Origin of the sequence: Enterobacter sp. MGH120, assembly GCF_001037725.1 — a bacterium.
Classification (GTDB): domain Bacteria; phylum Pseudomonadota; class Gammaproteobacteria; order Enterobacterales; family Enterobacteriaceae; genus Enterobacter; species Enterobacter hormaechei_C.
The window spans coordinates 3,627,476-3,685,146 of sequence record NZ_KQ089940.1 but is presented as its reverse complement, the minus strand read 5'-3'; the positions used below and the strand labels follow the sequence as shown (position 1 = coordinate 3,685,146).

General features: G+C 55.2%; 50 protein-coding genes (1 of these 50 cut by a window edge). 31 read left to right on the top strand and 19 right to left on the bottom strand.

The genetic code is table 11. The annotated features are described in order from the left end of the window. Window positions 1-93: 93 nt before the first annotated feature. The 4 genes from nagD to nagB are packed head-to-tail and all read right to left on the bottom strand — an operon-like array spanning window position 94 to window position 4,126. A complete protein-coding gene (nagD, locus tag SK54_RS17210) occupies window positions 94-846 on the bottom strand; it encodes a ribonucleotide monophosphatase NagD (protein ID WP_003858667.1) in 753 nt (250 codons plus the stop codon). A 45-nt stretch (window positions 847-891) separates the two neighbouring features. Then, window positions 892-2,112, bottom strand: coding sequence for a DNA-binding transcriptional regulator NagC (locus tag SK54_RS17205; protein WP_006809613.1), 1,221 nt, complete (start codon window positions 2,110-2,112; stop codon window positions 892-894). An 8-nt stretch (window positions 2,113-2,120) separates the two neighbouring features. Next, a complete protein-coding gene (gene nagA / locus SK54_RS17200) occupies window positions 2,121-3,269 on the bottom strand; it encodes an N-acetylglucosamine-6-phosphate deacetylase (protein ID WP_032102591.1) in 1,149 nt (382 codons plus the stop codon). Between the two features lie 56 nt (window positions 3,270-3,325). Further along, window positions 3,326-4,126, bottom strand: a complete 801-nt coding sequence (gene nagB, locus SK54_RS17195; RefSeq protein WP_003858663.1) for a glucosamine-6-phosphate deaminase — start codon at window positions 4,124-4,126, stop codon at window positions 3,326-3,328. 325 nt (window positions 4,127-4,451) lie between these two features. Here nagB and nagE point away from each other — a divergent pair, with 325 nt between their 5' ends. The 4 genes from nagE (at window position 4,452) to chiQ (ending at window position 10,456) form a co-directional block, all read left to right on the top strand. After that, the gene (gene nagE, locus SK54_RS17190) at window positions 4,452-6,401 is read left to right on the top strand and encodes a PTS N-acetyl glucosamine transporter subunit IIABC (RefSeq protein ID WP_017382457.1); all 1,950 of its coding nucleotides are present in this window, start codon (window positions 4,452-4,454) and stop codon (window positions 6,399-6,401) included. A gap of 169 nt (window positions 6,402-6,570) precedes the next feature. After that, window positions 6,571-8,238: a glutamine--tRNA ligase gene (gene glnS, locus SK54_RS17185; protein WP_015571127.1), complete on the top strand. Its 1,668-nt coding sequence runs from the start codon at window positions 6,571-6,573 to the stop codon at window positions 8,236-8,238. Between the two features lie 446 nt (window positions 8,239-8,684). Then, entirely contained in the window at window positions 8,685-10,082 is a 1,398-nt protein-coding gene (chiP, locus tag SK54_RS17180) for a chitoporin ChiP (RefSeq protein ID WP_048247652.1), read from the top strand. Window positions 10,083-10,129: 47 nt separating this feature from the next. Continuing rightward, window positions 10,130-10,456: a ChiQ/YbfN family lipoprotein gene (chiQ, locus tag SK54_RS17175; protein WP_032102682.1), complete on the top strand. Its 327-nt coding sequence runs from the start codon at window positions 10,130-10,132 to the stop codon at window positions 10,454-10,456. A 142-nt stretch (window positions 10,457-10,598) separates the two neighbouring features. On the opposite strand, the gene fur is transcribed toward chiQ, so the two are convergent. The 4 genes from fur to ybfF form a co-directional block, all read right to left on the bottom strand. After that, window positions 10,599-11,045 carry a ferric iron uptake transcriptional regulator gene (fur, locus tag SK54_RS17170; RefSeq protein ID WP_010428651.1) on the bottom strand — a complete coding sequence of 149 codons (447 nt, stop codon included), beginning with the start codon at window positions 11,043-11,045 and terminating at the stop codon, window positions 10,599-10,601. A gap of 291 nt (window positions 11,046-11,336) precedes the next feature. Then, window positions 11,337-11,867, bottom strand: coding sequence for a flavodoxin FldA (gene fldA, locus SK54_RS17165; protein WP_003858653.1), 531 nt, complete (start codon window positions 11,865-11,867; stop codon window positions 11,337-11,339). 155 nt (window positions 11,868-12,022) lie between these two features. After that, the gene (gene ybfE, locus SK54_RS17160; RefSeq protein ID WP_003858652.1) at window positions 12,023-12,310 is read right to left on the bottom strand and encodes a LexA regulated protein; all 288 of its coding nucleotides are present in this window, start codon (window positions 12,308-12,310) and stop codon (window positions 12,023-12,025) included. A gap of 128 nt (window positions 12,311-12,438) precedes the next feature. Beyond that, window positions 12,439-13,212 carry an esterase gene (gene ybfF, locus SK54_RS17155; RefSeq protein ID WP_015571124.1) on the bottom strand — a complete coding sequence of 258 codons (774 nt, stop codon included), beginning with the start codon at window positions 13,210-13,212 and terminating at the stop codon, window positions 12,439-12,441. A 183-nt stretch (window positions 13,213-13,395) separates the two neighbouring features. Between ybfF and seqA the strand changes: the two genes are divergently transcribed. Then, window positions 13,396-13,941, top strand: coding sequence for a replication initiation negative regulator SeqA (gene seqA, locus SK54_RS22590; RefSeq protein ID WP_003858650.1), 546 nt, complete (start codon window positions 13,396-13,398; stop codon window positions 13,939-13,941). A gap of 24 nt (window positions 13,942-13,965) precedes the next feature. Then, window positions 13,966-15,606: a phosphoglucomutase (alpha-D-glucose-1,6-bisphosphate-dependent) gene (pgm, locus tag SK54_RS17145; protein ID WP_017384980.1), complete on the top strand. Its 1,641-nt coding sequence runs from the start codon at window positions 13,966-13,968 to the stop codon at window positions 15,604-15,606. 145 nt (window positions 15,607-15,751) lie between these two features. On the opposite strand, the gene potE is transcribed toward pgm, so the two are convergent. The 9 genes from potE to kdpF all read right to left on the bottom strand — a co-directional run bounded on the left by potE (window position 15,752) and on the right by kdpF (window position 27,684). Further along, on the bottom strand, window positions 15,752-17,065 hold the full coding sequence (gene potE / locus SK54_RS17140) for a putrescine-ornithine antiporter (RefSeq protein ID WP_017694147.1): 1,314 nt from the start codon (window positions 17,063-17,065) through the stop codon (window positions 15,752-15,754). Next, on the bottom strand, window positions 17,062-19,260 hold the full coding sequence (gene speF, locus SK54_RS17135; RefSeq protein WP_048247651.1) for an ornithine decarboxylase SpeF: 2,199 nt from the start codon (window positions 19,258-19,260) through the stop codon (window positions 17,062-17,064). The genes potE and speF overlap by 4 nt, the downstream gene beginning before the upstream one ends. A 255-nt stretch (window positions 19,261-19,515) precedes the next feature. Continuing rightward, window positions 19,516-19,620 carry a leader peptide SpeFL gene (gene speFL / locus SK54_RS22165; RefSeq protein WP_003858645.1) on the bottom strand — a complete coding sequence of 35 codons (105 nt, stop codon included), beginning with the start codon at window positions 19,618-19,620 and terminating at the stop codon, window positions 19,516-19,518. A gap of 278 nt (window positions 19,621-19,898) precedes the next feature. Continuing rightward, the gene (gene kdpE, locus SK54_RS17130; protein WP_003858643.1) at window positions 19,899-20,576 is read right to left on the bottom strand and encodes a two-component system response regulator KdpE; all 678 of its coding nucleotides are present in this window, start codon (window positions 20,574-20,576) and stop codon (window positions 19,899-19,901) included. Continuing rightward, window positions 20,573-23,260 (bottom strand): two-component system sensor histidine kinase KdpD, encoded by a 2,688-nt coding sequence (gene kdpD / locus SK54_RS17125; protein ID WP_045907118.1) that lies wholly within the window; start codon window positions 23,258-23,260, stop codon window positions 20,573-20,575. Before kdpD ends, kdpE begins: the two co-directional genes overlap by 4 nt. Then, a complete protein-coding gene (gene kdpC / locus SK54_RS17120; RefSeq protein WP_015571119.1) occupies window positions 23,261-23,836 on the bottom strand; it encodes a potassium-transporting ATPase subunit KdpC in 576 nt (191 codons plus the stop codon). A gap of 12 nt (window positions 23,837-23,848) precedes the next feature. Further along, window positions 23,849-25,897, bottom strand: a complete 2,049-nt coding sequence (kdpB, locus tag SK54_RS17115) for a potassium-transporting ATPase subunit KdpB (protein ID WP_045907117.1) — start codon at window positions 25,895-25,897, stop codon at window positions 23,849-23,851. A gap of 18 nt (window positions 25,898-25,915) precedes the next feature. After that, window positions 25,916-27,595, bottom strand: a complete 1,680-nt coding sequence (gene kdpA, locus SK54_RS17110; RefSeq protein WP_045337938.1) for a potassium-transporting ATPase subunit KdpA — start codon at window positions 27,593-27,595, stop codon at window positions 25,916-25,918. Next, window positions 27,595-27,684 carry a K(+)-transporting ATPase subunit F gene (gene kdpF, locus SK54_RS22405; protein WP_003858638.1) on the bottom strand — a complete coding sequence of 30 codons (90 nt, stop codon included), beginning with the start codon at window positions 27,682-27,684 and terminating at the stop codon, window positions 27,595-27,597. Before kdpF ends, kdpA begins: the two co-directional genes overlap by 1 nt. Before the next feature lie 309 nt (window positions 27,685-27,993). Between kdpF and SK54_RS17100 the strand changes: the two genes are divergently transcribed. The 7 genes from SK54_RS17100 (at window position 27,994) to nei (ending at window position 34,102) form a co-directional block, all read left to right on the top strand. Further along, a complete protein-coding gene (locus SK54_RS17100; protein ID WP_003858637.1) occupies window positions 27,994-28,200 on the top strand; it encodes a YbfA family protein in 207 nt (68 codons plus the stop codon). 601 nt (window positions 28,201-28,801) lie between these two features. Continuing rightward, window positions 28,802-30,214, top strand: coding sequence for a deoxyribodipyrimidine photo-lyase (gene phrB, locus SK54_RS17095; protein WP_045334338.1), 1,413 nt, complete (start codon window positions 28,802-28,804; stop codon window positions 30,212-30,214). 10 nt (window positions 30,215-30,224) lie between these two features. Continuing rightward, window positions 30,225-30,968 (top strand): type 2 GTP cyclohydrolase I, encoded by a 744-nt coding sequence (locus SK54_RS17090; protein ID WP_026094364.1) that lies wholly within the window; start codon window positions 30,225-30,227, stop codon window positions 30,966-30,968. Between the two features lie 14 nt (window positions 30,969-30,982). Then, the gene (pxpB, locus tag SK54_RS17085) at window positions 30,983-31,639 is read left to right on the top strand and encodes a 5-oxoprolinase subunit PxpB (RefSeq protein ID WP_048247649.1); all 657 of its coding nucleotides are present in this window, start codon (window positions 30,983-30,985) and stop codon (window positions 31,637-31,639) included. Next, window positions 31,633-32,565 (top strand): 5-oxoprolinase subunit PxpC, encoded by a 933-nt coding sequence (pxpC, locus tag SK54_RS17080; RefSeq protein WP_017694140.1) that lies wholly within the window; start codon window positions 31,633-31,635, stop codon window positions 32,563-32,565. The genes pxpB and pxpC overlap by 7 nt, the downstream gene beginning before the upstream one ends. After that, on the top strand, window positions 32,552-33,292 hold the full coding sequence (pxpA, locus tag SK54_RS17075; RefSeq protein ID WP_017694139.1) for a 5-oxoprolinase subunit PxpA: 741 nt from the start codon (window positions 32,552-32,554) through the stop codon (window positions 33,290-33,292). Before pxpC ends, pxpA begins: the two co-directional genes overlap by 14 nt. Window positions 33,293-33,310: 18 nt before the next feature. Beyond that, window positions 33,311-34,102, top strand: a complete 792-nt coding sequence (gene nei, locus SK54_RS17070; protein WP_048247646.1) for an endonuclease VIII — start codon at window positions 33,311-33,313, stop codon at window positions 34,100-34,102. 84 nt (window positions 34,103-34,186) lie between these two features. Here the strand turns inward: nei and SK54_RS17065 are convergent, their stop codons facing one another. Beyond that, the gene (locus SK54_RS17065; protein WP_006809584.1) at window positions 34,187-35,470 is read right to left on the bottom strand and encodes a citrate synthase; all 1,284 of its coding nucleotides are present in this window, start codon (window positions 35,468-35,470) and stop codon (window positions 34,187-34,189) included. Between the two features lie 639 nt (window positions 35,471-36,109). Between SK54_RS17065 and sdhC the strand changes: the two genes are divergently transcribed. The 8 genes from sdhC (at window position 36,110) to sucD (ending at window position 45,761) form a co-directional block, all read left to right on the top strand. Next, complete coding sequence (gene sdhC / locus SK54_RS17060; protein ID WP_026080740.1) at window positions 36,110-36,514, top strand: succinate dehydrogenase cytochrome b556 subunit; 405 nt, start codon at window positions 36,110-36,112, stop codon at window positions 36,512-36,514. Continuing rightward, a complete protein-coding gene (sdhD, locus tag SK54_RS17055) occupies window positions 36,508-36,855 on the top strand; it encodes a succinate dehydrogenase membrane anchor subunit (protein WP_003858621.1) in 348 nt (115 codons plus the stop codon). The genes sdhC and sdhD overlap by 7 nt, the downstream gene beginning before the upstream one ends. Then, window positions 36,855-38,621, top strand: a complete 1,767-nt coding sequence (sdhA, locus tag SK54_RS17050) for a succinate dehydrogenase flavoprotein subunit (RefSeq protein ID WP_023303306.1) — start codon at window positions 36,855-36,857, stop codon at window positions 38,619-38,621. The genes sdhD and sdhA overlap by 1 nt, the downstream gene beginning before the upstream one ends. A gap of 15 nt (window positions 38,622-38,636) precedes the next feature. After that, on the top strand, window positions 38,637-39,353 hold the full coding sequence (locus tag SK54_RS17045) for a succinate dehydrogenase iron-sulfur subunit (protein ID WP_023303307.1): 717 nt from the start codon (window positions 38,637-38,639) through the stop codon (window positions 39,351-39,353). 238 nt (window positions 39,354-39,591) lie between these two features. Continuing rightward, entirely contained in the window at window positions 39,592-42,399 is a 2,808-nt protein-coding gene (gene sucA, locus SK54_RS17040; protein WP_006809581.1) for a 2-oxoglutarate dehydrogenase E1 component, read from the top strand. 14 nt (window positions 42,400-42,413) lie between these two features. Then, entirely contained in the window at window positions 42,414-43,640 is a 1,227-nt protein-coding gene (gene odhB, locus SK54_RS17035; RefSeq protein ID WP_003858613.1) for a 2-oxoglutarate dehydrogenase complex dihydrolipoyllysine-residue succinyltransferase, read from the top strand. Window positions 43,641-43,725: 85 nt separating this feature from the next. Beyond that, window positions 43,726-44,892, top strand: a complete 1,167-nt coding sequence (gene sucC, locus SK54_RS17030) for an ADP-forming succinate--CoA ligase subunit beta (protein ID WP_017384968.1) — start codon at window positions 43,726-43,728, stop codon at window positions 44,890-44,892. Continuing rightward, window positions 44,892-45,761, top strand: a complete 870-nt coding sequence (gene sucD / locus SK54_RS17025; RefSeq protein WP_003858609.1) for a succinate--CoA ligase subunit alpha — start codon at window positions 44,892-44,894, stop codon at window positions 45,759-45,761. The genes sucC and sucD overlap by 1 nt, the downstream gene beginning before the upstream one ends. An 86-nt stretch (window positions 45,762-45,847) precedes the next feature. Here sucD and SK54_RS17020 read toward each other — a convergent pair whose 3' ends face one another. Continuing rightward, window positions 45,848-46,564 carry a GntR family transcriptional regulator gene (locus tag SK54_RS17020; RefSeq protein ID WP_017384967.1) on the bottom strand — a complete coding sequence of 239 codons (717 nt, stop codon included), beginning with the start codon at window positions 46,562-46,564 and terminating at the stop codon, window positions 45,848-45,850. 170 nt (window positions 46,565-46,734) lie between these two features. On the opposite strand from SK54_RS17020, the gene mngA reads away from it, so the two are divergent. From mngA to tolA, 10 genes are all read left to right on the top strand, one after another. Then, a complete protein-coding gene (gene mngA / locus SK54_RS17015) occupies window positions 46,735-48,651 on the top strand; it encodes a PTS 2-O-a-mannosyl-D-glycerate transporter subunit IIABC (protein WP_023303308.1) in 1,917 nt (638 codons plus the stop codon). 23 nt (window positions 48,652-48,674) lie between these two features. Continuing rightward, window positions 48,675-51,305 carry a mannosylglycerate hydrolase gene (gene mngB, locus SK54_RS17010; protein WP_048247645.1) on the top strand — a complete coding sequence of 877 codons (2,631 nt, stop codon included), beginning with the start codon at window positions 48,675-48,677 and terminating at the stop codon, window positions 51,303-51,305. 685 nt (window positions 51,306-51,990) lie between these two features. Then, window positions 51,991-53,559: a cytochrome ubiquinol oxidase subunit I gene (gene cydA / locus SK54_RS17005; protein ID WP_003858601.1), complete on the top strand. Its 1,569-nt coding sequence runs from the start codon at window positions 51,991-51,993 to the stop codon at window positions 53,557-53,559. Window positions 53,560-53,574: 15 nt separating this feature from the next. Further along, window positions 53,575-54,714, top strand: coding sequence for a cytochrome d ubiquinol oxidase subunit II (gene cydB / locus SK54_RS17000; protein ID WP_023296139.1), 1,140 nt, complete (start codon window positions 53,575-53,577; stop codon window positions 54,712-54,714). Between the two features lie 14 nt (window positions 54,715-54,728). After that, on the top strand, window positions 54,729-54,842 hold the full coding sequence (gene cydX, locus SK54_RS16995) for a cytochrome bd-I oxidase subunit CydX (protein ID WP_003858598.1): 114 nt from the start codon (window positions 54,729-54,731) through the stop codon (window positions 54,840-54,842). Next, window positions 54,842-55,132, top strand: coding sequence for a cyd operon protein YbgE (gene ybgE, locus SK54_RS16990; protein WP_003858596.1), 291 nt, complete (start codon window positions 54,842-54,844; stop codon window positions 55,130-55,132). The genes cydX and ybgE overlap by 1 nt, the downstream gene beginning before the upstream one ends. A 148-nt stretch (window positions 55,133-55,280) precedes the next feature. Next, the gene (gene ybgC, locus SK54_RS16985; RefSeq protein ID WP_003858593.1) at window positions 55,281-55,685 is read left to right on the top strand and encodes a tol-pal system-associated acyl-CoA thioesterase; all 405 of its coding nucleotides are present in this window, start codon (window positions 55,281-55,283) and stop codon (window positions 55,683-55,685) included. Then, window positions 55,682-56,374, top strand: a complete 693-nt coding sequence (gene tolQ, locus SK54_RS16980) for a Tol-Pal system protein TolQ (protein ID WP_003858590.1) — start codon at window positions 55,682-55,684, stop codon at window positions 56,372-56,374. The genes ybgC and tolQ overlap by 4 nt, the downstream gene beginning before the upstream one ends. Window positions 56,375-56,377: 3 nt before the next feature. After that, window positions 56,378-56,806 (top strand): colicin uptake protein TolR, encoded by a 429-nt coding sequence (gene tolR, locus SK54_RS16975; RefSeq protein ID WP_003858589.1) that lies wholly within the window; start codon window positions 56,378-56,380, stop codon window positions 56,804-56,806. 28 nt (window positions 56,807-56,834) lie between these two features. Then, window positions 56,835-57,671: the 5' portion of a cell envelope integrity protein TolA gene (gene tolA, locus SK54_RS16970; RefSeq protein WP_026094363.1), read on the top strand. The gene runs 411 nt beyond the window's last position; only the first 837 of its 1,248 coding nucleotides appear in the window; the start codon lies at window positions 56,835-56,837; its stop codon lies beyond the right edge, outside the window.

The following is a 57,671-nucleotide window of genomic DNA, read 5'->3' as shown; positions in this document are numbered from 1 at the left end:
GATGATTTCTCAATGAAGGGCTGATTTCGTTAGATGAAGTGATGTTTTCAGACGGCAGAAATGAAAAACCACGCTCTTAGGCGTGGTTCTGAATCAAATAACGTCGATTTCGTCGACAGAAGGGTAAATCCAGCTTGGCCGGAACGGCATCGTATCAATGTCATCAAGCTGTGAAACGCCAGAAAGCACCAGGATGGTTTCAAGCCCCGCCTGGAAGCCAGCCAGAATATCGGTACGCAGGTTGTCGCCCACAATGACGGTTTCTTCTGAGTGTGCCTGCATCGTATTCAGTGCGGCGCGGATGATCCACGGGCTCGGTTTACCGACAACAAACGGCTTACGACCCGAGATTTTTTCGATACCGGCGCAAAGCGCACCGCAGGCGGGATAAAAACCACGACCGTGCGTGTCCGGGTTGGTGGCGATAAAACGCGCACCGTTGGCGACAAAGTAGGCTGCCTTATGCATCATCTCCCAGTTAAAGGAGCGCGTTTCGCCCACGATGACAAAGTCCGGGTTCACGTCGGTGATGGTGAAGCCCGCTTTATACAGCTCGTGGATCAGCGCACCTTCACCAACCACATAGGCTTTTTTGCCTTCCTGACGCTTCAGGAAATCCGCGGTCGCCATCGCAGAGGTATAGAACACGCTGTCCGGGACGTTGACGCCTGCGGTAGCAAAGCGGTTTGCCAGATCCTGACCAGTCTGTGAAGGGTAGTTCGTGAGAAGAACCAGTGGCATTCCTTTGTCGATGATGCGGTGAAGAAACTCCGCAGCACCCGGCACGGCAACGTTGTCGTGCATCAGCACGCCGTCGATATCACAAATTACATTCTTAATGGTCATGGACAATCCGACATCAAAAAAAGAAGGCGTTACTATAAGGTCCGATCAGGATTCCAGCAAATGTTGCAGCAGGATCCCGTTGAGCATGGCACGTTTTACCAGGGCGAATGCGCCAATTGCCGAGCGGTGATCGAGCGTAGATCGCACCACCGGCAAATTCTGGCGAAATGCCTTCAGCGCCTGGGTATTGATGCAGCCTTCAATGGCGGGCAGTAACACTTTTTCGGCTTCAACGATCTCGCCGGCAATCACCACTTTCTGCGGATTAAACAGGTTGATGGCAATGGCGATGGTCTTACCCAGGTGGCGTCCTACCTGTTCGATCACTTCGCAGGCCAGCGCATCGCCTTTGTTTGCCGCTTTGCAGATGGCGCCGATCTTACAATCGTCCAGCGTGACGCGGCTCTGGTAACCCTGCTCCAGCAGATGGCGAACGCGATGTTCAATGGCGGCATTGGCGGCAACGGTTTCAAGACAGCCAAAGTTACCGCAGTGGCAGCGCTCGCCAAGCGGTTCCACCTGGATATGACCAATCTCGCCTACGTTACCGTTACGGCCAATAAAAATGCGGCCATTCGAGATGATGCCCGCACCTGTACCACGGTGAACGCGCACCAGAATAGAGTCTTCGCAGTCCTGGCTCGCACCAAAGTAGTGCTCCGCCAGCGCCAGCGAGCGAATATCGTGACCAACAAAGCAGGTCAGCTTGAAGCGCTTTTCCAGCGCCTCAACCAGCCCCCAGTTCTCTACCTTAATATGCGGCATGTAGCGAATAACGCCGCTTTCCGGGTCAACCAGGCCGGGCAAAATCACCGAGATGGCGATGAGTTCACGGATCTTGCGCTGACAGCTTTCGATGAAATGCGCAATGGTATTCAGCAACGCGTGTTCAAGCGTCTCCTGCGTGCGCTCAGGAAGGGGGTAGTGTTCTTCGGCAATGGCCTTGCTGCTCAGATCGTAGAGCGTAAGCGTGGTGTCATGACGTCCTAAGCGAACGCCAATGGCCTGAAAATTGCGGGTTTCCGTGACGATGGAAATCGCGCGGCGGCCCCCGGTGGAGGCCTGCTGATCGACTTCTTTGATCAGGCCGCGCTCAATAAGCTGACGTGTAATTTTTGTCACGCTGGCGGGAGCAAGCTGGCTTTGTTCGGCTATCTGAATGCGTGAGATTGGCCCGTGCTGGTCAATCAGGCGATAAACCGCCGCGCTGTTAAGTTGTTTAACGAGATCGACATTACCGATTTGAGCTTGTCCGCCTGGTGTCATACTTTTACTTACTCAGTGACGACCTCGTTACCATTAACGATGGTCTTAATAATTTTATAATCGTGTGTGAACGCCGTCAGGTTTGCAACCATACCTGGCGCAATACCGCCGAGCTGTTTATCGACGCCAATGGCGCGCGCCGGATAAAGCGTGGCCATGCGCAGCACTTCCTCAAGCGCGATGCCGCAATGTTCAACGAGGTTACGTACCCCTTCGATCATCGTCAGAGAAGAACCGCTCAGCGTGCCGTTCTCATCAACACACAGTCCATTCCGGTAGTATATTGTTTTACCAGCAAAAATGAACTGCTCAATATTCGCTCCTGCCGGAGCGGTAGCATCCGTTACCAGGCAGAGCTTGTCGCCTTTCAGACGCTTGGCGTTGCGGATGTTGGTGTAATCGACATGCAAGCCGTCGGCGATAATGCCGCAGTAGACGTCTGGTTCATCCAGAATGGCGCCAACCAGTCCCGGTTCGCGGCCAGTAATATAGGGCATCGCGTTATAAAGGTGTGTGGCAAACGTAATGCCTGCGCGGAAACCGGCCTTCGCCTCTTTCAGCGTCGCGTTCGAATGGCCCGCAGACACCACAATCCCGGCGGCGGCCAGTTTGCTGATGACCTCCGTGCCGGTCATTTCCGGGGCCAGCGTTACTTTGGCGATCACATCGGCATTGGCGCACATGTAATCCACCAGCTCGGCATCCGGTTTGCGCACGTAGTTTGGGTTATGGGTGCCTTTCTTGACCATGTTCAGCCAGGGTCCTTCCAGGTGCAGGCCCAGCGCCTGATTCGGATGTTTTGTCAGGTATTCGCGCATGACGCGGATACCCTGTTTCATCAGGTCATCGCTGCTGGTGATCAGCGTTGGCAGATAGCTGGTGCAGCCCGATTTCTCGTTGGCTTTTTGCATGATTTCCAGCGTTTCAACCGATACCGCCTCTGCGGTATCGTTAAACTGGACACCGCCGCAGCCGTTAAGCTGTACGTCGATGAAACCGGGGGAGATTACTGCTCCATTGAGGGAACGCTGTTCGATCTCCGGCGGCAGTTCCGCCAGCGGGCAAACACGTTCAATCAGGCCATTGGCGATTACAATCGCATGGTCATCCAGAATTTCATGGCCGGTATAAATCCGACCGTGGGTTAAAGCGTACATATCGACCCCCGGTTAAAAAAAGCGACCGCCCCGGATATAAAGAGGCGGTTATTCAATTACAGACCTTTGATGTTCTCAGCTTCCAGCTCGTTGAAGTATTTCAGCGTTTTCACTTTCAGCTCCATGGTGGACGGTTCGTCACACACGACAACCGCTTTTGGATGCAGCTGTAAGCAGCTGATCGTCCACATATGGTTCACGTTGCCTTCAACGGCAGCCTGAAGCGCTTGCGCTTTCACCGCGCCCAGCACCAGAATCATCACTTCTTCGGCATCCAGCAGCGTGCCCACGCCCACGGTCAGCGCGTATTTAGGCACCTGATTGACGTCGCCGTCAAAGAAGCGGGAGTTAGCCACGCGCGTATCATGGGTCAGCGTTTTAATACGAGTACGGGAAGCCAGTGAAGATGCCGGTTCGTTGAACGCGATATGACCATCGTTGCCTACGCCGCCCATAAACAGGTGGATTTTACCGTAGGAACGGATTTTTTCTTCATACTGACGGCATTCTGCGTCAATATCAGGCGCGTTTCCATTCAGCAGGTTAATGTTTTCAGCCGGAATATCAACGTGATCGAAGAAATTACGGTGCATAAAGCTGTGGTAACTTTCCGGATGTTCCTTCGGCAGGCCGACATATTCGTCCATGTTGAAGGTCACAACGTGTTTAAAGCTAACCTGGCCCGCTTTGTGCATTTCAACCAGTGCTTTATACGCGGTCAGGGGCGTGCCGCCGGTTGGAAGACCGAGAACGAAAGGACGATCGGCTGTTGGTTTGAACGCGTTGATGCGGTTAACGATATGACGAGCAGCCCATTTTCCGACTTGTTCAGCTGTTGCCAGGGGAATCAGTCTCATTATTCACCTCTAAAGTTTAAGTAAAAGTGGGCGGATGATTAGTGCAACCTGAACTAAGCGTAACCTGGAACCTTTCAGGCCGGATCAATCCGTCTTGATTTTTTGAATGATAAAATAAGTTTTCGTCGTTAGCCAGTGAAAGGGAGGGTTTAATACGATATTTGGTGACAATAATCACAAAAAATAGGTGTTTAATTTGCGATACGAATTAATTTTTCACACACTCACACTGCCAGTGAATCATCAACTGTATCTATCGTTCGTGACACAATAAAAACATAGTTTATGCGCGAGTCTTAACAAAGGGTCTCGTAGGGGGAATAGGATGAATATTTTAGGTTTTTTCCAGCGCCTCGGTAGGGCTTTGCAGCTCCCTATCGCCGTGCTACCGGTTGCAGCGTTGCTGCTGCGATTCGGGCAACCCGATCTTCTTAACGTGCCGTTTATCGCCCAGGCAGGCGGCGCAATTTTTGACAACCTGGCGCTGATTTTCGCCATCGGTGTGGCGTCAAGCTGGTCAAAAGACAGCGCTGGTGCCGCGGCACTGGCAGGGGCTGTCGGTTACTTCATCCTCACGAAAGCGATGGTAACCATCAACCCTGAAATCAATATGGGTGTGCTGGCAGGTATCATTACCGGCCTGGTGGGTGGCGCCGTGTACAACCGTTGGGCAGGTATCAAACTTCCTGACTTCCTGAGCTTCTTCGGCGGTAAACGTTTTGTGCCGATTGCGACGGGCTTTTTCTGTCTGATCCTCGCCGCCATCTTTGGCTACGTTTGGCCACCGGTGCAGCATGCTATCCATGCGGGTGGCGAATGGATCGTGTCTGCGGGCGCAATGGGCGCGGGCATCTTCGGTTTCATTAACCGTCTGCTGATCCCAACCGGTCTGCATCAGGTACTGAACACCATCGCCTGGTTCCAGATTGGTGAGTTCACCAACGCGGCCGGCGCGGTATTCCACGGTGATATCAACCGCTTCTACGCAGGCGACGGCACCGCGGGCATGTTCATGTCTGGCTTCTTCCCAATCATGATGTTTGGTCTGCCTGGCGCGGCGCTGGCAATGTACCTGGCTGCGCCGAAAGCGCGTCGCCCAATGGTTGGCGGGATGCTGCTGTCCGTTGCGATCACCGCCTTCCTGACCGGCGTGACCGAGCCACTGGAATTCCTGTTCATGTTCCTGGCTCCGCTGCTGTATCTGATGCACGCGATCCTGACCGGTATCAGCCTGTTCGTCGCCACCCTTCTGGGTATCCATGCTGGCTTCTCCTTCTCCGCAGGCGCCATCGACTATGTGTTGATGTACAACCTGCCGGCGGCAAGCAGCAACGTCTGGATCCTGATGGTGATGGGCCTGATCTTCTTCGTTATCTACTTCGTTCTGTTCAGCGCGGTTATTCGTATGTTTAACCTGAAGACGCCGGGCCGCGAAGATACGAAAGATGATGTTGTGACCAGTGAAGCCAACAGCAATACCGAAGAGGGTTTAACCCAGCTGGCAACCAACTACATTGCCGCTGTGGGTGGCACCGACAACCTGAAAGCGATCGATGCCTGTATTACCCGTCTGCGTCTGACCGTAGGTGACTCCGCGCGCGTGAGCGATGCAATGTGCAAACGCCTGGGTGCGTCTGGTGTGGTGAAACTGAACAAACAAACCATCCAGGTTATCGTGGGTGCGAAAGCCGAATCTATCGGCGATGAAATGAAAAAAGTGGTTGCCCGTGGGCCGGTCGCTGCCGCCTCAACGGATAACGCGCCAGTGGCTGACGCGCCGGTTGCAAAACCGCAGGCTGTGCCAAACGCGGTGACCATCGCTGCGCTGGTTTCTCCGGTGACAGGTGACGTTGTTGCGCTTGAGCAGGTGCCTGACGAAGCGTTCGCCAGCAAAGCGGTCGGTGACGGCGTGGCGGTGAAACCAACGGACAAAACCGTGGTCTCTCCGGCTGCCGGTACTATCGTGAAAATCTTCAACACCAACCACGCGTTCTGCCTGGAAACGGAAAAAGGCGCGGAGATCGTTGTCCATATGGGTATCGATACCGTTGCGCTGAACGGTCAGGGCTTTACTCGTCTGGTGGAAGAGGGTGCTGAAGTGGCGGCAGGTCAGCCGATTCTGGAAATGGATCTGGACTTCCTGAATGCCAACGCGCGCTCCATGATAAGCCCGGTCGTGTGCAGTAACATCGACGACTTCAGCGGTCTGGTGATCCAGGCGCAGGGTCAGGTGGTTGCAGGCCAGACGCCACTGTATGAGATTAAAGGCAAGTAATCGCTCCTGAGTAGAGTTATGCCTTTAGCGGCGGGGGATATCCTCCGCCGCTTTTTTTTGCAGCAATTGCCCCCATTATTTTCTTCCGGGACGTTTTAAGGGTTGTCACTACGTCCGGCTTATAAGATCATATGCCGTTATACGTTGTTTACGCTTTGAGGAATCCACGATGAGTGAGGCAGAAGCCCGCCCGAGTAACTTTATTCGTCAGATCATCGATGAAGATCTGGCCAGTGGTAAGCACACCACAGTCCACACGCGTTTCCCGCCGGAGCCAAATGGCTACCTGCACATTGGTCACGCCAAATCGATCTGCCTGAACTTTGGTATTGCGCAAGATTACCAGGGGCAGTGCAACCTGCGTTTCGATGACACCAACCCAGTAAAAGAAGACATCGAATACGTTGAGTCGATTAAAAACGACGTGCAATGGCTGGGCTTCAACTGGTCTGGCGATATCTGCTACTCCTCAGACTATTTCGATCAGCTGTATGCATATGCGGTTGAACTGATTAACAAAGGTCTGGCATACGTTGACGAGCTGTCTGCTGACGAAATCCGTGAATACCGCGGTACGCTGACTCAGCCTGGTAAAAACAGCCCGTTCCGCGATCGTAGCGTGGAAGAGAACCTGGCGCTGTTTGAAAAAATGCGTGCCGGTGGCTTCGAAGAAGGTAAAGCGTGTCTGCGTGCCAAAATCGATATGGCGTCTCCGTTCATCGTGATGCGCGATCCGGTGCTGTACCGCATTAAGTTCGCTGAACACCACCAGACCGGTAACAAGTGGTGCATCTACCCGATGTACGACTTCACCCACTGCATCAGCGATGCGCTGGAAGGCATTACGCACTCTCTGTGCACGCTGGAATTCCAGGACAACCGTCGTCTGTACGACTGGGTGCTGGATAACATCACCATTCCTGTGCATCCGCGTCAGTACGAGTTCTCTCGTCTGAACCTGGAATACACCGTGATGTCCAAGCGTAAGCTGAACCTGCTGGTCACCGACAAGCACGTTGAAGGCTGGGACGACCCGCGTATGCCGACCATCTCTGGCCTGCGTCGTCGTGGCTATACCTCGGCGTCCATTCGTGAGTTCTGCAAACGTATTGGCGTTACCAAGCAGGACAACACCATCGAAATGGCGTCTCTGGAATCCTGCATTCGCGAAGACCTGAACGAAAACGCGCCGCGCGCGATGGCAGTGATCGATCCAGTGAAACTGGTCATCGAAAACTATCCGCAGGGCGGAAGCGAACTGGTCTCGATGCCTAACCATCCGAACAAACCGGAAATGGGCACCCGCGACGTGCCGTTCAGCGGTGAAATCTGGATCGATCGCGCCGACTTCCGCGAAGAAGCGAACAAGCAGTACAAGCGTCTGGTGCTGGGCAAAGAAGTGCGTCTTCGTAACGCCTATGTGATCAAAGCCGAGCGCGTAGAGAAAGATGCGGAAGGTAACATCACGACCATCTTCTGTACGTACGACGCAGAGACGCTGAGTAAAGATCCGGCGGATGGCCGTAAAGTGAAAGGTGTGATCCACTGGGTGAGTGCGCAGCATGCGCTGCCGGTTGAGATCCGTCTCTACGATCGTCTGTTCAGCGTACCTAACCCAGGCGCTGCGGAGGACTTCCTGGCGGTTATCAACCCTGAGTCGTTGATTATCAAGCAGGGGTATGCCGAGCCGTCTCTGAAAGCCGCTGAAGCCGGTAAAGCGTTCCAGTTTGAACGTGAGGGTTACTTCTGCCTGGACAGCCGTTACAGCACGGCAGAAAAACCGGTATTTAACCGTACCGTCGGTCTGCGTGATACCTGGACTAAGATCGGCGAATAATAACGCTGCCATGGTCAATGAGAAACAAACGCCGCGTAATGCGGCGTTTTTTTATTTAACGATCATGTCGTTAAGCATCGGGATGATGAATTAAAGCCAACATTCCAGGTCAATGTGGTGCTACTTATTTTATTTAAAAAAGTTTGTTGTTTTCCAAAAACAGAAACGCTGAAAAATATATTCACAATATCAATGTTACTTACTGAAAATTAGCGCATTCCCCCGCCAGTACTTGCTTCCCGGTGAATGTTACAAAGCACTACGAAATATGTGCTCTTCGTCATAATCCTGACTTTTGCCTGATTAAAAGCATTGATAATTCGCGTCGCGAAAAATAACCTAAAGACGGTAGTTAATTCGAGGGTATTTCTGACTACCCCTGACCACTTGGTCTTTTCTGTTTTTCGCCGTTTAAGGCGTTTTAATTCGTCAAAGAGGAATAATCTATGCGTACGTTCAGTGGCAAACGTAGTGCGCTGGCGCTGGCTATCGCCGGTGTGACAGCAATGTCGGGCCTGGTGGTTGCGCCAGAGGCAAAAGCAACAGGTTTCATCGAAGATTCCACCCTCACGGGCGGTATTTATTACTGGCAGCGTGAGCGTGACCGTAAAGACGTCACTGAAGATAAATACAAAACCAACCTTTCTCACTCGACCTGGAACGCCAACCTTGATTTCCAGTCGGGATATGCCGCCGATATGTTCGGGATCGATATTGCAGCGTTCACCGCAATTGAAATGGCCGAAAATGGCGACAGCGGCCATCCGAACGAAATTGCGTTCTCCTCCAGCAATAAAGCCTACGACGAAGACTGGTCCGGCGATAAAAGCGGAATCAGCCTGTATAAAGCGGCTGCAAAATTCAAATATGGTCCGGTCTGGGCGCGTGGAGGTTATATCCAGCCAACCGGCCAGACGCTGTTAGCACCGCACTGGAGCTTTATGCCAGGTACCTATCAGGGTGCGGAAGCCGGTGCTAATTTTGACTACGGCGATGCGGGGGCGTTGAGCTTCTCCTATATGTGGACCAACGAGTACAAAGCGCCGTGGCACATTGAGATGGACAAGTTCTATCAGAATGATAAAAAAACCAAAGTTGATTATCTCCACTCGCTGGGGGCGAAGTACGACTTCAAAAACGATCTGGTGCTGGAAGCTGCTTTTGGTCAGGCTGAAGGCTATATCGATCAGTACTTTGCTAAAGCCAGCTACAAATTTGATATCGCGGGTAGCCCGCTGAGCACCAGCTATCAGTTCTACGGTACGCGCGACAAAGTCAGTGATGGCAGCGTAAATGATATCTATGACGGCACCGCGTGGTTACAGGCGCTGACCTTCGGCTACAAGGTAGGTCAGGTTGATTTACGTCTGGAGGGAACATGGGTCAAGGCAGAAGGGCAGCAGGGCTACTTCCTGCAACGTATGACGCCAACCTACGCCTCTTCCAATGGTCGTCTGGATATCTGGTGGGATAACCGCTCTGACTTTAACGCCGACGGCGAAAAGGCGGTCTTCTTCGGCGCAATGTATGACCTGAAGAACTGGAACCTGCCTGGCTGGGCGGTGGGTGCGTCCTACGCGTACGCCTGGGACGCGAAGCCAGCAGATATGGCTACGCCAGACGCCTACTACGATCCGAACTACCGTCTGAAAGAGTCTTCATACAGCCTGGATGCGATTTACACCCTTCAGGAGGGCCGTGCGAAAGGCACGATGTTCAAACTGCACTTCACCCAGTATGACAACCACTCCGATATCCCGAGCTACGCGGGCGGTTACGGCAACATCTTCCAGGATGAACGTGACGTGAAATTCATGGTCATTGCGCCATTCACAATCTTCTGATGAACACGCTGGCGGGCGAAATCCCGCCTGCATGGAGACTGCATATGATGAAAAAAATGGTAATCGTTGCGCTGCTGGCATCGGGGCTGGTGGCGTGTGCGCAGGATCAGGCGCAGAAAGAAGACTCCCGTCTGAAGGAGGCGTATAGCGCCTGCATCAATACAGCACAAGGATCGCCAGAGAAGATTGAAGCCTGCCAGAGCGTGCTGAATGTGCTGAAAAAAGAGAAAGCGCATGAGCAGTTTGCGACGCAGGAAAATGTTCGCGTGATGGATTACCAGGCCTGTATCCAGGCGCGGAAAAGCGGTAACGATCAGGAAGTGGCGAAGCGTTGCGATAAGATCTGGGACGAGATTCGCAATAACAATAAATAAGTTGCTTTACGCCCGGTGGCGCTGCGCTTACCGGGCCTACAACGGTGTCACAGCCCGTAGGCCCGGTAAGCGCAGCGCCACCGGGCTTTTTTCAGGCAAAAAAAAGCCAACCTTACGGCTGGCTCAGAGTATGAACACGATATTATTTCGCGTCGTGCGCGTGGTCGTCTTCGCGGCAATCGCCTTCAGCGCAGTGACCGTACAGGTACAGGCTGTGGTTGGTCAGGCGGATGCCATGACGGGCGGCGATTTCACGCTGGCGTGATTCAATGGAATCATCGCTAAATTCAATGACCTTGCCACAGTCGAGGCAGATCAGGTGATCGTGGTGATGCTGCTGAGTCAGCTCGAACACGGATTTACCGCCTTCGAAATTATGACGAGTAACAATGCCCGCGTCATCAAACTGGTTCAGCACACGATAGACGGTTGCCAGCCCAATCTCTTCACCCATATCGATAAGACGCTTATAAAGGTCTTCCGCACTGACATGGTGATTGTCTGGCCCCTGAAGCACTTCAAGGATTTTTAACCGAGGAAGCGTTACTTTCAGGCCAGCTTTCTTTAATGCGGTATTGTTGTCAGTCATGCGGAATCTGTCCTGTTGCTAAACGATTCACTTCAAAAGAAGAAGTGACAGAAAATGCACTTGGGATAATGCGTCTCATTATAGAACTGCCATGGCTAAATGAAAACTGCAAGTCTCAAGCAAAGTATGCTTATAAAAACGTGGTATCACCAACAAACTTGTTCGATGGCACCCACTTTTTACCAGGGGGATATTGTACAGGTCTGGGCGAAAAAGTTAAAAGTTTGTAGCAATTAATTTAATCGGTTTTACCTGGAAAACGGGCGCAACCGGAGTTGCGCCGCAGGGATATCAGGCGTTAAGGATATCGTCCAGGTTCAGCTCTTCACGAACCTGCTTAACCCATTTTTCTACACGCTCAGCGGTCAGCTCTGGCTGACGGTCTTCATCAATGGCCAGGCCAACGAAGTGATCGTCATCTGCCAGACCTTTGGACGCTTCGAAATGGTAACCCGCCGTTGGCCAGTGACCGACGATCGCCGCACCGCGTGGCTCAATGATGTCGCGAATAGTGCCCAGCGCATCACAGAAATACTCAGCATAGTCTTCCTGATCGCCACAGCCAAACAGGGCAACCAGCTTGCCGTTGAAGTCTACTTCTTCCAGCGTCGGGAAGAAATCGTCCCAGTCACACTGTGCTTCACCGTAGTACCAGGTCGGGATGCCCAGCAGCAGGATGTCATAGCCCTCGAGATCTTCTTTGCTGCTCTTGGCGATGTCATGCACATCAGCAACGTCTTTACCGAGCTGTTTTTGAATGTTTTTTGCGATATTTTCAGTATTGCCGGTATCACTGCCAAAGAAAATGCCGATGATTGCCATGAGTAAAATAACCTCTTGAAACTTAATGGTATGGTGGCGCAAATTGTCCACGGATAAGGGCAATAATAGCAGAACAGGCAACCCTGCGGAAACAGCTATCACGCAGGACTGCACTCTGTGCTACATGAAAAAGGTAATATTGGGGATTTTCTGACTCACGCCTTGCCGCGTAACGTCTCAAGCTGGGCGATCAGCATCTCTTCGATCAGTTCGCTGCGGCTGATGTTGCGCGCGTCAGCTAACTCGTTAAGCGCATCGACGGCATCGGCATTCAGCTTCAGTTCGACACGCTTAAGCCCACGATTTTTATCGCGTTTAAGCTGGTTGCGTTTATTGATACGCAGCTGTTCATCGCGCGAAAGCGGATTCGTTTTCGGTCGTCCCGGTCGACGCTCATTCGCGAACAGATCTAGTGTCGTACGGTCCGTTTGTTCTTTGGCCATGATTCTGAGACTTCGGGGGAAACACGCCGCCCTGCTAATGCCCGGGCGATAAGCGCGCCATCATACATCACCCAAATCCACACGCCAACGACTGGAAGCCCGTCGTCTTCCGGTCGCTGGCTTTTTAATCAATTCGCTGTATCAGTAAGATAGCGGCGAATGGCGCGCAGGACGGCATCCGGTTTTTCCGCGTGTACCCAGTGCCCGGCACCCGCAATAACGTGAGCGCGAGCCTGCGGGAATTGCGCCAGCAGCGTGTCACGGTATGCATCAGTGACGTAAGGGGAGTTGCCGCCGCGAATAAAAAGGGTAGGGTGCGGCCAGGCGGGGACGGTTTCCCAGCCCACAATATGCGAATACTGATCCCACAATACCGGGACGTTAAAGCGCCATTGTCCGTCAACAAACGATTTCAGCAGGAACTGGACCACGCCTTCCTCATCAAGATGCTCACGCATAACGGCAGCCGCCTGCTGGCGGGTTGCGACACCCGCTTCGGTGACCGCATTGATGGCGGCAAAAATCTCATCGTGACGGCGAACGTCGTAATTGACGGGCGCAACGTCGATGACCACCAGCCCGGAAATTCGCTCAGGGGCCAGCGCAGTGAGCGCCATCACCGCTTTGCCGCCCATTGAATGCCCGATAAGCGTCGCTTTCTGGATATTATTCGCATCGAGGGTGTCCCGCAGATCCTGCGCCATGGCTGCGTAGGTCATCTCCTCCGAGCGCCCAGAAAGACCGTGATTGCGCATATCAACCTGGAGGATCGCGTGATCGGCCACTAAATCGCGCGCAAGCACACCCAGATTATCCAGGCTACCAAACAGGCCGTGAACCAGTACGATGGGAGAATTATTGTTCGGCGATTGTGCAGTTTGCGCTCGGGTATTCAATTTCATGGCAAAGTTCTTTTTTTAGGTTTGTCAGGTTAGGGTATCATGTTGACCATTCTGCCGCCCGGGGGCAAGGATCCAGTTTAATCTGACTTTTGCCGCCAACCTGGTTTGACGCTATCCGCTGTTGGGATTTGACCTTATAATCTCAACGACTTGTATTCAGATAAGATATCGCACTGGATTAAGATGAAAACAATCGAAGTTGATGACGAACTCTATCAGTATATTGCCAGCCAGACGCGGCATATTGGGGAGAGCGCGTCCGACATTTTACGGCGCATGCTCAAAATTTCCGCCGCCTCACAGCCCACTCCTGTCACTAAAGATGTCGTGTCTCAGCCGAGCGTTGTTGCACAAGTAAAACCTGCCGTCATGCCGGCAAAAGACAAAGTGCGAGCGATGCGCGAGCTGCTGCTGTCCGATGAATATGCCGAGCAGAAAAAGGCGGTTAACCGCTTTATGCTGGTGCTGTCTACACTTTACTCACTGGATAACAACGCATTTGCAGAAGCGACAGAGTCGCTGCACGGTCGCACGCGCGTTTACTTCGCAGGCGACGAGCAGACCCTGCTGCAAAATGGCAACCAAACCAAACCCAAACACGTTCCCGGTACACCATACTGGGTGATCACCAACACCAATACGGGCCGTAAGTGCAGCATGATCGAACATATCATGCAGTCCATGCAGTTCCCGGCGGAATTGATCGAAAAGGTTTGCGGTACAATTTAACCCTTGCATCAGAAGGACCAGGCAATGGCAAATCACAGCCGTGCAGGACAACCTGCACAACAACGCGATTTGATTAACGTCGCTCAACTGACCGCGCAGTACTACGTGCTGAAGCCGGTGGTGGGCAACGCAGAACACGCAGTGAAGTTTGGTACATCTGGCCACCGCGGTAGTGCGGCGCGCCACAGCTTTAACGAACCGCACATTCTGGCCATTGCTCAGGCCATCGCGGAAGAGCGCGCCAAAAATGGCGTCACCGGTCCGTGCTATGTAGGGAAAGATACCCACGCCCTGTCTGAACCTGCTTTTATCTCCGTGCTGGAAGTGCTGGCGGCGAACGGCGTAGACGTGATTGTTCAGGAGAACAACGGTTTTACGCCAACGCCAGCGGTTTCTAACGCTATTCTGGTACACAACAAAAAAGGTGGCGCGCAGGCTGACGGCATTGTGATCACCCCGTCCCACAACCCACCGGAAGATGGCGGCATCAAGTACAACCCACCTAACGGTGGCCCGGCGGATACCAACGTCACGAAAGTGGTGGAAGATCGTGCCAACGCGTTACTGGCTAACGGTCTGAACGGTGTGAAACGCATCTCGCTGGATGAAGCCATGGCCTCCGGCCACGTGAAAGAGCAGGATCTGGTGCAGCCGTTCGTGGAAGGGCTGGCGGATATCGTCGATATGGCCGCTATCCAGAAAGCCGGTCTGAAGCTGGGCGTGGATCCACTGGGCGGCTCCGGTATTGAATACTGGAAACGCATTGCCGAGCACTACAAGCTGGATCTGACCATCGTGAACGATCACGTCGATCAGACCTTCCGCTTTATGCACCTGGACAAAGACGGCGCGATCCGTATGGACTGCTCCTCCGAATGCGCAATGGCTGGCCTGCTGGCGCTGCGCGACAAGTTCGATCTGGCGTTTGCCAACGACCCGGACTACGACCGCCACGGTATCGTCACCCCGGCAGGGCTGATGAACCCGAACCACTACCTGGCTGTTGCAATCAATTATCTCTTCCAGCACCGTCCGCAGTGGGGCAAAGAGGTCGCGGTGGGTAAAACGCTGGTCTCTTCCGCTATGATTGACCGTGTGGTCGACGCGCTGGGTCGCAAGCTGGTGGAAGTGCCGGTGGGCTTTAAGTGGTTTGTTGATGGTCTGCACGACGGCAGCTTCGGCTTTGGCGGTGAAGAGAGCGCGGGGGCATCCTTCCTGCGCTTCGACGGCACCCCATGGTCAACCGATAAAGACGGCATCATCATGTGCCTGCTGGCGGCGGAAATCACCGCGGTCACCGGTAAGAACCCGCAGGAACATTACAACGAGCTGGCGGAACGTTTTGGTGCGCCAAGCTATAACCGTATTCAGGCTAGCGCCACGTCTGCGCAAAAAGCAGCCCTGTCAAAACTCTCTCCGGAGATGGTCAGTGCCAGTACCCTGGCAGGTGACCCGATCACCGCGCGTCTGACGGCGGCGCCGGGTAACGGCGCATCGATCGGCGGCCTGAAAGTGATGACCGAAAACGGCTGGTTCGCCGCGCGTCCATCCGGTACGGAAGATGCGTACAAAATCTATTGTGAAAGCTTCCTCGGCGCTGAGCATCGTCAGCAGATTGAGAAAGAAGCGGTAGAGATTGTCAGCGAAGTGCTGAAAAACGCGTAAGTCGTGATCTGGTGCGGGCTGATGCCCTCACCCCGGCCCTCTGCCACTGGGAGAGGGAGAAAACATAAAAAACGGCAACCTCAGGGTTGCCGTTTTGCATTGACCTCGTAGGCCCGGTAAGCGCCAGTGCCACCGGGCTTCTTTTTTAACTATGTTTATTCTTCAGTTCAAACCGTGGTGAGACCAGACCGTACAGCGTCCAGCCCATGAATGTCACCATCGCCCCATACAGCATCGCCTCCTGACCGGACGAGTAGAGCGCATAGAAGCTGTAAATCGCCCCAATCAGCGCCACGATATTGGCCGCCCGGGCTTTGCGCGGATCCACCTTCGCCACCTTCTGAATAATCACCAGCGCCGCCATCGACAGAATGTACGGAATGATGTTCGTCACCACCGCCAGGTTGACCAGCACGTTAAACTGGCTGTTCAGTGACGGGCTGATGGTCATCAGCGACAAACCGCTCTGGAAAACCACAATCGCCAGCATACCCTGCACCGGTGCATCCGCTTTGGTGACGCGGGAGAAGATTTTCGGGAAATAACCTTCGTCAGCGGAAGATTTGAATACCTGGGCGATGGTGAACTGCCAGCCCAGCAGCGAGCCGCAGCAGGACATCACCATCAGTCCCATGATCACTTTCCCTACCTCCGGCGTAAACATCTGCGCAAACGCCAGTCCGAACGGCGCCGTGGAGTTAGCCAGATCCATGTTGGGCACAATTCCCGCAATCACGTTGGTTGAGACGATATAGATCACCGCCGCCCCCAGCGTCCCGCCGAGTACCGCGATCGGCACATTTTTCTCCGGGTTTTCCACCACTTCCGCATTCGCACAGGCCGACTCCAGCCCGAGGAAGGCCCACAGCGTCATGGCGATGGACGATCCCACGGCGGTGAAGAACGGTACGTGATGCGGATTCCAGGAATTGGCGTACAGCGTCGGGCTGAACCAGAACCAGCCGATGATGCACAGGCCGACAACCGGGATGATGACGCCCCAGACGGTGATGCTGCTGAGCTGTCCGGTGATGCGCGCGCCGCCAAAGTTAGCGACGGTGCAGATCCAGAGCACGCCGATGGTCGCCAGCCCAATTTGCACCGGGGTCAGCGTCGCGCCAAACAGCTCTGTGCCGTAACCGACAGCGGAAATGGCAATCGCCACATTGGCGATCAGCAGCGACACGCCATAGGTATAGTTCGCCATAAAGTTACCGGACTTACCAAACGCATATTCGGCATAGCCGCCCATGCCGCCGGACTTGCGGCTGAACATACCGCACTTGGCAAACGCCCACGCCAGCGCCATCGAACCCACGGCGGTAACAAGCCAGGAGATAATCGAAATCGTCCCCACTTCAGCGAGCTTGGTGGGGAGCATGATGATCCCCGAACCCATCATATTCACCATGGTGAGAATAGTGAGTTGCACCACGCCCATCTTGTTGGCCTTACTCATAATTTTTCTCCTTTCAGCAGCGATGGCTGAGCGGCAGGTTGTTTGATGACGTAGCAGCGCACCTGTTTGCGACCGTCACACTCCTCGACGTAAACCCCCTGTAACTCCGGCGCAAAACCCGGCAGCAGATTGATCCCGTCTTCCAGCGCGGCGAAATAGCGCAGCACGGAACCGCCCCAGACTTCTCCCGGCACCACGCACAACACCCCCGGTGGGTAAGGCAGCGCGCCTTCCGCGGCGATACGTCCTTCCGCGTCGCGCAGGGACACCAGCTCGACCTCACCGCGCAGATAGGCATAGTTCGCCTCCTGCGGGTTCATCATGACGCGTGGGAAGTGAGACTTGCGGAACATCTCTTTTTGCAGTTGCTTCACGTTATGGCGGGCGTAGAGGTCATGCATCTCCTGACAAATCTGACGCAGGGTATAATCCGCATAACGTTCCGGATGTTGCTTATAAAGAGAGGGCAGAACCTCTTTCAGCGGCACATCGCTCTGGAGCAGTTTTTCGAAGCGCACCAGCTGGGCGACGAGCTGCTGCAATTTGCCCATGTCCTCCGCCGGGGTGAGCAGGAACAGAATGGAATTGAGGTCGCATTTTTCCGGCACGATGCCGTTTTCACGCAGGAAGTTGGCGAGGATGGTCGCGGGCACGCCGAAATCATCGTACTCACCGGTGCGGGCGTTGATGCCCGGCGTAGTCAGCAGCAGTTTGCAGGGATCGATAAAATACTGATGCTCGGCGTATCCCTCAAAGGCGTGCCAGCGTTCGCCCGGAACGAAATGGAAGAAGCGCAGATCGGTCGCAATCTCTGCCGTATCCCAGCTTTCCCATGGACGGCCATCCACCGTCTCCGGCACGAACGGACGAATAAAATGACAGTTCTGAAGGATCAGTTTCCGCGCTTCGATACCCGTCACCACGCAGTCCATCCACATGTTGCGCCCACTTTGCCCCTCGTGCATGCGGGCGTTGATATCCAGGGCGGCAAACAGCGGATAAAACGGGCTGGTGGAGGCGTGCATCATAAAGGCGTTGTTGAGGCGTTTATGCGGGACATAGCGCGGCTGGCCTTTTATGTGGCTGTCCTTCTTATGGATTTGCGAGGTTTGCGAGAAGCCCGCCTGCTGCTTATGCACCGACTGGGTCACCAGAATGCCCGGATCGTTTTCGTTCAGCTCCAGCAGCAGCGGCGAGCAGTCGGCCATCATCGGGATAAACTGCTCGTAACCCACCCAGGCGGAGTCAAACAGAATGTAATCGCACAGGTGACCAATCTTATCCACCACCTGACGGGCGTTATAAATGGTACCGTCGTAGGTGCCCAGCTGGATCACCGCCAGACGGAACGGACGTTCATCCCGCGCACGGCCAGGCGCGACCTCTGACACCAGCTCCCGCAGGTAGCTCTCGTCGAAACAGTGTGCGTCGATACCGCCGATAAACCCGTACGGGTTGCGCGCCGTTTCCAGATACACCGGCGTCGCGCCCGCCTGTAACAGCGCCCCGTGGTGATTAGATTTATGGTTATTGCGATCGAACAGCACCAGATCGCCTGGCGTGAGCAGGGCATTGAGCACCACCTTGTTGGAAGAGGAGGTGCCGTTCAGCACGAAGTAGGTTTTATCCGCATTAAAGACTTTTGCCGCATGCTGCTGGGCGATGCATGGCGCGCCTTCGTGGATCAGCAGATCGCCCATTGCCACGTCGGCATTGCACAGATCGGCGCGGAAAAGCGTTTCGCCAAAGAAATCGACAAACTGGTTTCCGGCCGGATGGCGGCGGAAGAACTGGCCTCCCTGATGTCCGGGGCAGTCAAACGCGCTGTTCCCCTGCTGGACGTAATCGACCAGCGCGCGGAAGAACGGCGGGCGGAGCTGGGTTTCGTACTTCTGTGCAGCCGCTTCAAGCTGGCGTCCGTAGTACGCATTGCTGGTGTCGGAGTACTCAAAAACGCCGCGAATACGCGACAGAAATTCAGCCGGAACCCTTTCTTCTTTATGCGTGGCAATAAACACCGGGATACCGAATCCCGTGGCTTCAATTTCTTCTATGGCGCCATTGAAAATATCGCTGACGGCCAGAACCACGGCTGCCACATCAATATAATCTGATGCGGTGATATCCACGATGTCGCGCGAAGTGGTAAAGCATTCAGGGCAGGCACGGCTGACGGCAATTTTTAACGTTTTCATCTTTATCTCTTTATTTCATGCAATATGGGGCCCTCGACTTCTTGCGGTAAAGAAATCGATTATTTCCGGAAAAAAAAGCAAAGCGTGTCCGCTGATACGAAATCAGTTAATTGCTTTTTTGCTGAGTAGAATTCAGTCCGCCCGGTTGCGGAGAATCTGAATCACAAGGAATGAGCGCAGGTGTTCACAGGCAACAGCCTGTAAAATAGCGTTTTTCAGGATAACCTGTAAGCAGATGCGCCAGAAGTCGAAGGACTACCGGGCGTTAAAGAGATGAAAGTCAAAACAGTTACGGTGGGCAAACATCATGATATGTGTTGTCCGCCTTATATGGGGCATTAAACGATTATTGTTTTCCATGTTCAGTTTCCTTTCAGTAATTGAAAGCATGGTCATTTTATCCAGGAAAAAGGGATTAACTGTGAAACAGATCACCAATAACCGATCATTTTAGAAATAATTAGTCGTTTTGAGTGAATAACGCAGATCAAAATGCTGTTTTGTTGGTTCGGTGTTAATTTGATGTTTTAATTGTGTTTAAAGAGGGCGGATATAGCTATGAAAATAAACTCATCGTTATTTTCATGGCTATATTAAGGCTGGTATGTTTTTTATTTAAAATTAAAGTGAATACTTATTCAGATCATAAACCGATATCCGATACCGGTTTCTGTTAATAAATGACGAGGACGCGCGGGATCGGCTTCAAGTTTCTGGCGAAGGTGTCCCATATAAATGCGTAAATAGTGACTATGCTCGACAGCATTCGGTCCCCAGACCTGGCTTAACAGCTGTCGCTGCGTTAACACTTTTCCGTGGTTATTGAGCAGCACGGCCAGCAGACGAAATTCGATAGGCGTAAGGTGGATCTCTTCTTCCCCTCGCACGATGCGGCGGGCAGCAAGATCGACGCGGATATCGCCAAAGGCGTACACCGGATCGGAAGGGGACGTAGCGCTGTGTCGACGCAGCGCCACACGAAGCCGGGCCTGTAACTCGCCAATGCCAAACGGTTTGATCAGATAATCATCCGCTCCGGCATCCAGCGCGGCGATTTTATCCGTCTCTTCGGTGCGGGCAGAGAGCACCAGAATGGGCATCTGGCTCCACTGACGCACCTCACGAATAAAATCGATGCCGTCGCCATCCGGAAGTCCCAGATCCAGGATCACCAGATCTGGCTTGCGGGTGGCGGCTTCAATTAACCCCCGTTGAAGCGTACCGGCTTCATGCACGCGCAAGCCGTCGCCTTCCAGCGCGGTACGCAGAAATCGGCTGATAGCGAGCTCATCTTCAACAATCAGAACGTTAATCACAAATCCTCTGGTAATTCATCAAGTTCTGGTGGGGTTTCAAGAGGAAGTGTAACACAAAAGCGTGCCCCACCTTCCGGGCGGTTCTCTGCGGAAATGGTGCCACCATGCACGTCGACAATCGCCTGGCAGATCGCCAGACCCAGCCCAACGCCCGGAATGGCGGATTCCTTATTACCGCGCGCAAATTTTTCGAATATGGCGCGCTCCTGACCGGCCGGAATACCCGGCCCGTTATCCCAGACGTCGAGCCGCAGCACACGTTTATCCACCATGGCAGCAATCCCCAGCCGGGCCTTTGTCCCGGCGTATTTAGCCGCGTTTTCCAGCAGATTAATCAGCACGCGCTCAAACAGCGGGCCATCCATATGGATTAACGTCAGGGGTTCCGGCATGTCCAGCTCAATATGTCGCCCGCCGAGACCCGGCTCCAGCATCTTCAGCGCACTGCCGACAACCTCCTCAAGGGTGAGCCACTCTTTTTTGAGGTTAAACCCGCCGGACTGAATGCGCGCCATGTCCAGCAGGTTGTTCACCAGGCGCGTGGTATTCAGCACGTGCTGGCGAATTTCGCTGGCCTGCATCGCGTGCTTTGATCCTTCCGCCGCCAGATCCAGCGTCAGAATTTCGGACTGGCCAAACAGCACGGTAAGCGGGGTGCGCAAATCGTGAGACAGCGCTGCCAGCAGCGAATTGCGAATACTTTCGCGCTCGCTTGCCAGCCGCGCCTGCTCTTCGCTGGCGGTGAGCGCCAGCCGTTCAAGGGCGCTGGCGACCAGCAGGGTGAAGGTTTCCAGCAGGCGCTGCTGCTCTGGGATCATCAGCTGACGCAGGTTAGACGGCTCGACGATGACCAGCCCGTGATTTTTATCCGCGCTGCGCAGCGGCAGGATCTGGTAAGGCACGCCGGGCAGCGTGTCGGTGCCGGCGCCGGCAGGTAACCCCTTATCGAAACTCCAGCGGGCAATCGCTTCATCCCAGGGCGTCATCCCCGAAGGGGAGGTCAGCGGGCGAAGGCGCCCCTGTTCGTCGGGGAGCAAAATCAGGTTACTGGCATGAAAGGTCGAACGAATAAACTGCTCGCTGGTCTGCACGATATCCCGCTGCGTGCGGCCAACCGCCAGCGATTTTGACATTTCATACAGATGGCGCGTGCGCTGCTCGCGATAGCGGGCAATGCGTGCCTGGTAGCGTACGCCTGCCGTCAGATTCCCGATCACCAGCCCGACGGTAAGCATCACGGCAAAGGTCAGAATGTACTGCACGTCCGAGACAGCAAGCGTCCCGCGCGGAGCGATAAAAAAAAGGTCGAAGCTGATGACGTTGATCACCGTTGCCAGCACCGACGGCCAGCGGCCATAAAAGAGCGCGACCACAACGACGCCGAGCAGATAAATCATGACCAGATTGGCGGCGTCGAAGGCGATGAGCCACTGGCTGGCAATCACCGTAATCAGGGCGCAAAGGACCACGGCCACCAGGCAACCCCGGATCTGAATGCGCCATTTATCGCCAAAGGTGCGAGCATCCGGCGTACGGTTGGGCAGAGGGGCGGGCTTGTCATCCAGCGCGACGATGACTAAATCAAGATCCGGCGCGCGGCGGGCCAGCCTGTCGGCAAAAGATTCGCGGCTAAACCAGCGGCGATGCTGTCGACGTCCAATGACAATCTTGCCCAGGTTGTGCTCGCGCGCGTAGCGCAGAATGGCTTTATCTTCCTGCGGTTCGGAAAGGGTGGCGGTTTCGGCACCCAGCTCCTGCGCCAGCCGCAGCGCGCTCAAAATGGCGCGACGCTGATTTTCTGGCAGACCATGCAGCTGCGGCGTTTCGACGTAGACCGCGTGCCAGACGCTGCCAAATTTCGCTGCCAGCCGGGCGGCGGTGCGAACCAGTTTTTCGTTGCCGCTGCCGTGACCAATGCATAACAGAATGGCGTCCCGCGTGTGCCAGACGCGCTCTTGTCCCTGTAGGTCTCGCCAGGCGCGCATCTGGTCATCAACGCGATCGGCGGTGCGGCGCAGGGCCAGTTCGCGCAGGGCAATCAGGTTTCCTTTGCGGAAAAAATGTTCGATGGCGCGTTCGGCCTGGCCGGCAATATACACTTTGCCTTCGTGCAGGCGCTGGCGTAGATCGTCCGGCGGTAGGTCAACCAGTACGACTTCATCGGCAGAATCAAAAAACGGATCGGGGACGGTTTCCCGCACCTGGATACCGGTTACGCCGCTCACTACGTCGTTCAGGCTTTCCAGATGCTGAACATTCACCGTGGTGAAGACGTCAATGCCTGCCTCAAGCAGCTCCTCAACATCCTGCCAGCGCTTCGGATGGCGGGAGCCTGGCGCATTGCTGTGCGCCAGTTCGTCCATCAGGATCAGGGCAGGGCGGCGGGCGAGGGCGGCATCAAGATCAAACTCCGTGACCAGCCGCCCGCGATGGCTGATACGCTGGGGCGGCTGCGTCGCCAGCCCCGTCAGCAGCGCAGCCGTCTCTTTGCGACCGTGGGTTTCCACCACGCCGATGAGAATATCAAGCCCCTGCGCCCGAAGCCGCTGGGCTTCCGTCAGCATGGCGAAGGTTTTCCCGACGCCCGCGCAGGCGCCGAAGAAAATTTTCAGCTTGCCGCGGTGGGCTTCAGCCGTCTGTTCAAGCAGCCTGTCCGGATCCGGGCGCATGGGCTCGTCGGTCATTTAGTTTTTCCTTAGCGCGTCCAGCGCCAGATTCAGCTCAACAATATTCACTACCGGCATGCCGATAAAGCTGACCAGCGGCTTTTGCGTATGTTCTGCAACCAGCTGGCTCACCTGCTCGACGGTCAGCTGACGGGCGGCTGCCACGCGTGGGATCTGCCACACCACCGCATCCGGCGTCAGGCTGTAATCCAGCCCGCTCGCGGAAGCGGTGATCAGCTCAACCGGCACCTCACGGCTGGCCTGCGGATTCGCGGCGCGCAGGGCGGCAACGCGTTCAGCAACGGCTTTGTCCAGGTCAGGATTACTGCCAGCCAGATTGCTGCCGCCGGAGGCCATTGGATTATACGGGCTTTCCGCAGTGGCGGAAGGGCGTCCCTGGAAGTAGCGCGGGTCCGTAAAGTTCTGCCCAATCAGACGCGAGCCGCGGTTTTCACCGTTCTGGATAATCAGCGAGCCGTTGGCCTGATCTTTAAACCACCACTGGCCCAGCGCGGTAGTCATCAGCGGGTAAAGCCCGCCGGTAATCAGAGACAGCAGAATAAACAACAGTATAGCGGGACGTAACATCGTCATTGGATCCACCTTTTAAACCAGCCCGAACAGCGTTAACAGCATGTCGATAACCTTGATCCCAATAAAGGGCACCACCAGCCCACCCAGACCGTAAATCCACAGGTTACGGCGCAGCATGGCGGCGGCCGTCAGCGGCTTATAGCTCACCCCTTTCAGCGCCAGCGGAATAAGAAAGACAATAATCAGCGCGTTGAAGATCACCGCGCTCAAAATGGCCGAGGCCGGAGAGTGCAGGTGCATCACGTTCAGGGCATTCAACTGCGGGTAGGTTGCCGCAAAAGCCGCCGGAATGATGGCGAAATACTTCGCCACGTCGTTGGCGATACTGAACGTGGTCAGCGAGCCGCGCGTCATCAGCATCTGCTTCCCGATATGTACCACTTCGATCAGCTTGGTCGGGTTCGAGTCGAGATCCACCATGTTGCCCGCCTCTTTTGCCGCCTGGGTACCGGAGTTCATCGCCACCGCCACGTCGGCCTGCGCCAGCGCCGGGGCGTCGTTGGTGCCGTCGCCGGTCATCGCCACCAGACGGCCTTCCGCCTGATACTGGCGAATGAGTGCCAGCTTCGCTTCCGGCGTCGCTTCGGAAAGGAAATCATCCACGCCCGCTTCGGCGGCAATGGCCGCCGCAGTCAGACGGTTATCCCCGGTGATCATCACTGTTTTAATGCCCATCTTACGCATCTGGGCGAAACGCTCTTTAATACCGCCTTTAACGATATCCTTCAGGGCGATAACCCCCAGAACGCTTGCACCTTCCGCCACCACCAGCGGGGTTGCTCCCTGACGCGCCACGCTTTCCACCAGGTTGTCGACTTCCGGGGGGAAGTGTCCATTATTGGCTTCAATATGACGGCGAATGGCATCAACGGACCCTTTACGGATCATCCGGTCCTGAATGTTAATTCCGCTCATTCGGGTTTGCGCCGTAAAGGGCACGAACGTGGCGTGCAGGCTCTGAACGTCGCGCTGGCGCAGGTTAAAGTGCTGCTTGGCGAGGATCACGATACTGCGGCCTTCCGGCGTTTCATCGGCCAGCGAGGAAAGCTGAGCCGCGTCAGCCAGCGTTTTTTCATCCACGCCGGGAGCAGGTAGAAAGTCAGAGGCCTGACGATTGCCCAGGGTGATGGTCCCGGTTTTATCCAGCAGCAGCACGTCTACGTCACCCGCCGCTTCAACGGCGCGTCCGCTGGTGGCGATGACGTTCGCGCCCAGCATCCGGCTCATCCCCGCCACGCCAATCGCGGAAAGCAGGCCGCCGATAGTGGTGGGGATCAGACAGACGAGCAGGGCGATCAGTACGGTGATGCTAACCGCTGTACCGCCGTAGGCGGAGAAGGGCCACAGGGTCGCCGTTGCCAGCAGGAAGACAATGGTGAGCGCCACCAGCAGAATGGTCAGGGCGATCTCGTTCGGCGTTTTACGACGCTGTGCGCCTTCCACCATGGCGATCATCCGGTCGAGAAAGGTTTCGCCCGGGTTAACGCTGCACTGGATCACCAGCCAGTCGGAAAGAATGCGCGTTCCGCCGGTAACTGAGGCGAAATCTCCGCCCGACTCACGGATCACCGGTGCGGATTCCCCGGTAATGGCGCTTTCGTCTACCGACGCGCCGCCCTCAATCACCTCACCGTCGCAGGGGATGATGTCGCCAGCTTCCACCAGCACCACGTCACCTTTGCGCAGTTCATCCGCCGGAACGTGGTCCATCTGCGCGCCGTATTTAGGTTCGCGTAATTTGCGCGCAAAGGCGGTCTTTTTTACCCCTTTCAGGCTGTTGGCCTGTGCCTTACTGCGGCCTTCCGCTAACGCTTCGGCGAAGTTGGCGAACAGCACGGTAAACCACAGCCACAGGCTGATGGCGGCGGTAAAGGTTGCATTCCCTGAAAGGTGTCCCGTTCCCATGGCAATCGCCAGTGCGGTGGTGAGTAAACTTCCAGTCCAGACAATAAACATCACCGGGTTGTGCCACTGCACGCGCGGGCTCAGTTTTTTTACCGCATCCATGAGGGCCTGACGAACTAACGTCGGTTCGAGCAGGGCCAGTTGTTTACGACTCATGACAAATTCTCCGCAAAATCAGCGTAAAGAGAGATATTCCGCAACCGGGCCTAACGCGAGGGCGGGGATAAAGGTCAGGGCACCCACCAGCAAAACGGTGCCAATCAGCAGGCCGACGAACAGCGCGCCGTGAGTCGGTAACGTACCGGTGGTGGTCGGCTGGATCTTCTTATTCACCAGTGTTCCAGCGATCGCCATGACGGGAATAATCACGCCGAAACGTCCGATGAACATGCAGAACGCCAGCAAACAGTTCCAGAACGGCGAGTTGGCGCTTAATCCTGCAAAGGCGCTGCCGTTGTTGTTGGCGGCAGACGAAACGGCGTAAAGCACTTCGCTAAAGCCGTGAATGCCCGGGTTAAAGATGCCGTTGCGCCCGGCGGCGGTCATCAGCGCCAGCGCGGTACCGAGCAGCACAAGGGTGGGGGTGACCAGAATTGCCAGCGCGGTTAATTTCATTTCGCGGACGTCGATTTTTTTGCCGAGATACTCCGGCGTGCGACCGATCATTAGCCCGGCGATAAACACGGCGAGCAGAACGAACAACAGCATGCCGTACAGCCCCGAACCGACCCCACCGAAAACTACCTCGCCAATCTGCATCAGCCACATCGGGATCATGCCGCCGAGCGCGGTAAAAGAGTCGTGCATGGCGTTCACTGCCCCGCAGGAGGCCGCCGTGGTGACCACCGCATAGAGGCTGCTGGCAAGAATGCCGAAGCGGCTCTCTTTGCCTTCCAGGTTGATATTGCTGTTAGCCCCCAGCTGCATGAAGTGGCTGTTGCCGTTCCATTCGGCCCACATCACCAGTGCTACGCAGACCACGAAGATCAACGACATCGCCCACAGCAGCGTACGTCCCTGGCGGCGATCGTTAACCACATCGCCAAAGGCGAAGCAGAGCGCGGCGGGGATCAGGAAGATCGCCAGCATCTGTACAAAATTGGTTAATGCCGTTGGGTTTTCAAACGGATGCGATGAGTTGGCGTTGAAGAAGCCGCCGCCGTTGGTGCCCAGCATCTTGATCGCTTCCTGCGACGCCACCGGCCCCATAGGAAGGAGTTCCCTGGCCCCTTCAAGCGAGGTGTAAGGGGTATAAGGCAGCAGGTTTTGCAGAGTGCCTTGCTGAATAAAGAACAGGGCAATAATCAGCGCAACAGGCACCAGGATCCAAAGGGTGATGCGCGTGACATCAACCCAGGCGTTGCCGAGGGTGCTGACATTCTGACGGGCAAACGCGCGCGTCAGGGCGAAGATCACCGCGATACCGCTGGCCGCAGAAAGAAAGTTTTGCACGGTTAACCCGGCCATCTGGCTGAAGTAGCTGAGCGTGGTTTCACCAGCGTAAGACTGCCAGTTGGTGTTGGTGACAAAGCTGACCGCCGTGTTCAGCGCCAGATGCCAGGATAAACCCGGTAACTGCTGCGGGTTCAACGGCAGACTGCCCTGGAGCATCAGCAGCGTAAAGAGGGCAATAAGCCCCAGGATATTCAGAAGCAGTATCGCCATCAGGTACTGGCGCCAGTTCATTTCCCGATCGCTGATACCTGAAATGCGCCAGAGCACGTTTTCAATATTTCGCGTGCCCGGCAATGGCACGTTGTTTATCAGACGCGCCAGCGCTGTTCCCAGCGGCCTGGCGAGCACAAACAGCACCAGTAAAAAGCTGGCAATAAGCAAAAACGCCTGAGCAGCCATCAGAATGCCTCCGCATTAATCAGGGCATAAATCAGATAACCCAATAACAGGAACACCAGCACGATGCCGGCAATCAGACCTGCACTCACAATCCACCTCCGGGTGACTTTTGTTGTTGTACAAACGGTAGGATTTATGGCGCAAAGATTTCGCAAAAATCAGAAGGGCAGGTGTAAAAAAAGTATAAAAAGGGAAAGACCACAATTTAACTATTGGTAAGTAAATCGTTAACTTTTTTGTAACTTAATTACAGGCGGGAATGTAAATATTCACGAAATGGATGAAAATAAGTGGTCGGATGAGTAGTAAAATTACAAACAAAGCGGTATTATTTTAACCAGGTCACAGATTTCACATTTTCCGGAGACGGTTTCCGGCCAACTACAGGGGAGAAAATTATGGATCTTTATAAAGAGTTTCCGGCTCATATCATTTTCATGCGTCGCACTTTCGCCGTAGTGGCTGGCGTGCTGGCCCTGCCGGTGATGCTGTTCTGGAAAGATCGCGCACGTTTCTACAGTTACCTGCACCGCGTCTGGGCGAAAACCAGCGAGAAGCCGGTGTGGATGGATCAGGCCGAGAAAGCGACCTGCGATTTCTACTGATACGGTGTGACATCGTAGCCATAAAAAAACCGCCTACAGCAATGTGGCGGTTTTTTTGTCCCTCGGGATTCGCGGTCCGTTGGGTGGTTTTCAAGCTCTCACACAGAGGCTTACAAGCATACTTCTGCTGGTTTAATAAGCAAACGCTTCACTCCTAAATAAATTCTTAAAAACAGGTTCAATGGATTACGTTTTGCTCACGTGATGCCTACTATGCAGCGTCCCTTTCCGCCATCTCGCAAATGGGCACCGGTCCCGGGAAAGGTGTTACCACAACCGTGAGTCAGGCTCCACACAGAGCTTGTGTCCACCGATTTATCACCGGTGGTGATAGGTGGAGCGGTTAGCAGCAGGGACCGCATAGTGAAACGCTATTTATGCATCGCGTTCATTGTCGCCAGCGTACTTGTTGTAAAGAGTGATAAACCGGATGTGTTTATTGCCTTTACCCTGATAGCGCAGGACAAGTAGCGTTAAGGCCGCCTCGGGCGGCCTTTTTTATTTCATCCCGTCTACACTTCATGGCAAAGTAGTTCAATGCGTGCCTTTTTCCTTTTACGGCATGCCCTTACGGACATAATGGACAATTGCCAGGAGTTTTATGCCCACCCATCTGGTTTGGTTTCGCGCGGATTTACGCATTCACGACAACTTCGCTCTCGCGGCGGCCTGCCGCGCTAAAGACGCGAATGTGCTGGCCCTGTTTATCGCCACGCCTGAACAGTGGCGGCAGCATGACATGGCGCCCCGGCAAGCGGCACTACTCAGCGCGTATCTGAATGACCTGCAACATTCACTGGCTGAAAAAGGCATTCCGCTGATCTATAAAGAGGCCCATGATTTTGCCGCGCAGCGCCAGACGGTGCAGGCAATCTGCCAGCAGCACGCAGTAACGCATCTTTATTACAACTATCAGTATGAATTCAACGAGCAACAGCGGGATCGTCAGCTGGAGAAAACCCTTGCGGGCGTGGTCTGTGAAGGCTTTGATGACAGCGTGATGCTCGCGCCGGGCAGCGTAATGACCGGCAGTCACGAGATGTATAAAGTTTTCACGCCGTTTAAAAATGCCTTTATCAAACGCCTGAAAGAGGGACTACCTGAGTGCGTTACCGCCCCGGCCGTGAGAGGGGAAACGATAACGGATCTGCCTGAGATCAGGCTGAATTATCCCCAGCAGTCGTTCGATGAAACGGTATTCCCCGCCAGTGAGAAAGCAGCTATTGACCGGTTGCGTCAGTTCTGCACGCAGGGGGCGGCGGAGTACGAGGCGCGTCGGGATTTTCCAGCGACTGAAGGCACCAGCCGCTTGTCGGCCTGTTTAGCGCTGGGTGCGCTCTCTCCGCGCCAGTGTTTACATCGCCTGCTGGCGGAACAGCCTCAGGCCTTAGACGGGGGGGCGGGCGCAGTGTGGCTGAACGAACTGATCTGGCGTGAGTTTTATCGCCATCTGATGACGTATCATCCTGATTTGTGTAAACATCGGCCCTTTATTCGCTGGACCGAACAGGTACAGTGGCAGTCGAATGAGAAGCTGCTTAAAGCATGGCAGCGTGGGCTCACCGGCTTCCCGATTGTTGATGCGGCTATGCGGCAGCTCAATGAAACCGGGTGGATGCATAACCGTCTGCGTATGATTACCGCCAGCTTCCTGGTGAAGGATCTGCTTATCGACTGGCGAACCGGAGAGCGTTATTTTATCTCTCAGCTGATCGATGGCGATCTGGCGGCGAATAACGGCGGCTGGCAGTGGGCGGCCTCCACCGGAACGGATGCGGCTCCCTATTTTCGGATCTTCAATCCGACCACGCAGGGACAACGATTTGACGCCGACGGCGAGTTTATCCGTCGCTGGCTGCCGGAGCTTAAGGATGTCCCGGCCAAAGCCATTCATGAACCCTGGGTATGGGCGGATAAACAGCGTGTTACCCTGAACTATCCCCGTCCCATTGTCGACCATAAACAGGCGCGCGTCGCCACGCTGGCGGCGTACGAAGCCGCCCGAAAAGTTTGAGAGAATGATGATGAAAAACAGTGAACTGGAACGCCTGATTAACGAAAAACTCAACACGGCTTCGTTTAGCGACTACGGCCCGAATGGCTTGCAGGTGGAGGGGCGCGAGGCGGTGCAAAAAATCATCACCGGCGTAACGGCAAGCCAGGCGCTGCTGGATGAGGCGGTGCGTCAGGAAGCCGATGCGGTGATTGTCCACCACGGTTATTTCTGGAAAAACGAATCACCGATTATTCGCGGCATGAAGCGCAACCGACTCAAAACGCTGCTGGCGAATGACATCAATCTGTACGGCTATCACCTGCCGCTCGATGCGCATCCTGAACTGGGAAATAACGTTCAGCTTGCGCAGCTGCTGGGGATTACCGTGATGGGCGAAATTGAACCTCTGGTGCCGTGGGGCGAACTGTCGATGCCGGTTCCGGGTCTGGAGCTGGCTTCGTGGATCGAAGCGCGCCTGGGGCGTCGTCCGCTGTGGTGCGGCGACACCGGGCCGGATACCGTGAAGCGCGTGGCATGGTGCACCGGCGGCGGCCAGGGCTTTATTGACAGCGCGGCGCGTTTTGGTGTCGACGCCTTCATTACCGGCGAAGTCTCCGAGCAGACCATTCACTCAGCCCGTGAACAAGGCCTGCATTTTTACGCGGCGGGCCATCACGCCACCGAGCGTGGCGGCATCCGCGCCCTCAGCGAGTGGCTGACGGAAAATACCGATCTGGATGTGACGTTTATTGATATCCCTAATCCGGCCTGATGAGAGGTAGTTAAGTGCAGCGAGCGCGTTGTTATCTTCTGGGTGAAACCGCGGTAGTTCTGGAGCTTGAGCCTCCGGTGACGCTTGCCACGCAAAAGCGTATCTGGCGTCTGGCTCAGCGACTGCCCGAGCTACCCGGCGTGGTTGAAGCTATTCCGGGTATGAATAATATCACCGTGGTGCTGCGTGATCCGCACGCGGGGGCGCTGGATGCCATTGAGCGTCTGCAACGCTGGTGGGAGGAGAGCGAGGCGCTGGAGCCGGAATCGCGGACGATTGAGATCCCGGTTGTCTATGGCGGCAAGGGAGGTCCCGACCTTGGCGTGGTGGCCGAACACTGTGGATTAACGGAGAAGCAGGTTGTGGAGCTGCATAGCTCAGTCGACTATGTTGTCTGGTTTTTGGGATTTCAGCCGGGTTTCCCCTATCTGGGCGGGTTATCGCCCCAGCTGCATACGCCGCGCCGGGCTGAGCCGCGCCTGAGCGTACCGGCGGGCAGCGTGGCGATTGGTGGCGAGCAAACGGGAATTTATCCGCTCGCCTCACCGGGAGGCTGGCAGCTGATTGGGCACACGTCCACGCCGTTATTTGAACCAGGCCAGGACGCGCCCATACTCCTGCGTCCGGGGGATACCCTGCGCTTTATCCCGCAGAAGGAGGGGGTATGTTAACGCTTATTCGCGCAGGGCTTTACACCTCGGTACAGGATGCCGGGCGTTTTGGGTTGCGTCAGTCGGGCGTAAGCTACTGCGGTGCGCTCGATCGCCCTTCGCTGGAGATTGCCAACCTGCTGGTAGGTAACGCAGGCAGCACGGCGGCGTTAGAAATTACGCTGGGTCAGTGCGTGATTGAGTTTGGTCAGGAAACCTGGTTTGCCTTAACCGGCGCGGGCTGTGACGCGATGCTGGACGGCAAAGCGGTGTGGACCGGCTGGCGCCTGCGGGCGAAGGCCGGGCAGCGTCTGACGCTCAAGCGTCCTCTGCACGGCGTGCGCAGCTATCTTGCGGTGGCGGGGGGGATCGACGTGCCGGAGGTGTTGGGCTCATCCAGCACCGACCAGAAAGCGGGAATGGGCGGCCATGAAGGACGGCTGCTGCGTGACGGCGATCGTCTGCGGATAAAGACCTCAACGCGCCATTTCACCACCACGCAGGGCGTGAAACAGCTGCTGTGGGGGAACGTGATCCGCGCCTTACCAGGACCGGAATACCATGAGTTTGATGAAGCCGCGAAAGAGTCTTTCTGGCGCTCGCCGTGGAAGATCAGCCCGCAGAGTAACCGCATGGGTTACCGGCTTCAGGGGCAGCCGCTGACCCGCACGACTGACCGGGAACTGCTTTCCCATGGTCTGTTGCCCGGGGTGATTCAGGTGCCGGGCAACGGGCAGCCCATCGTACTGATGAACGATGCGCAAACCACGGGGGGATATCCGCGTATTGCCTGCATTATCGAAGCGGATCGCTACCATCTGGCGCAAATTCCTCTAGGTCAGCCCATTCATTTTGTGCAGTGTTCGCTGGAGGAGGCGCTGAAAGCCCGGCAGGATCAGCAGCGTTATCTCGAACAGCTGGCGTGGAGGCTCGATGGTAAAGATTGATTTAAACGCCGATCTGGGGGAGGGCAGCAACGCCGATGCGGTGCTGATGACGCTGGTCTCCTCGGTGAATATCGCCTGCGGGTTTCATGCCGGCGATGCGCAGACCATGCTGGCAAGCGTGCGCAATGCCATGAAAAACGGCGTGGCGATTGGCGCTCACCCCAGCTTTCCCGACCGGGAAAACTTTGGTCGCACAGCGATGGATCTGCCGCCTGAGACGGTTTACGCGCAAATGCTCTACCAGATCGGCGCGCTGGAGGCGATAGTGCGCGCTGAGAATGGCGTGTTGCGCCACGTCAAGCCGCACGGCATGCTCTATAACCAGGCGGCGAAAGATCCGGTGTTGGCGGATGCCATTGCCCGTGCGGTGCGGGACTGTAATCCGCAACTGATTCTGGTAGGCCTGGCGGGCAGCGAGCTTATTCGTGCCGGAGAACGGCTGGGGCTGACTACGCGGCAGGAAGTGTTTGCCGATCGGGGATACCTGCCGGACGGTAGTCTGGTTCCGCGTACGCAGGCCGGTGCGCTGATCACCGACGAAGGTAAAGCACTGGCGCAGACGCTGGAGATGGTGCGCTTCGGGCGAGTAACCTCAACGGAGGGGACAACGGCAAACGTTCAGGCTGATACGGTGTGCTTACACGGTGACGGCGAGCATGCGCTCCAGTTTGCGCGACGCCTGCGGGCGGCGTTCTCGGAAGAGGGCATTGTTGTCAGCGCAGAATAATCATGAAAGGACAATAACATGCCAGAAGGTCCGGAGATCCGCCGCGCGGCGGATAGCCTGGAGGCGGCGATAAAGGGCAAACCTCTGACACACGTCTGGTTTGCCTTTCCTCAACTCAAGCCGTTTGAATCGCAGCTGGTAGGGCAGACGGTGACCCACATTGAAACGCGCGGCAAGGCGTTACTCACCCACTTTTCCCATAACCTGACGTTATACAGCCATAATCAGCTTTACGGTGTCTGGCGGGTGGTGGAGGCGGACGAGCAGCCGCAAACGACCCGCGTGCTGCGCGTGCGGCTACAAACGGCGGATAAGGCGATCCTGCTTTACAGCGCCTCTGATATCGAAATGTTAACGCCGGAGCAGCTGCTGACGCATCCGTTCTTACAGCGGGTCGGGCCGGACGTGCTCGACATGCGTCTGACGGCAAGCGATGTGAAAGCCCGGTTGTTATCCCCCACATTCCGCAACCGGCAGTTTTCCGGGCTATTGCTCGATCAGGCATTTCTGGCGGGGCTGGGAAACTACCTGCGGGTGGAGATCCTCTGGGAAGTGGGGCTGGCGCCGCAGCGCAAAGTGTCGCAGCTGAGCGATGAACAGCTGGAGGCGCTGTCGCACGCGTTACTGGATCTTCCACGGCTGTCGTACAACACGCGCGGCGTGGTGGATGAGAACAAGCATCACGGGGCGCTGTTCCGCTTCAAGGTGTTTCATCGGGCAGGTAAAAAGTGTGAGCGGTGCGGCGGGGTGATTGAGAAGGCGACGATCTCTTCCAGGCCGTTTTACTGGTGTCCTGGGTGCCAGATGTAAAAAAGCCGGGTGGTGGCTACGCCTTACCCGGCCTACATCTCGCACTTGTAGGCCCGGCAAGCGAAGCGCCGCCGGGCGTGTTTTTTAGCGCTTAATGTCAGACTTAAAATCACGCTGCTCGTAGCCGGTATACAGCTGACGAGGACGCGCGATTTTCATGCCTTCGCTGTGCATTTCGTTCCAGTGCGCAATCCAGCCCACGGTACGCGCCATGGCGAAGATTACGGTGAACATGGAAGACGGAATGCCCATCGCTTTCAGAATAATGCCAGAGTAGAAATCGACGTTCGGGTAGAGTTTCTTCTCGATGAAGTACGGGTCGTTCAGCGCGATGTGTTCCAGCTCCATCGCCACTTCCAGCAGATCATCTTTGGTGCCCAGCTCTTTCAGCACTTCGTGGCAGGTCTCACGCATGACGGTCGCGCGCGGGTCGTAGTTTTTGTAAACACGGTGACCGAAGCCCATCAGACGGAAGGAGTCATTCTTGTCTTTCGCGCGGCGCACGAACTCAGGAATGTGCTCAACGGAGCTGATTTCTTCCAGCATCTTCAGTGCCGCTTCGTTCGCGCCGCCATGCGCCGGTCCCCACAGGGAGGCGATGCCCGCAGCGATACAGGCGAACGGGTTCGCGCCGGAAGAGCCCGCGGTACGGACGGTAGAGGTCGAGGCGTTTTGTTCGTGGTCAGCGTGCAGGATCAGAATACGGTCCATCGCGCGTTCCAGCACCGGGTTCACTTCGTACTCTTCGCACGGCGTGGAGAACATCATACGCAGGAAGTTACCCGCGTAGGAGAGGTCGTTGCGTGGGTACACAAACGGCTGACCGATAGAGTATTTGTAACACATCGCCGCCATGGTAGGCATTTTAGACAGCAGACGGAACGCCGCGATATCACGGTGACGTGGGTTATTCACGTCCAGAGAATCGTGGTAGAACGCCGCCAGCGCACCGGTAATACCGCACATGACCGCCATCGGATGAGAGTCACGACGGAACGCATGGAACAGACGGGTAATCTGCTCATGGATCATGGTGTGACGGGTCACGGTGGTTTTAAATTCATCGTACTGGGCCTGCGTCGGTTTTTCGCCGTTCAGCAGGATGTAGCACACTTCCAGATAGTTGGATTCGGTGGCTAACTGATCGATGGGGAAGCCGCGATGGAGCAGGATACCTTCGTCACCGTCAATGTAGGTGATTTTGGATTCGCAAGATGCGGTGGAGGTGAATCCAGGGTCAAAGGTGAATACCCCTTTGGAACCCAGCGTACGGATATCAATAACATCCTGACCGAGCGTGCCTTTTAGCACATCCAGTTCAATAGCATCATCACCATTTAGGGTGAGTTTTGCCTTTGTATCAGCCATTTACGGTCTCCTTAGCGCCTTATGCTTAAGACTGCGCTTTACCGGATTTGCTTTCAGCTGTTAATCATCGTTACCAGATTGTTATTTGGCTTACCGCTCAGCTCACGAGGAGAAACCAGGGTACAGAGCTATGGCGCCTTGCAGGTAAACGAATGAAATATCAGTGAAACAACAGCAAATCAGCGTTTTTGCAGTCCGAATTATTCAAACCTGTATATCACTAATAACTGTCCTGATAACTTCGGTCAATACCATCACACTGTTACATAACTATTTGTCAGGTGAAAGATAGACCTCATAACTTTTGCGCATTATATGCCTTTTCTGATGACGTTTGTAACAATATTGTTTAACATTTGTCAAATCAGATGATTAAAAATTAAAAAGATGTTGTTATCGTGACCCCGATCACTGTTCCAGAGAAAACCCAACAAACTGTATGTAGGTTAATTGTAATGATTTTGTGAACGGCCTATACTGCCGCCAGGTCTCCGGAACACCCTGCAATCCCGAGCCACCCAGCGTTGTAACGTGTCGTTTTAGCATTTGGAAGCAATGTTTTGCATGACGCGCAGTTATAGAAAAGGAACGCTGTCTGACCCGCATCGCAGTCCGGAGGAAGGAAACAATAAGAACAGCATGTGGGCGTTATTCATGATAAGAAATGTGAAAAAACAAAGACCTGTCAATCTGGATCTGAAAACGATCCGATTCCCTGTAACAGCAATAGCGTCCATTCTGCACCGTGTTTCTGGTGTGATTACGTTTGTGGCGGTCGGTATCTTGCTGTGGTTACTGGGAACCAGCCTCTCATCCCCTGAAGGATTCCTCCAGGCCTCAGCCATTATGAACAGCTTCTTCGTGAAATTTATCATGTGGGGCATTCTGACCGCGCTGGCCTATCACGTGGTTGGCGGCGTTCGCCATATGCTGATGGACTTTGGCTACCTGGAAGAGACGTTCGAGGCCGGTAAACGTACCGCTAACATTTCATTTGTGATCACTGTCGTGCTTTCACTTCTCGCAGGAGTTCTCGTATGGTAAGCAACGCCTCCGCATTAGGACGCAACGGCGTACATGACTTCATCCTGGTCCGTGCTACCGCCATCGTTCTCACCCTTTACATCATCTATATGATCGGTTTCTTCGCGACCAGCGGCACGCTGACGTGGGAAATCTGGAGTGGTTTCTTCGGATCGGCCTTCACCAAAGTGTTCACCCTGCTGGCCCTGTTCTCCATCCTTATTCATGCCTGGATTGGCATGTGGCAGGTGTTGACCGATTACGTTAAACCGCTGGCGATTCGCCTTCCGCTGCAACTGATTATTGTTGTTGCTCTGCTGGTTTACGTCATTTATGGATTTGTTGTGGTGTGGGGTGTGTAATGAAACTGCCAGTCAGAGAATTTGATGCTGTTGTGATTGGTGCGGGTGGCGCAGGTATGCGCGCCGCACTGCAAATTTCCCAGAGCGGCCAGACTTGTGCGCTGCTCTCTAAAGTATTCCCGACCCGTTCCCACACTGTGTCTGCGCAGGGCGGTATCACCGTTGCGCTGGGTAATTCCCATGAAGATAACTGGGAATGGCATATGTACGATACGGTAAAAGGTTCCGATTACATCGGTGACCAGGATGCCATCGAATATATGTGTAAAACCGGCCCGGAAGCGATTCTGGAGCTGGACCACATGGGTCTGCCGTTCTCTCGTCTGGAAAATGGCACCATCTATCAGCGTCCGTTTGGCGGCCAGTCGAAAAACTTCGGCGGCGAGCAGGCGGCACGAACCGCAGCGGCGGCTGACCGTACCGGCCACGCGCTGCTGCACACGCTGTATCAGCAGAACCTGAAAAACCACACCACAATTTTCTCCGAGTGGTATGCGCTGGATCTGGTGAAAAACGCCGATGGCGCCGTGGTGGGGTGTACCGCCCTGTGCATCGAAACCGGTGAGGTGGTCTACTTCAAAGCCCGCGCAACCGTTCTGGCGACCGGCGGCGCAGGCCGTATCTATCAGTCCACTACCAACGCCCATATCAACACCGGTGACGGCGTTGGGATGGCGATCCGCGCTGGCGTGCCGGTGCAGGACATGGAGATGTGGCAGTTCCACCCAACCGGTATCGCCGGTGCGGGCGTACTGGTGACAGAAGGCTGCCGTGGTGAAGGTGGTTACCTGCTGAACAAACATGGCGAGCGCTTCATGGAGCGTTATGCGCCAAACGCAAAAGACCTTGCGGGCCGTGACGTGGTGGCGCGTTCCATCATGATCGAAATCCGTGAAGGCCGCGGCTGTGACGGCCCTTGGGGTCCACACGCGAAGCTGAAACTCGACCATCTGGGTAAAGACGTGCTGGAATCCCGTCTGCCGGGCATTCTGGAGCTGTCCCGCACCTTCGCGCACGTCGACCCTGTGAAAGAGCCAATTCCGGTTATCCCAACCTGTCACTACATGATGGGCGGTATTCCGACCAAAGTGACCGGTCAGGCGCTGACCGTGAACGAGCAGGGCGAAGACGTGGTCATCCCTGGCCTGTTCGCGGTAGGCGAAATTGCCTGCGTATCCGTGCACGGCGCAAACCGTCTGGGCGGCAACTCCCTGCTGGACCTGGTGGTATTTGGTCGTGCGGTGGGTCTGCATCTCCAGGAGTCTATTGCCGAGCAGGGCGCGCTGCGTGATGCGACCGACGACGAAATAGATGCCTCTCTTGAGCGCCTCAACCGCTGGAACGGCAACCGTAGCGGCGAAGATCCGGTGGAGATCCGTAAGGCGTTGCAGGAGTGTATGCAGCACAACTTCTCGGTATTCCGCGAAGGTGACGCTATGGCCAAAGGGCTTGAGCAGCTGAAAGCGATCCGCGAGCGTCTGAAGAATGCCCGTCTGGATGATACCTCCAGCGAGTTCAACACCCAGCGCGTTGAGTGCCTGGAGCTGGATAACCTGATGGAAACCGCGTTCGCCACTGCGATGTCGGCAAACTTCCGTACCGAAAGCCGTGGCGCCCATAGCCGCTTCGACTTCCCGGATCGTGATGACGAAAACTGGCTGTGCCATTCCCTGTATCTGCCAGAGTCGGAAACCATGACGCGTCGTAGCGTTAACATGGAACCGAAACTGCGTCCGGCGTTCCCGCCGAAGATTCGTACTTACTAATGCGGAGACAGGATAATGAAACTCGAATTCTCAGTTTATCGTTATAACCCGGATGTAGACGATGCTCCGCGTATGCAGGATTACACCCTCGAAGCGGAAGAAGGTCGTGACATGATGCTGCTGGATGCCTTAATCCAGCTGAAAGAGAAAGATCCTACGCTGTCGTTCCGCCGCTCCTGCCGTGAAGGGGTGTGTGGCTCTGACGGTGTAAACATGAACGGCAAAAACGGTCTGGCCTGTATTACGCCAATTTCAGCGCTACAGCGTTCTGGCCAGAAAATTGTGATCCGTCCTCTGCCTGGCCTGCCGGTCGTGCGTGATTTGGTGGTGGACATGGGGCAATTCTATGCACAATATGAGAAGATTAAGCCTTACTTATTGAATAATGGGCAAAATCCACCCGCTCGCGAGCACTTACAGTCTCCTGAGCAGCGTGAAAAACTCGATGGGTTGTACGAGTGTATTCTCTGTGCATGCTGTTCTACGTCATGCCCGTCATTCTGGTGGAACCCGGATAAATTTATCGGCCCTGCGGGTCTGCTGGCTGCCTATCGCTTCCTGATCGACAGCCGCGATACCGAAACCGAGAATCGTCTGGAAGGGCTAAGTGACGCTTTCAGCGTATTCCGCTGCCATAGCATCATGAACTGCGTCAGTGTGTGTCCTAAGGGGCTGAACCCGACGCGCGCCATCGGGCATATTAAGTCGATGTTGTTGCAGCGCAGTGCGTAAGTAACAACGCCGGATGGCGCTGCGCTTATCCGGCCTACGTAACAGTAGGCCCGGTAAGCGTAGCGTCACCGGGCAAATTGCAGAAACCTTTAAAAACTGCCCTGAAGTTTAGACAGTTTCTAAAGGTTCCTTCGCGGGCCAAATGAAAAGAGCTCGCAGGTGAACCCCGGCACGTACACGTGGTGTGCGTGGTAGTTTCTACGGCGAAAGTAAGCATAAAAATGCTTAAGGGATCACGATGCAGAACGGCGCAATGAAAGCCTGGCTGGACTCTTCTTACCTCTCTGGTTCAAACCAGAGCTGGATAGAACAGCTCTATGAAGACTTCTTAACCGATCCTGACTCAGTGGACGCAAACTGGCGTTCCATGTTCCAGCAGTTGCCTGGTACAGGGGTCAAACCGGATCAATTCCATTCAAAAACACGTGATTATTTCCGTCGTCTGGCGAAGGATGCCTCACGTTACTCTTCTGCGATTTCCGACCCTGACACCAATGCGAAGCAGGTTAAAGTCCTGCAACTTATCAACGCTTATCGCTTCCGTGGTCACCAGCATGCGAATCTCGATCCGCTGGGACTGTGGCAGCAGGAACGTGTAGCGGATCTTGATCCGGCTTATCACGATCTGACCGAGGCCGATTTCCAGGAAAGCTTTAACGTAGGTTCCTTTGCCATCGGCAAAGACACGATGAAGCTGGGCGATCTGATTGACGCGCTCAAGCAAACCTACTGCGGCTCCATCGGCGCGGAATATATGCACATTACCTCCACCGAAGAGAAACGCTGGATCCAGCAGCGTATCGAATCCGTGGCAGGCCACGCGAATTTCTCAGCAGATGAGAAAAAACGTTTTCTCAGCGAACTGACCGCAGCGGAAGGCCTTGAGCGCTATCTGGGCGCGAAATTCCCTGGCGCAAAACGCTTCTCACTGGAGGGCGGCGATGCGTTAGTCCCGATGCTGAAAGAGCTGATTCGTCATGCCGGTAAGAGCGGCACGCGCGAAGTGGTGCTGGGCATGGCGCACCGTGGTCGCCTGAACGTGCTGGTTAACGTGCTGGGTAAAAAGCCGCAGGATCTGTTCGACGAATTTGCGGGTAAACATAAAGAGCACCTCGGCACCGGTGACGTGAAGTACCACATGGGCTTCTCGTCGGATATCGAAACCGAGGGCGGTCAGGTTCACCTGGCGCTGGCGTTTAACCCGTCGCACCTGGAAATCGTCAGCCCGGTGGTTATCGGTTCCGTGCGTGCGCGTCTGGATCGTCTGGACGAGCCGAGCAGCAATAAAGTACTGCCAATCACTATTCACGGTGATGCGGCGGTCACAGGGCAGGGCGTGGTTCAGGAAACCCTGAACATGTCGAAAGCGCGTGGTTATGAAGTGGGCGGTACCGTTCGCATCGTAATCAACAACCAGGTGGGCTTCACCACCTCTAACCCGCTGGATGCGCGTTCCACCCCGTACTGCACCGACATCGGTAAAATGGTTCAGGCACCCATCTTCCACGTTAACGCGGATGACCCTGAAGCCGTTGCTTTCGTTACCCGTCTGGCGCTGGACTTCCGTAACACCTTCAAGCGCGACGTGTTCATTGACCTCTTCTGCTACCGCCGTCACGGCCACAACGAAGCGGATGAGCCAAGTGCAACCCAGCCGCTGATGTACCAGAAAATCAAAAAACACCCGACGCCGCGTAAAATCTACGCTGACAAGCTGGAAAGCGAAAAAGTGGCGACGCTGGAAGATGCGACCGAGATGGTCAATCTTTATCGCGACGCGCTGGATGCGGGTGAATGCGTAGTGAAAGAGCTGCGTCCAATGAACATGCACTCCTTCACCTGGTCGCCGTACCTCAACCACGAGTGGGACGAGAGCTACCCGAACAAGGTTGAAATGAAACGTTTGCAGGAGCTGGCTAAACGCATCAGCACCGTGCCGGAAGCGATCGAGATGCAGTCCCGCGTGGCCAAGATCTATGGCGACCGCCAGGCAATGGCGGCGGGTGAGAAGCTGTTCGACTGGGGCGGCGCGGAAACGCTGGCCTATGCGACGCTGGTTGACGAAGGTATTCCGGTTCGTCTGTCCGGTGAAGATGCGGGTCGTGGCACCTTCTTCCACCGTCATGCGGTTGTACACAACCAGTCTAACGGTTCAACGTACACTCCGCTTCAGCACGTGCATAACGGTCAGGGCCAGTTCAAGGTCTGGGACTCCGTGCTGTCAGAAGAAGCGGTGCTGGCCTTCGAATACGGCTACGCCACCGCAGAACCCCGCACTCTGACCATCTGGGAAGCGCAGTTCGGTGACTTCGCCAACGGTGCGCAGGTCGTCATCGACCAGTTCATCTCCTCCGGTGAGCAGAAGTGGGGCCGTATGTGTGGTCTGGTGATGCTGCTGCCGCACGGCTACGAAGGACAGGGGCCGGAGCACTCCTCCGCGCGTCTGGAGCGTTATCTGCAACTCTGCGCCGAGCAGAATATGCAGGTTTGCGTGCCGTCCACTCCGGCTCAGGTTTACCACATGCTGCGTCGTCAGGCGCTGCGCGGTATGCGCCGTCCGCTGGTGGTCATGTCGCCAAAATCCCTGCTGCGCCATCCACTGGCGGTCTCCAGCCTGGAAGAGCTGGCAAACGGCACCTTCCTGCCGGCCATCGGTGAAATTGACGAGCTGGATCCGCAGGCCGTTAAGCGTGTCGTAATGTGTTCTGGTAAGGTTTATTACGACCTGCTGGAACAGCGCCGTAAGAACGATCAGAAAGATGTCGCCATCGTGCGTATCGAACAGCTTTATCCGTTCCCGCATCAGGCGATGCAGGAAGTGCTGAAACAGTACGCTCACGTTCATGATTTTGTCTGGTGCCAGGAAGAGCCGCTCAACCAGGGCGCATGGTATTGCAGCCAGCATCATTTCCGTGAAGTGATTCCATTTGGGTCTGCCCTGCGTTATGCAGGTCGCCCGGCCTCCGCCTCTCCGGCGGTAGGGTATATGTCCGTTCACCAGAAGCAGCAACAAGATCTGGTCAATGACGCGCTGAACGTCGATTAATTAAAGGATACATAATGAGTAGCGTAGATATTCTTGTTCCCGACCTGCCTGAGTCCGTAGCAGATGCAACCGTCGCCACCTGGCACAAAAAACCAGGCGACGCGGTAACCCGTGACGAAGTGCTGGTAGAAATCGAAACTGACAAAGTGGTACTGGAAGTACCGGCTTCAGCGGATGGCATTCTGGATGCAGTCCTGGAAGATGAAGGTACGACCGTCACTTCTCGCCAGATCCTGGGTCGCCTGCGTGAAGGCAATAGCGCGGGCAAAGAGTCCAGCGCCAAATCTGAAGAAAAAGCGTCTACCCCGGCCCAGCGCCAGCAGGCGTCTCTGTCCGATCAGACCAACGACGCGCTCAGCCCGGCGATCCGTCGCCTGCTGGCTGAGCACAGCCTCGATCCGGCAGCCATCAAAGGCACCGGCGTGGGTGGCCGTCTGACGCGCGAAGACATCGACAAGCATCTGGCAAAAGCGCCTTCTGAGGCGAAAGCGGAAGCGAAAGCCCCTGCGGCAGCACCAGCGGCACAGCCAGCTCTGGGCGCACGTAGCGAAAAACGCGTGCCGATGACCCGCCTGCGTAAGCGCGTGGCCGAGCGTCTGCTGGAAGCGAAAAACTCCACCGCGATGCTGACCACCTTTAACGAAGTCAACATGAAGCCAATCATGGATCTGCGCAAGCAGTACGGTGACGCGTTTGAAAAACGTCACGGTATCCGTCTGGGCTTCATGTCCTTCTACGTGAAAGCGGTAGTTGAAGCGCTGAAACGCTACCCGGAAGTGAACGCGTCTATCGATGGCGATGACGTGGTTTACCACAACTACTTCGACGTCAGCATGGCGGTTTCTACCCCGCGCGGCCTGGTTACCCCGGTTCTGCGTGACGTGGATACCCTGGGTATGGCTGACATCGAGAAGAAAATCAAAGAGCTGGCCGTGAAAGGCCGCGACGGCAAGCTGACCGTTGAGGACCTGACTGGCGGTAACTTCACCATTACCAACGGTGGTGTGTTCGGCTCGCTGATGTCTACCCCGATCATCAACCCGCCGCAGAGCGCGATCCTGGGTATGCACGCCATTAAAGATCGTCCAATGGCGGTAGACGGTAAAGTGGAGATCCTGCCGATGATGTACCTGGCGCTCTCTTACGATCACCGCCTGATCGACGGCCGCGAGTCCGTAGGCTTCCTGGTTGCCATTAAAGAGCTGCTGGAAGATCCAACGCGTCTGCTGCTGGACGTCTAGTTTTTGCAGTCTTGCCCGGCGGCGCGTTGCTTGCCGGGCCTACAAAAGCACTACCTAACGATTACCTGAAGGATGGATAGAACACATGAACTTACATGAATATCAGGCCAAACAGCTGTTTGCCCGGTATGGCTTACCGGCTCCGGTGGGTTATGCCTGTACTACCCCGCGTGAAGCAGAAGAAGCCGCGTCTAAAATCGGTTCCGGCCCGTGGGTAGTTAAATGTCAGGTTCACGCTGGTGGCCGTGGTAAAGCGGGCGGTGTGAAGGTTGTTAAGAGCAAAGAAGAGATCCGTGCGTTTGCTGAACATTGGCTCGGCAAGCGTCTGGTAACCTACCAGACAGATGCGAACGGCCAGCCGGTTAACCAGATCCTGGTGGAAGCGGCAACCGACATCGCGAAAGAACTGTACCTCGGCGCAGTCGTAGACCGTAGCTCCCGTCGCGTGGTGTTCATGGCGTCTACCGAAGGCGGCGTGGAAATCGAAAAAGTGGCGGAAGAAACCCCGCACCTGATCCACAAAGTGGCTATCGATCCGCTGGCGGGCCCAATGCCTTACCAGGGTCGTGAGCTGGCATTCAAACTGGGTCTGGAAGGCAAGCTGGTTCAGCAGTTCACCAAGATCTTCATGGGTCTGGCGACCATTTTCCTGGAGCGCGATTTGGCGCTGATCGAGATCAACCCGCTGGTGATCACCACCCAGGGCGACCTGATCTGCCTCGACGGCAAGCTGGGCGCTGACGGCAACGCGCTGTTCCGCCAGTCCGATCTGCGTGAAATGCGCGATCAGTCTCAGGAAGATCCGCGTGAAGCACAGGCTGCACAGTGGGAGCTGAACTACGTCGCGCTGGATGGCAACATCGGCTGCATGGTTAACGGTGCGGGCCTGGCAATGGGCACCATGGACATCGTTAAGCTGCACGGCGGTGAGCCAGCGAACTTCCTCGACGTGGGCGGTGGCGCAACTAAAGAGCGCGTAACCGAAGCGTTCAAAATCATTCTCTCTGACAGCAACGTGAAAGCGGTTCTGGTGAACATCTTCGGCGGTATCGTACGTTGCGACCTGATCGCCGACGGTATCATCGGCGCGGTAGAAGAAGTGGGCGTTAACGTTCCGGTTGTTGTACGTCTGGAAGGGAACAACGCTGAACTCGGCGCGAAAAAACTGGCTGACAGCGGCCTGAATATTATTGCAGCGAAAAGTCTGACGGATGCAGCTCAGCAGGTTGTTGCCGCAGTGGAGGGGAAATAATGTCCGTTTTAATTAATAAAGATACCAAGGTTATCTGCCAGGGCTTCACCGGTAGCCAGGGGACTTTCCACTCCGAACAGGCGATTGCCTACGGTACGCAGATGGTTGGCGGCGTAACGCCAGGTAAAGGCGGCACCACGCACCTGGGCCTGCCGGTGTTCAACACCGTGCGTGAAGCGGTAGAAGCGACGGGCGCAACCGCGACCGTGATCTACGTACCGGCGCCGTTCTGCAAAGACTCTATTCTGGAAGCGATCGACGCAGGCATTAAGCTGATCATCACCATCACCGAAGGCATCCCGACGCTGGATATGCTGACCGTGAAGGTGAAGCTGGACGAAGCAGGCGTGCGCATGATCGGCCCGAACTGCCCAGGCGTTATCACTCCAGGCGAATGCAAAATCGGCATCATGCCGGGCCACATTCATCGCCCAGGCAAAGTGGGTATCGTGTCCCGTTCCGGTACCCTGACCTATGAAGCGGTTAAGCAGACCACCGACTACGGTTTCGGCCAGTCCACCTGCGTGGGCATCGGCGGTGACCCGATCCCGGGCTCTAACTTCATCGACATCCTGAAGCTATTCCAGGAAGATCCACAGACCGAAGCGATCGTGATGATCGGTGAGATCGGTGGTAGCGCGGAAGAAGAAGCGGCTGCTTACATCAAAGATCATGTGACCAAGCCGGTGGTGGGTTACATCGCGGGTGTGACCGCGCCGAAAGGCAAACGTATGGGTCACGCGGGCGCGATTATCGCAGGCGGTAAAGGTACGGCTGATGAGAAATTCGCAGCACTGGAAGCCGCAGGCGTGAAAACCGTTCGCAGCCTGGCGGATATCGGTGAAGCACTGAAATCCATCATTAAGTAAGTCCTCTCTGCTCCCCGAATGGGGCGCGTTGAAGTATAAAAAAATGTCCGTTTCGACATGGTTGGCCGCTGTAAAGCGGCCTTTTTTTATTGCCTGCGTTTAGCCACCAGAGTGAATTTATAGTCGTCGGTGTTAAACACGTTGCGACTGTATTCAAATACCCGGCCGTCTTTCAGAAAGCCACGAGAGACTTTTTCCAGAATCGGTTTTGCCGGATCGAGCGCCAGGGCGGCAATCGCCTCATCCGATGGCATGACTGGCACCAGCTCCTGCTCGCTGCGATCGATCACCATCTTTTTGATCTGCTCAATGTAATGGTATTTCGACTGTTCCATCACTTCCCAAGTGAGGTCGGGGAACATCGCCAGCGGCATCCATGTCTCTTCCAGATTCACCGGCTTTTCCCTGATGAAGCGTACGCGCTTGACGTGCCAGACCTTATCATCCGGATTGAGCGCAAGTTTTGCCGCGAGCCGCTCATCGGCTTTCACCACTTCGAAGACGCTGACGTCGCTGTGCGTATCGACGTTGCGATCCGCTAACTTTTCGTAAAAACCGGTGAGCTGATAAATATCGTAATTCACCCGCTCCTCTTTTACATACGAGCCGCTGCCCTGAATACTTTCGATGATCTGCTCGTCGGCGAGCAGCTTCAAAGCCTGCCGCACGGTGACCCGGCTGACGCTAAACGCCTCCTGAAGGCTGGATTCCGTCGGCAGCGCGTCGCCAGGTTTTAACTCACCGGCATTAATTTTCTCGCGGAACGCATCGGCGATCTGCCGGTACATCGGTTTATTGCCCATTGTGTCGCGCCTTTTTAATACGTTTTCAGGGAATTATGCCTTCAGTGGTAAATTTGTAAATAATACAAATAAGATACAAATATCGGTGTTAGTGAAAATGATCACATAAATGTATTATCCGGTCTGCCACAATCCTGCCCAGACAATAACTTTGGATAGGTGAGGATCTTATGAACCTGACGACTCTGACCGACCCCCGTGCTGTCTGCGTGCAGGCGCAGTTTACCAGCCGTGATGAGGCAATCCGTCAGCTTGCGACGCGGCTGGTGGCGTTGGGCAAAATAGCCAACGCCGATACGTTTCTGGCAGACGTTTTCCATCGGGAATCGCTTGGCCCGACGGCGCTGGGCGAGGGGCTGGCCGTACCTCATGGTAAATCAGTGGCGGTAAACGAAGCGGCTTTTGCCGTGGCCACACTGCGTGAGCCGCTGGCCTGGGAAGGTGTGGACGGACCGGAGGAGGTCGAGCTAATTTTTCTGCTCGCCATTCCTCCCGCACAAGCGGGATCAACGCATATTCAGGTCCTGACGGAACTGACGTCTCGCCTGGCGGATGACGAGCTCAGGGCGCGCGTGATGACGGCGACCAGCGCGGAAGCGGTGCTTGCGGCGCTGGAAACAGCGCCTGACACACAAGAAACCGCCGTTGCGGAGAATGCCCCGACGATCGTCTGCGTTACCGCCTGTCCGGCCGGGATCGCCCATACCTACATGGCAGCGGAGTATCTCGAAAAAGCGGGACGTAAGCTCGGCGTCAATGTGGTGGTCGAAAAGCAGGGGGCAAATGGTATTGAGGGGCGCATCACCGCGCAGCAGTTGCAGGAGGCAAAAGCGTGTATCTTCGCGGCGGAAGTGGCGATCAAAGAGCGTGAGCGTTTTCAGGGGATGCCCGCCATTTCCGTGCCCGTCGCGGAACCCTTACGCCATGCGGAAGCGCTCATTGAGCGTGCGCTGGCGCTACAGCCTGTATCCGATGCGCGTCCTGCGCACGTCGACACGGACGCGAAAAAGTGCGTTAAAACCGAACTCAAGCAGGCGCTGCTCAGCGGTATCTCCTTTGCGGTACCGCTGATTGTCGCCGGCGGTACGGTGCTGGCGGTGTCGGTACTGCTTGCGCAAATCCTGGGCTTGCAGCATCTGTTCGATCAGGAAAACTCGTGGCTGTGGATGTACCGCAAACTGGGCGGCGGGATGCTCGGTATTCTGATGGTGCCTGTTCTGGCGGCCTATACCGCTTACTCGCTGGCGGATAAACCTGCGCTAACGCCGGGCTTTGCGGCGGGTCTTGCCGCCAATATGATCGGCTCTGGTTTTCTCGGGGCCATCGTCGGCGGGCTGATTGCGGGCTACCTGATGCGCTGGGTGAAAAACCACATCCGGCTGAGTAGCCGCTACAACGGCTTTCTGACCTTTTATCTCTATCCGGTGATTGGCGTGCTGGGCGCAGGCAGCCTGATGCTGTTTGTGATCGGCGAACCGGTGGCCTGGATCAATAACGCCCTGACCGCCTGGCTTAACGGTCTGTCCGGCGCGAATGCGCTGCTGCTGGGGGCGATCCTGGGCTTTATGTGCTCGTTCGATCTGGGCGGTCCGGTCAACAAAGCCTCTTACGCGTTCTGTCTGGGAGCAATGGCCAATGGCGTATACGGGCCTTATGCGATTTTTGCCTCCGTCAAAATGGTATCGGCCTTTACCGTGACGGCATCAACGATGCTGGCTCCGAACCTGTTCAAACAGTTCGAAATTGAAACCGGCAAGTCCACCTGGCTGCTGGGGCTGGCGGGCATCACCGAAGGGGCAATTCCGATGGCTATCGAGGATCCGTTGCGGGTCATTGGCTCATTTGTTCTGGGGTCAATGGTGACCGGAGCGATTGTCGGGGCGATGGGGATTGGGCTATCCACCCCCGGCGCGGGCATTTTCTCGCTCTTCTTACTGCATGATGCCGGGCTGGGCGGCGTGATGGCCGCTGTCGGCTGGTTTGGCGCCGCGCTGGCTGGCGCCGCAATCTCTACGCTCATTTTACTGCTCTGGCGACGCCAGGCCGTGAAGAGCGGCACCTACGTGACTGAAGACATACCATCGTAAACACGCACTGACAGGAAACGAAGATGAAAGCTGTATCTCGCGTTCATATCACGCCACATATGCACTGGGACCGGGAGTGGTACTTCACCACCGAAGCGTCACGTATTCTTCTGGTCAATAATATGGAAGAGATCCTCACCCGTCTTGAGCAGGACGCAGAGTATAAATACTACGTTCTCGACGGCCAGACGGCGGTGCTGGAAGATTATTTTGCCGTGAAACCGGAAAACAGGCCACGCGTGAAGGCGCTGGTGGCGGCCGGGAAGCTGATTATCGGGCCGTGGTATACCCAGACGGACACCACCCTTGTCTCCGGCGAGTCGATTGTCCGAAATCTGATGTACGGTATTCGCGACTGTCTGGCCTTTGGCGAGCCGATGAAAATTGGCTATCTGCCGGACTCCTTCGGCATGTCTTCCCAGCTGCCGCACATTTACAACGGTTTTGGCATCACGCGCACCATGTTCTGGCGCGGGTGTTCCGAGCGGCACGGTACCGATAAAACCGAATTTCTCTGGCAAAGCCAGGACGGCAGCGAAGTGACGGCACAGGTGCTGCCGCTGGGCTACGCGATTGGTAAGTACTTACCGGAGGATGAGGCCGGGCTGCGCAAACGGCTCGACACGTACTTCGAGGTGCTGGAAAAAGCCTCCGTGACGAAAGAAATTTTACTGCCTAACGGCCATGATCAGATGCCGCTCCAGCAGAACATCTTTGCGGTGATGGATAAGCTGCGCGAAATCTATCCGCAGCGTCAGTTTGTGATGAGCCGCTTCGAGGAGGTGTTTGACCACATTGACGCGCACCGCGATGAACTGGCGACGCTGAAAGGGGAGTTTATTGACGGTAAATATATGCGAGTGCACCGGACGATAGGCTCCACGCGGATGGATATCAAAATCGCCCACGCCCGGATAGAGAATAAAATCGTCAACGTCCTTGAGCCGCTGGCCACGCTTGCCTGGACGCTGGGCTTTGAGTATCACCACGGCTTGCTGGAAAAAATGTGGAAAGAGATCCTCAAGAATCACGCCCACGACAGTATCGGCTGCTGCTGTAGTGACAAAGTGCATCGTGAGGTGATGTCCCGCTTCGAGCTGGCGGAAGACATGGCCGATAACCTGACGTGCTTCTATATGCGCAAGATTGTCGACAACATGCCGCAGAGCGAGGAAGACAAACTAGTGATGTTTAACCTCACGCCCTGGCCGCGTGAGGAAGTGATTAACACCACGATACGTCTGCGCGCCAGCCAGTTCCGCCTGCTGGACGATAGGGGGAATGAAATCCCTTACTGCCTGCGCAGCGCGCGTGAAATCGACCCCGGCTTGATTGACCGGCAAATTGTGCATTACGGCAACTACGATCCCTTTATGGAGTTTGATATCCAGCTCAATCAGATCCTGCCATCAATGGGTTACCGCACGCTCTATATCGAGCCGCACGTGGCCGGCAAGCTGCTGGCGGCAGAAAAATCGTCGGAGGCGTTGCTGGAAAATGCTTTCTGGGAAATAACGTTAAACGACGACGGCACCCTGCGTCTGCTCGATAAAGCGTCCGGGCTTATCTATGACCGCGCGCTGGAAATAGAAGAGAGCTCGGATGATGGCGATGAGTACGACTACTCGCCTTCACGGGAAGAGTGGAGACTCACTTCCGCTCAGGGCGAGCATGAGGTTGAGGTGATCCACGAGGCCTGGCAGAGCAGGGCGGTGATCCGCCATCGCATGGCGGTGCCAGCGGATCTCGCTGAACGTTCTGCGCGTCAGCAGACGGGAACGCTTGAGGCAGAACTCACGGTCACGCTCAGCCATAACAGCCGACGTATCGACGTTGAGGCACGTCTCGGAAATCACGTGGATGACCACCGTGTGCGGGTGCTGATCCCGACGCCATTTACCACAGACACGGTGTTAGCCGATACCCAGTTCGGTTCGCTGACACGACCTGTACAGGATGAAGCGATGGCGAACTGGCAGGAGGAGGGCTGGAAGGAAGCGCCGCTGCCGGTGTGGAATCTGCTCAACTACGCGGTGCTCCAGGAACGGCGTAACGGAATGGCCCTGTTTACCGAAGGGTTGCGCGAATTTGAAGTGACTGGCGAGCGTCAAAAAACGTTTGCCCTGACGTTGCTTCGCGGCGTGGGGGTGCTTGGGAAGGAAGATTTACTGCTGCGCCCCGGCAGACCGTCCGGGATCAAAATGCCGGTGCCTGATTCGCAGATGCGGGGCCAGTTAACCTGTCGCTTTAGCCTGTTCAGTTTTAATGGTACGCCCGTCAGTGCTGGCGTTGCGCAGCAGGCGAAGTCGTGGTTAACGCCAGTGCACTGTTATAACAAAATCCCGTGGGATGCGATGAAGCTTAACCGCGCCTCTTTCACCACCCCCTGTAGCTATAGCCTGTTAACGCTGGCGCCTAACGGATGCGTACTCAGTGCGCTGAAAAAAGCGGAGGATCGTGACGAGATGATTCTTCGTCTGTACAACCCTTCGGGGACCCGCTCCTGTGACGTGGCTTTGTCTGTGAACCGTGAGGTCCAGGCCTGTTGCGAAACGGACATGAATGAGGTTCGCAAGGCGCAAGGGGAGGAGGGTTCAGCCATTACGGGGTCGTTCCGGCCATGCCAGTCACGCACCTTCAGCATAAAAATTTAAAGGTAATCTTCAGAACAATATAAAGGCCGCATTCCTGCGGCCTTTATTTCATCAAATAGTCACGAAAGGGTGTTAATTTTAAGATTATTAAAGGTGAATGAAATGTAATCGTTTCGGCGGGTAGCAAAGCGAAAGAAAAATACTGTGAAGCAGATAACATTATATGTTTATCTTCCGGCAAAATGCGTTTTTTCACGCGCGTTAATAAAAATCACAACTGTTTATATTATCTTCTGGCTTTTATAACCACCAATGTCTTTAAATATACATATCCTTAACAAGGTTTTTACTATCCGCACCACAAAGAAACATCATTAACAGCTCTGGCTGTTTTTGATTTAAATCAATGTTTAATCCTTGGAAAAAGGCTCCAAAAGGCGTTAAATTGTTCCCGATCAAAATGGCCGAAAAGTGGTAATTTTGCTATAAATTGATCGCCGTCGAAAAACGTAAATCTGTTCGAATAAAAACCTGTTTATTGTAAGGGTTTTGCAGCGTATTATATTTACGGGATCAATTTGGTTTTTTCTTAACGTATTTGTAACCTTTCATCATTGCTTTTTCCTCATGAAGAGAATAAGCAACGAAGAAGGGAAGCAGATAACTTTGTATTGGGGCATGCGTGTGGATCCTTATCTAACGGGGTTCACTCTCGGAGTCTTCATGCGATGAGCAAGGAGTCATAATGTTAGACGTAGTCGAACTGTCGCGCTTACAGTTTGCCTTGACCGCGATGTACCACTTCCTGTTTGTGCCGCTGACGCTCGGTATGGCGTTCCTGCTGGCCATCATGGAAACGGTTTACGTCCTCTCCGGCAAACAGATTTATAAAGATATGACCAAGTTCTGGGGCAAGTTGTTTGGTATCAACTTTGCGCTGGGCGTGGCAACCGGTCTGACCATGGAGTTCCAGTTCGGGACAAACTGGTCTTACTATTCCCACTATGTGGGGGATATTTTCGGTGCGCCGCTGGCCATTGAAGGTCTGATGGCCTTCTTCCTCGAATCCACCTTTGTAGGTCTGTTCTTCTTCGGTTGGGACCGTCTGGGTAAAGTCCAGCATATGGCGGTAACCTGGCTGGTGGCATTAGGCTCCAACTTGTCCGCACTGTGGATCCTGGTGGCGAACGGCTGGATGCAAAACCCAATCGCATCTGATTTCAACTTCGAAACCATGCGTATGGAGATGGTCAGCTTCGCTGAGCTAGTCCTGAACCCGGTTGCTCAGGTTAAATTCGTTCACACCGTGGCGTCTGGCTATGTGTGCGGCGCGATGTTCGTGCTGGGCATCAGCTCCTACTATATGCTGCGCGGCCGCGACTTCGCCTTTGCCAAGCGTTCTTTCGCTATCGCAGCAAGCTTCGGTATGGCCGCGATTCTGTCCGTTATTGTTCTGGGTGATGAATCCGGTTACGAAATGGGCGACGTGCAGAAAACCAAACTCGCCGCAATTGAAGCTGAATGGGAAACCCAGCCAGCACCGGCAGCGTTTACCCTGTTCGGCGTGCCTGACCAGGAAGCGCAGGAAAACCGCTTCGCCATTCAAATTCCTTACGCTCTGGGTATTATCGCCACGCGCTCCGTCGACAAACAGGTGACTGGCCTGAAAGATCTGATGGTGCAGCATGAAGAGCGTATCCGTAACGGGATGAAAGCCTACTCGCTGCTGGAACAGCTGCGCGCCGGCTCTACCGACCAGGCCGTTCGCGATCAATTTAACGACGTGAAGAAAGACCTCGGTTACGGTCTGCTGCTGAAACGCTATACCCCGAACGTCTCCGACGCGACGGAAGCGCAGATTCAGATGGCAACCAAAGACTCTATTCCACGCGTTGCGCCGCTGTACTTCGCGTTCCGCATCATGGTGGGTTGCGGCATTATCATGCTGCTGATCATCGCGGCCTCGTTCTGGTCAGTCATTCGTAACCGTATCGGTGAGAAAAAATGGCTGCTGCGCACCGCGCTGTACGGTATCCCACTGCCGTGGATTGCTATCGAGTCCGGCTGGTTTGTTGCGGAATATGGCCGTCAGCCGTGGGCGATCGGTGAGGTGCTGCCAACAGCGGTAGCGAACTCCTCCCTGACCGCAGGCGACCTGATCTTCTCCATGCTGCTCATTTGCGGTCTGTACACCCTGTTCCTGGTGGCTGAACTGTTCCTGATGTTCAAGTTCGCGCGCCTTGGCCCAAGCAGCCTGAAAACCGGTCGCTACCACTACGAGCAGTCTGTTGCGACTACTCAGCCGGCACGCTAAGACAGGAGTCATCAAATGATCGATTATGAAGTATTGCGTTTTATCTGGTGGCTGCTGATCGGTGTTCTGCTGATTGGTTTCGCGGTCACCGATGGTTTCGACATGGGCGTGGGCATGCTCACCCGTTTCCTCGGTCGTAATGACACCGAGCGTCGAATCATGATCAACTCCATCGCCCCGCACTGGGACGGTAACCAGGTGTGGCTGATCACCGCAGGCGGCGCGCTGTTCGCTGCCTGGCCGATGGTCTACGCGGCTGCGTTCTCCGGCTTCTATGTGGCGATGATTCTGGTGCTGGCTTCTTTATTCTTCCGTCCGGTGGGTTTCGACTACCGTTCCAAGATTGAAGACACCCGCTGGCGTAACATGTGGGACTGGGGCATCTTCATCGGTAGCTTCGTTCCACCGCTGGTCATTGGTGTGGCGTTCGGTAACCTGTTGCAGGGCGTACCGTTCCACGTCGACGAATATATGCGTCTGTTCTACACCGGTAACTTCTTCCAGCTGCTGAATCCGTTTGGTCTGCTGGCAGGCGTGGTGAGCGTGGCGATGATCATCACCCAGGGGGCAACCTATCTCCAGATGCGTACCGTAGGTGAACTGCATCTGCGTTCCCGCGCTACCGCTCAGGTGGCAGCGCTGGTGACGCTGGTCTGCTTCGCTCTGGCAGGCGTGTGGGTGGTGTATGGTATTGATGGATACGTGGTGACGTCCGCTATCAACCATGCTGCACCGTCTAACCCGCTGACCAAAGAAGTGGCGCGTCAGGCCGGTGCATGGCTGGTGAACTTCAACAATACCCCTGTGCTGTGGACTATCCCTGCTCTGGGTGTGCTGCTGCCACTGCTGACCGTGCTGACGTCTCGTCTGGAGAAAGGCGCTCTGGCGTTCGTATTCTCTTCCCTGACGCTGGCGTGCATCATCCTGACGGCCGGTATTGCGATGTTCCCGTTCGTGATGCCATCCAGCACCATGATGAATGCCAGCCTGACCATGTGGGATGCAACGTCCAGCCATATGACGCTGAACTTAATGACCTATGTGGCTTGCGTGTTCGTTCCGATTGTTCTGGCTTACACCATCTGGTGTTACTGGAAAATGTTCGGTCGTATCACTAAAGAACATATCGAAAGCAACACCCACTCTATGTACTAAGTAAGGAGCTGAATATGTGGTATTTCGCATGGATTTTAGGGACGCTTCTTGCCTGTGCGTTTGGTGTCATCACTGCCCTGGCGCTTGAGCATGTAGAAGCGACCAAAGCAGGTGAAGAAAAGCACTAATGAATATTATCGCAACGTTATATGCGGTAATGGATAAGCGCCCCTTGAGGGCGCTTTCCCTCATTATGGCATTACTGCTGGCAGGCTGTATCTTCTGGGACCCGTCGCGCTTCGCGGCGAAAACCAGCGAGCTTGAAATCTGGCACGGCTTCCTGATTATGTGGGCGGTGTGCGCAGGCGTGATTCACGGTGTCGGCTTTCGTCCGAAAGCGCTACACTGGCAGGGCATCTTCTGCCCACTGATTGCCGATCTGGTTCTCCTCGCCGGTTTGATTTTCTTCTTCTTCTGAATAAGAAATGTCCGTTAACGTTATGGGCTTACCCTGGCCCATAAAAATTTACTCTCCGTTTACTTTCTCCCATTCCAAACCATCATTCCCGCGCGTATAGTAGCGAAGTTTGAAAGCTCCAACTTTTCTTGTATTACCGGGATGTAAAGTGAATACAACGCTGTTTCGATGGCCGGTACGTGTCTATTACGAAGATACCGATGCCGGTGGTGTGGTCTACCACGCCAGCTACGTTGCTTTTTATGAACGGGCACGCACAGAGATGCTGCGCCATCATCACTTTAGTCAACAGGTGCTGTTGGCTGAGCGAGTTGCCTTCGTGGTACGCAAGATGACGCTTGAGTATTTTGCGCCTGCCAGACTCGACGATATGCTCGAAGTCCAAACAGAAATTACATCAATGCGCGGAACTTCACTGGTTTTCACGCAGCGGATAGTCAATGCAGAGAACACGGTACTGAACTCAGCTGAAGTCCTGATTGTCTGTGTTGATCCAACCATAATGAAGCCTCGTGCGCTTCCTAAGTCTATTGTCGCGGAGTTTAAGCAGTGACTGACATGAATATCCTTGATTTGTTCCTGAAGGCAAGCCTTCTGGTTAAACTTATCATGTTGATTTTGATTGGTTTTTCAATCGCATCCTGGGCCATCATCATCCAGAGAACGCGTATCCTCAATGCCGCTGGCCGCGAAGCCGAAGCGTTTGAAGATAAGTTCTGGTCGGGTATTGAGCTTTCGCGTCTGTACCAGGAAAGCCAGGGACGCCGTGATAACCTTTCAGGCTCCGAACAAATTTTCTACAGCGGTTTCAAAGAGTTCGCTCGCTTACATCGCGCTAACAGCCATGCGCCGGAAGCCGTGGTAGAAGGGGCGTCGCGTGCGATGCGCATCTCCATGAACCGCGAACTGGAAAATCTTGAAACGCATATTCCTTTCCTCGGAACCGTTGGCTCCATCAGCCCGTATATCGGCCTGTTTGGTACGGTGTGGGGGATCATGCACGCCTTTATCGCCCTTGGGGCGGTGAAGCAGGCAACGTTGCAGATGGTTGCGCCGGGTATCGCAGAAGCACTGATCGCGACCGCAATCGGTCTGTTCGCCGCAATTCCGGCGGTAATGGCGTACAACCGTCTGAACCAGCGCGTGAACAAACTGGAACTGAACTACGACAACTTTATGGAAGAGTTCACCGCGATTCTGCATCGTCAGGCGTTTACCAGCACCGAGAGCAACAAGGGGTAAACCATGGCCAGATCGCGTGGACGAGGTCGTCGCGAGCTCAAGTCCGAAATCAATATCGTTCCGTTACTGGACGTGCTGCTGGTGCTGCTGCTGATCTTTATGGCGACGGCGCCCATCATCACCCAGAGCGTGGAAGTTGATCTGCCGGATGCGACAGAATCACAGGCGGTAAGCACCAATGACGATCCTCCGGTCATCATTGAGGTTTCCGGCGTAGGGCAGTACAGCGTGGTGGTAGAGAAAGATCGTATGGATCAGCTTCCGCCAGAGCAGGTTATTGCTGAAGCGCAACGACGCCTGGAGTCAAATCCGAAGACGGTCTTCTTAATCGGTGGTGCGAAAGACGTACCATATGATGAAATTATCAAAGCGCTGAACTTGCTACATAGCGCGGGCGTTAAGTCAGTTGGCTTAATGACTCAGCCTATTTGATCATCTGCGTAGTTTTTGGGAACCGATAGTGTCAAAGGCAACCGAACAGAACGACAAGCTTAAGCGAGCGATAATCGTCTCCGCAGTGCTGCACGTAATTCTTTTTGCAGCGCTGATCTGGAGTTCGTTCGATGAGCACCTTGATGCATCAGGCGGCGGTGGTGGCTCGTCCATCGACGCCGTCATGGTGGATCCCGGTGCGGTAGTGCAGAACTATAATCGCCAGCAACAGCAGCAGGCGAGCGCAAAACGCGCGGAAGAACAGCGTGAAAAACAGGCGCAACAGCAGGCGGAAGAGCTGCGTGAAAAGCAGGCCGCCGAGCAGGAACGTCTGAAGCAGCTTGAGAAAGAGCGTTTGCAGGCGCAGGAAGCCGCTAAAGAGCAGGCGGAGCAGCAGAAACAGGCTGAAGCCGCAGCGAAGAAAGCTCAGGAGCAGCAGAAGCAGGCGGAAGAGGCGGCAGCCAAAGCCGCAGCAGACGCGAAGGCGCAGGCAGATGCTCAGGCTAAGTTAGCCGCAGACGCGGCGAAGAAAGCGGCTGCTGATGCGCAGAAGAAAGCGGAAGCCGAAGCAGCGAAGAAAGCCGCTGCTGATGCGAAGAAGAAAGCAGAAGCCGAAGCGGCGAAAAAAGCGGCCGCTGACGCACAGAAGAAAGCCGAAGCGGAAGCCGCCAAAAAAGCTGCGCAGGAAGCAGAGAAGAAAGCGGCTGCTGATGCTGCGAAAAAAGCGGCCGCCGCCGAGAAAGCTGCGGCAGAAAAAGCCGCCGCTGCGGAAAAAGCCGCTGCTGATAAAAAAGCGGCAGCTGAGAAAGCCGCTGCTGATAAGAAAGCGGCTGCCGAAAAAGCCGCAGCTAAAAAGGCCGCTGCT

Coding starts and splice junctions, on each gene's coding strand:
- nagD (WP_003858667.1), bottom strand. CDS start 846: ATGACCATTAAGAATGTAATTTGTGATATCGACGGCGTGCTGATGCAC.
- SK54_RS17205 (WP_006809613.1), bottom strand. CDS start 2,112: ATGACACCAGGCGGACAAGCTCAAATCGGTAATGTCGATCTCGTTAAA.
- nagA (WP_032102591.1), bottom strand. CDS start 3,269: ATGTACGCTTTAACCCACGGTCGGATTTATACCGGCCATGAAATTCTG.
- nagB (WP_003858663.1), bottom strand. CDS start 4,126: ATGAGACTGATTCCCCTGGCAACAGCTGAACAAGTCGGAAAATGGGCT.
- nagE (WP_017382457.1), top strand. CDS start 4,452: ATGAATATTTTAGGTTTTTTCCAGCGCCTCGGTAGGGCTTTGCAGCTC.
- glnS (WP_015571127.1), top strand. CDS start 6,571: ATGAGTGAGGCAGAAGCCCGCCCGAGTAACTTTATTCGTCAGATCATC.
- chiP (WP_048247652.1), top strand. CDS start 8,685: ATGCGTACGTTCAGTGGCAAACGTAGTGCGCTGGCGCTGGCTATCGCC.
- chiQ (WP_032102682.1), top strand. CDS start 10,130: ATGAAAAAAATGGTAATCGTTGCGCTGCTGGCATCGGGGCTGGTGGCG.
- fur (WP_010428651.1), bottom strand. CDS start 11,045: ATGACTGACAACAATACCGCATTAAAGAAAGCTGGCCTGAAAGTAACG.
- fldA (WP_003858653.1), bottom strand. CDS start 11,867: ATGGCAATCATCGGCATTTTCTTTGGCAGTGATACCGGCAATACTGAA.
- ybfE (WP_003858652.1), bottom strand. CDS start 12,310: ATGGCCAAAGAACAAACGGACCGTACGACACTAGATCTGTTCGCGAAT.
- ybfF (WP_015571124.1), bottom strand. CDS start 13,212: ATGAAATTGAATACCCGAGCGCAAACTGCACAATCGCCGAACAATAAT.
- seqA (WP_003858650.1), top strand. CDS start 13,396: ATGAAAACAATCGAAGTTGATGACGAACTCTATCAGTATATTGCCAGC.
- pgm (WP_017384980.1), top strand. CDS start 13,966: ATGGCAAATCACAGCCGTGCAGGACAACCTGCACAACAACGCGATTTG.
- potE (WP_017694147.1), bottom strand. CDS start 17,065: ATGAGTAAGGCCAACAAGATGGGCGTGGTGCAACTCACTATTCTCACC.
- speF (WP_048247651.1), bottom strand. CDS start 19,260: ATGAAAACGTTAAAAATTGCCGTCAGCCGTGCCTGCCCTGAATGCTTT.
- speFL (WP_003858645.1), bottom strand. CDS start 19,620: ATGGAAAACAATAATCGTTTAATGCCCCATATAAGGCGGACAACACAT.
- kdpD (WP_045907118.1), bottom strand. CDS start 23,260: ATGACCGACGAGCCCATGCGCCCGGATCCGGACAGGCTGCTTGAACAG.
- kdpC (WP_015571119.1), bottom strand. CDS start 23,836: ATGACGATGTTACGTCCCGCTATACTGTTGTTTATTCTGCTGTCTCTG.
- kdpB (WP_045907117.1), bottom strand. CDS start 25,897: ATGAGTCGTAAACAACTGGCCCTGCTCGAACCGACGTTAGTTCGTCAG.
- kdpA (WP_045337938.1), bottom strand. CDS start 27,595: ATGGCTGCTCAGGCGTTTTTGCTTATTGCCAGCTTTTTACTGGTGCTG.
- SK54_RS17100 (WP_003858637.1), top strand. CDS start 27,994: ATGGATCTTTATAAAGAGTTTCCGGCTCATATCATTTTCATGCGTCGC.
- phrB (WP_045334338.1), top strand. CDS start 28,802: ATGCCCACCCATCTGGTTTGGTTTCGCGCGGATTTACGCATTCACGAC.
- SK54_RS17090 (WP_026094364.1), top strand. CDS start 30,225: ATGAAAAACAGTGAACTGGAACGCCTGATTAACGAAAAACTCAACACG.
- pxpC (WP_017694140.1), top strand. CDS start 31,633: ATGTTAACGCTTATTCGCGCAGGGCTTTACACCTCGGTACAGGATGCC.
- pxpA (WP_017694139.1), top strand. CDS start 32,552: ATGGTAAAGATTGATTTAAACGCCGATCTGGGGGAGGGCAGCAACGCC.
- nei (WP_048247646.1), top strand. CDS start 33,311: ATGCCAGAAGGTCCGGAGATCCGCCGCGCGGCGGATAGCCTGGAGGCG.
- SK54_RS17065 (WP_006809584.1), bottom strand. CDS start 35,470: ATGGCTGATACAAAGGCAAAACTCACCCTAAATGGTGATGATGCTATT.
- sdhC (WP_026080740.1), top strand. CDS start 36,110: ATGTGGGCGTTATTCATGATAAGAAATGTGAAAAAACAAAGACCTGTC.
- sdhD (WP_003858621.1), top strand. CDS start 36,508: ATGGTAAGCAACGCCTCCGCATTAGGACGCAACGGCGTACATGACTTC.
- sdhA (WP_023303306.1), top strand. CDS start 36,855: ATGAAACTGCCAGTCAGAGAATTTGATGCTGTTGTGATTGGTGCGGGT.
- SK54_RS17045 (WP_023303307.1), top strand. CDS start 38,637: ATGAAACTCGAATTCTCAGTTTATCGTTATAACCCGGATGTAGACGAT.
- sucA (WP_006809581.1), top strand. CDS start 39,592: ATGCAGAACGGCGCAATGAAAGCCTGGCTGGACTCTTCTTACCTCTCT.
- odhB (WP_003858613.1), top strand. CDS start 42,414: ATGAGTAGCGTAGATATTCTTGTTCCCGACCTGCCTGAGTCCGTAGCA.
- sucC (WP_017384968.1), top strand. CDS start 43,726: ATGAACTTACATGAATATCAGGCCAAACAGCTGTTTGCCCGGTATGGC.
- sucD (WP_003858609.1), top strand. CDS start 44,892: ATGTCCGTTTTAATTAATAAAGATACCAAGGTTATCTGCCAGGGCTTC.
- SK54_RS17020 (WP_017384967.1), bottom strand. CDS start 46,564: ATGGGCAATAAACCGATGTACCGGCAGATCGCCGATGCGTTCCGCGAG.
- mngA (WP_023303308.1), top strand. CDS start 46,735: ATGAACCTGACGACTCTGACCGACCCCCGTGCTGTCTGCGTGCAGGCG.
- mngB (WP_048247645.1), top strand. CDS start 48,675: ATGAAAGCTGTATCTCGCGTTCATATCACGCCACATATGCACTGGGAC.
- cydA (WP_003858601.1), top strand. CDS start 51,991: ATGTTAGACGTAGTCGAACTGTCGCGCTTACAGTTTGCCTTGACCGCG.
- cydB (WP_023296139.1), top strand. CDS start 53,575: ATGATCGATTATGAAGTATTGCGTTTTATCTGGTGGCTGCTGATCGGT.
- cydX (WP_003858598.1), top strand. CDS start 54,729: ATGTGGTATTTCGCATGGATTTTAGGGACGCTTCTTGCCTGTGCGTTT.
- ybgE (WP_003858596.1), top strand. CDS start 54,842: ATGAATATTATCGCAACGTTATATGCGGTAATGGATAAGCGCCCCTTG.
- tolR (WP_003858589.1), top strand. CDS start 56,378: ATGGCCAGATCGCGTGGACGAGGTCGTCGCGAGCTCAAGTCCGAAATC.